This is a genomic window from Streptosporangium sp. NPDC006930, from assembly GCF_040635605.1.
Taxonomy (GTDB): domain Bacteria; phylum Actinomycetota; class Actinomycetes; order Streptosporangiales; family Streptosporangiaceae; genus Streptosporangium.
Map to the genome: position 1 here is coordinate 114,539 of NZ_JBEYID010000004.1, position 57,050 is coordinate 171,588.

The window sequence follows — 57,050 nt, forward strand, 5'->3', positions numbered from 1 at the left end:
GAAGCTGGACGACCAGGCATTTCAGCAGAAGGTCACCTGGGTCTACCGCCGCTGGTTGCATCGCGAGCTGACCGACGACACGCGTATGCGGCAGAAGTTCGCCGGCTTGGACTACGTCATCGTCGTCGCCGAGAAGCCGGTGTGAGAGCCGAAACACCGGATATCGGCCCGAAAGGCAGAAGGCCGCCAAGGCCCCCAAATTGGGACTTTGGCGGCCGTTTGATGTGATCGGCCCATGGATACCATGGGCGATGGTGGACGATACAGGGATTGAACCTGTGACCTCTTCCGTGTCAGGGAAGCGCTCTCCCGCTGAGCTAATCGTCCGCATGGGAAGGACCAGAGGTGGAGACGGGATTTGAACCCGTGTAGACGGCTTTGCAGGCCGTTGCCTCGCCTCTCGGCCACTCCACCGGAGTGAGAGCCCGAAGACCCTTCGAGCGGAAGACGGGATTCGAACCCGCGACCCTCACCTTGGCAAGGTGATGCTCTACCACTGAGCCACTTCCGCGTGTTTCCTCCGGGTTTCGTACCCGGTGGCGACGAGAGAACTCTAGCGGGTTTTCCCGGCGGTTGTGTAACCGCGCGTTCAGCCGCCGACCCCGTGGCCGTCGCGTGAATCCGCCCGCCGGCACCCGTGCGGCGGCACCCGTCCGCGGGCTCCCACACGGTGCGGATCCAGGCCGGGCGTTCGGCCCTCTCGTTCAGCCGTCCTGCTCAGCCGTCCTGCTCGGCCGGGCGGCGCAGCTGGCGCGTGACCACGCGCTCCACGGCGGGCAGGGTGAGGAAGATCTCCAGGATGCGGGTGAGGCGGTGCACCTCTATGCGGTGGAAGGCGGGACCGTCGGTGCGGGCCAGCAGGAAGGTGAGGGCGAGAGGGGGCAGCGGGGCGGCGATCACGTGCAGGCCGGAGTCGAGGGTGAAGGCCGTCGGGCGGACGGGGGTCTCGTCGGGGAAGGGCACCTGCTCGGGGGCGCGCCAGCTGGAGTGGACGACCGTGCGCGGGCTCTTCTCGGTCGCCGCGGCCGCCCAGTCGGCGCTGAACAGCACGGGCATGGAGTCGATCAGGGTGGCGAGGGCGCGGTCGCCCGCGGTGGTGATGTATTTGAGGATCTCCAGCTCCGGATAGGTCCCCGGCGCCTCTCGCGTGCCCCAGATGCCCTCGATCCTCACCCCAGGGACGCTCTCCAGCCCCTCGACCAGGCTCTCCCTGGAGGCTGAGTCGGGCCAGTAGACGGTGATGTCGTCCAGCGCCTGGCCCTCGCCCCGGTCGAGGACGACCACCTGGGTGATGTCGGCGCCCGCGACACCGAGGACACGGGTCACCTTCCCCAACGAGCCCGGCTGGTCGGGCAGCGCGATCCGCAGTCGCAGCAGCATCCGCGGCCTCCCATGTCACGTCGATCCACGCAGGAACAGAATACCCAGCGATGATTCGTCCTGCTCGTCGCGGTGCGGTAGAAAAGCCAGGTGGAGTCGTTGAAGCTGGGATCGCTGGAGGTGTGGCCGCCGGTCGTCCTCGCCCCGATGGCCGGGATCACCAACGCGCCCTTCCGTACCCTTTGCCGGGAGCAGGGCGGCGGGTTGTTCGTCTGCGAGATGATCACGACGCGGGCACTGGTGGAGCGCAACCCCAAGACCCTGAAGATGATCCGGTTCGAGCCCGAGGAGAGCCCCCGCAGCCTCCAGCTGTACGGGATCGACCCGGTGACCGTCGGCAGGGCCGTCCGCATGATCGCGCAGGAGGACCTGGCCGATCACGTCGACCTCAACTTCGGCTGCCCGGTGCCCAAGGTGACCCGCAAGGGCGGTGGCTCCGCGCTGCCGTACAAGCGGAACCTGTTCCGGTCGATCCTGCGCGAGGCCGTGGGCAACGCGGGGACGCTGCCGGTGACCGTGAAGATGCGCAAGGGCATCGACGACGACCACCTGACCTACCTGGACGCCGGGCGGATCGCCGTCGAGGAGGGCGTCTCCGCGATCGCGCTGCACGGCCGCACCGCGATCCAGCACTACGGCGGCACCGCCGACTGGGAGGCGATCGCGCGGCTCAAGGAGAGCGTGACGGAGATCCCCGTGCTCGGAAACGGCGACATCTGGAGCGCCGCCGACGCGCGCCGCATGATGGACGAGACCGGGTGCGACGGCGTCGTCGTGGGCCGGGGCTGCCTGGGGCGCCCGTGGCTGTTCGCGGACCTGGCGACCATGTGCGAGGGCGGCGAGGAGCGGCGCAGGCCCCTGCTGGGCGAGGTCGCCGCGACGATGGACCGGCACGCGACCCTGATGGCCGAGTGCTTCGAGAGCGAGCGGCACGCGGTGGTCGACTTCCGCAAGCACGTCGGCTGGTATCTCAAGGGCTTCACCGTCGGTGCCGCCCTCCGCCGCCGCCTGGCCACCTCGGAGAGCCTGTCGGACCTGCGCGAGGGTCTCGCCGAACTCGACGCCGCCCAGCCGTGGCCCGACGGCGTGGACACCCCCCGGGGCAAGACCAACCCGCGCGACCGCGTCCACCTGCCCGCCGGGTGGCTGGACGATCCCTATGATCTCGCGGTTCCCAGCGCCGACGCCGAGAGCGACACCTCGGGCGGCTGACGGCGCCGGGGCGGCGCTCGGAGCGCCGGGCCACCGGGCCGGGTGGCCGCCGGACTCCGTACGGGACGGCCAATCGGCGCCCCCGCCACCGCCCATCGCGCCTGCTCCCGGTGCCGCGCGCCACGCGGGGCACCGGGAGGCCCACAGCCGCCTCCCGTCTCGGCCCGAAGCCGTGTCGTGCCCCCGTTCCCGGGTATTCCGAGTCATGTGAACATGTGGGGCAAGAGAGACGACATGGTGGTCCACGGGAGCGAGCCGTACAACGCCGAGGCTCCGCCGGGCGCCCTGGCCGATCACATCCTCACCCCGCTCGACACCTTCTACAGCCGCAACCACGGTCCCGTCCCCGACCTGGATCCGACATCCTGGCGCCTGAGGGTGGACGGCCTGGTCGAGTGCCCGCTGACGCTGTCGCTGGAGGAGCTGCGTTCCGAGTTCTCCGAGGTCACGCTGGTGGCGACCCTGCAGTGCGCGGGCAACCGCCGTGCCGGTCTGGTCGAGGTCCGCGACATTCCCGGTGAGGATCCGTGGGGGCCCGGAGCCACCTCGACCGCGCGTTGGAGCGGTGTCGGCCTGGCCGAGGTCCTCGCCCGCGCCGGGCTGTTTCCCGGGGCCGCGCACATCGCCTTCGCCGCCCCCGATGTCTCCGAACTCGCCGATCCACCCCAGCCCTACGGTGCCTCCATCCCCGTGGCCAAGGCCGTCGGCGGGGACGTCCTGCTGGCCTGGGCCATGAACGACCGGCCGCTGCCCCGGGCACACGGCGCCCCGCTCCGCGTCGTGGTCCCCGGCTGGATCGGCGCCCGCAGCGTCAAATGGCTTCAGCGCGTCACCGCGCGGGAGGAGCCCTCTGACAACTACTTCCAGGCCACCGCCTACCGTCTCCTGCCCCCCGAGGCCGACCCCGCCAAGGCGGGGCCCGGTGACGGCATCTCCCTGGGACCAGTCGTCCTCAACACCGCGATCCTGAGCCCCGGCGACGGCGCCCGCACGTGGCCGGGCCTCACCCGGATCACCGGTTACGCCTACGCCGGGGACGGCCGTACCGTCGCCCGCGTCGACGTCTCCCTCGACGGGGGCGACACCTGGATGCAGGCCGACCTCGGCGAGCAGGTGGGCCCCTGGGCGTGGCGGCACTGGCACACCACCGTCGAACTGGGGGAGGGCGAGACCGTGATCGTCGCCCGCGCGTGGGACAGCGCCGGTGCCACCCAGCCGGAATCGCCCCGGCACGTGTGGAATCCCAAGGGGTACGCCAACACCTCCTGGTCTCGCGCCCGCGTCACCTGCGCCCCCTGAGGGCGCGCATCGACCGCCTGCGCACCGGCGGCGACTCGCTGGAGTGGCTGGCGCTCACCATCGGGCAGCTCGGCCTGGACTTCACCGTACGGGAGCCGCCAGAGCTGATCGACCACATCCGGACGCTGACCGCCCGACTTCAAGCCTCGACGGAGCCGCCGCTGCGCCAGTAGACGTTGCTCTCCCTGCTGAGCATGCCCTCGTCGACCAGGTAGCGGCGCAGGGCCGCGTAGTCGTCGTGGAAGGCGCGCAGCGCGACGTTGACCTCCTTCTCCGGGTAGCGGACTCCCGGCTCGAAGACCTGGACCACGTAGTCGAGCACGACCAGTTGCTTGTCGCGCTTGGTGGGGATCGCCCGCAGTCGTCCCTCGACGAGGAAGGACTGCAGAACCCTCTCCTCGGGGGAGGCCGGGGTGGCGGGTCTCGCTGTGGCGTGCAGCAGCTCACGGAAGCGCTCGCGCCGCACCTCCCACTCGCCGCCCTCTCCCCGTACGGCCAGCCCGCCGCGTTCCAGGCGGTCCAGCGCGCGCCTGACCGCCTCCCTGTCGAGCCCGGACTCCTCCTCCGGCTTGCCGCCCAGCACCAGGGCGGCCAGCACCCTCAACGTGTCTTCCTGGTACAGCAGGCCCAGCACCTGCCTGATCGCTTCGTCGCTCATCCGGTCATTCTTGTCGGTCCCGCCTGATATTTCTGCGCGCACGGGCGGTCTCCTACGCTGAGCGCCCCTGCCGGCGCCGGCAGGGACGTGGCGAGGACGGTTCAGAGGCGGTTCAGAGGCGGTTCAGGCCGATGACGTGGACCACCGCGCGGCCCTCCTCGTCGGAGGCGGCGAGGTCCACCTGTGCGTCGATGCCCCAGTCGCCGTCGCCCGCGGGGTCGGAGATGACCTGGCGGACGCGCCAGAACTCCTTCTCCTCCTCGATGCGGAGCAGGCCGGGGCCGCGGGCGTCCGGGCCGGTGCCGATCTCCTCGTGGTCGTCGTAGTAGGCGTCGAGCGCGGCGCCCCAGTCGACGTCGGGTGCCAGCTGCTCCAGCTCCTGCTCGTTCTCCAGGGCGGCGAGCTCAATCAGGCGGAACATCGCGTTGCGGACCAGCACGCGGAACGCGCGGGTGTTGGCGGTGACGGGCTTGGTGCTCTCCTCCAGCGAGGGCGCCTCCAGCTCCCCGGTCGGGTTCTGCAGCTGCTCCCACTCGTCCAGAAGGCTGGAGTCGACCTGGCGGACCAGCTCGCCGAGCCACTCGATGAGGTCGACCAGGTCCTCGGTCTTGAGGTGTTCGGGGATGGTCCGCGACAGGGTGCGGTAGGCGTCGGCGAGATAGCGCAGTACGGTGCCCTCCGAGCGGGTCAGCTCGTAGAACTGCACGTAGTCGGCGAAGGTCATCGCCCGCTCGTACATGTCGCGGACGACGCCCTTGGGGCTCACCGTGTAGTCGCCCACCCAGGGGTGGCCGCGCCGGTAGGTCTCGTACGCGCCCAGCAGCAGGTCGGCGAGCGGCATCGGATAGGTGACCTCGGCCAGGAGCTCCATCCGCTCCTCGTACTCGATGCCGTCGGCCTTCATCAGTGCCACCGCCTCGCCGCGCGCCTTGTTGAGCTGCGCGGACAGGATCTGGCGGGGATCGTCGAGGATGGACTCGATGATCGAGACCATGTCCAGGGCGTAGTTCGGCGACTCCATGTCGAGGAGTTCCAGGGTGGCGAGCGCGAAGGTGGACAGCGCCTGGTTCAGCGCGAAGTCCTCCTGCAGGTCGACGGTGAGGCGGGCCATCCGGCCGTGCTCGTCGGGCTCGCTCAGCTTCTCCACCACGCCTCCGGCCAGCAGCGACCGGTAGATCGCGATGGCCTGGCTGATGTGCCGCCGCTGCCACTTGCGGTCCTCGTGGTTGTCGGTGAGCAGGTGGCGCATGGCCGCGTAGCAGTCGCCCGGACGGTTGATCACCGCGAGGAGCATGGCGTTGCTGACCTTGAACCGGGAGTTCAGCGGCTCGGGCTCGGCGGCCTGCAACTTCTCGAAGGTCTCCTCACTCCAGCCGACGAAGCCCTCCGGGGGCTTCTTGCGGGCGAAACCGCGCCGCCGTTTGGGATCGTCGCCGATCTTGGCCAGGGCCTTCTCGTTCTCCACGACGTGGTCGGGGGCCTGGCAGACGACGTAGCCGATGGTGTCGAATCCGGCCCGCCCGGCCCGCCCGGCGATCTGGTGGAACTCGCGGGCGCGCAGCCGCCGCACCTTGTTGCCGTCGTACTTCGACAGCGCGGTGAACAGGACGGTCCTGATCGGGACGTTGACGCCGACGCCGAGCGTGTCGGTGCCGCAGATGACCTTGAGCAGGCCCGCCTGGGCGAGGCGTTCCACCAGGCGGCGGTACTTCGGGAGCATCCCGGCGTGGTGCACGCCGATGCCGTGCCGCACCAGCCGGGAGAGCGCCTTGCCGAACCGGGTGGTGAACCGGAAGTGGCCGATCATGGAGGCGATCGCCTCCTTCTCGGCCTTGGTCGACATGTTGATGCTCATCAGCGCCTGCGCCCGCTCCATGGCCGCGGCCTGGGTGAAGTGGACGACGTAGACGGGGTACTGGTTGGTGGTGAGCATCTCCTCCAGCGTCTCGTGGAGAGGGGTGAGCCGGTAGGAGTAGACGAGCGGGACCGGGCGCTCGGCGTTCTTCACCACCGCGGTGGGCCTGCCGGTGCGCCGGGTCAGGTCCTCCTCGAACCTGGTGACGTCTCCCAGGGTCGCCGACATCAGAATGAACTGGACGTTCGGCAGCTCCAGGAGCGGTACCTGCCAGGCCCAGCCGCGGTCGGGCTCGGAGTAGAAGTGGAACTCGTCCATCACCACCTGGCCGATGTCGGCCGCGGCGCCGTCGCGCAGCGCGACGTTGGCGAGGATCTCCGCGGTGCAGCAGATGATCGGCGCTCCGGGGTTCACGCTCGCGTCGCCGGTCATCATCCCGACGTTCTCGGTGCCGAACACCGCGCACAGGTCGAAGAACTTCTCCGACACCAGCGCCTTGATCGGCGCGGTGTAGAAGGTGCGCACGTCCCTGGTGAGCGCGGTGAAATGGGCTCCGGCGGCGACCAGGCTCTTGCCCGAGCCGGTCGGGGTGGCCAGGATCAGGTTGTTTCCCGACACCACCTCGATAAGAGCCTCCTCCTGCGCCGGGTAGAGGGTCAGCCCTCGCTCGGAGTTCCATTCGACGAAGGCGTCGAAGATGGTGTCGGGGTCGGCGTCGATCTCTTCTGGCAGGCGGTCTACAAGGCTCACGGTTCAATACTGCCGAAGAACTTGAGGTGGTCGGACCGGAGGCGGTCGCGGATCACCTTACATTCCAGGTAAAGTGCGTAACTTTGTGTAGTTATGGCTGCTTTTTCCGGCAGGAATGCTGATCAAATTAGACGACCACGCCGTTGGCTCGTTGGCCCGGCACGCTCGGTACGCCCCGGTGCCCGCGAGACGGGAAGGTCCGGCGAGGTGGGGAGGTGCGGCGGGAGGAGCCGGTGAGCGCCAGGCCCGCCACGATCGCGCCCGCCCCGAGCAGGGGCACCGTCCCCGGGACGAAGCCGGTCACCGTGAACGTGAGCAGCCCCAGCCCCACCAGCACGGTGGCCAGCAGGATCCTGACCGGCCCGCCGGTGTACGGCCCCGTCGCGGGAGGCGTCTCGAACCTGGCGAACCCCCGAAGCAGCGGCCACATCGCCAGGGCGAGCATGAGCAACCAGTGGGGCCAGCCGGACAGCCAGGCCGGGGTGCCCGGCTTGGGGGTGGAGATGCCCAGACCCACGACGACCACCGAGACGATGACGAACAGCGCGCTCATGTGCCACAGGTAGAGGGTCATCATCCGGCAGCCGGCCCAGTCCAGAGCCCGCGAGACCCCCGGCCACTCCGCGAAGGAGACGATCCATCGGCGCAGCGCCAGCGCGAGCCCGATCTGGCCCACCCCGACCGAGAGCAGCGCGACCGTGGGGGGTGCCATGTTGGAGACGGAGGCCCCCGGCATACCGATCATGCTGAGCGGGTAGGGGCCGAAGGCCGTGAGCGCCGCGCCCAGACCGTACCCGGCCAGGGCCAGGACCCAGGGGCGGCCCAGCCGGCCGTCGACATAGAGGAAGCCGAGCTGGTGCACCGCCAGCCAGACCAGCACGATGTTGGGGAAACCGGCGATGTCCAGGCCGCTGGTGAAGCGCAGGACGTCCACTGCCACGGCCCCCGCCGCCAGCGCGACCGGCACCCGCCAGCCGTACACCATGTTGAGCCTGAGCATCGGCGTCGTCGCCGCCACCGCGACGAGATAGATCGCGAGGAACCAGAGCAGCTGCCCGGCCAGTCGTGAGGCCGTCATGACCGGCTGCTCGGGAACGCCGAGCGCGAGGAGCAGGTGGGGCAACGGCAGCCAGACCGCCGCCAGCGGGACCACCGGCCAGGCCAGGCGGCGCAGGCGCCCCGCGAGCCACGCGGGGGTCGCCTCGCCGCGCCTCGCCGCGCTCCGGCGGCTGATCGCGTTGGCCGCGCCCCCCGCGAAGAACACCAGCGGCATCACCTGGCTGAACCACGTGATCATCCATCCGTTCCCCGCGGCCAGCGCGTTACCGGTGGAGATCCGGCCGTCGGCGAAGGAGAGCAGCGGCATGCTCCAGTGCTGGAGCACCACCAGGACCATGCCGAACACGCGGAGCACGTCGACGAACGGATCGCGCGCGGCGCGCGCGGAGGCCGGGCGAGGCGCCGTACGGGGGAGCGGGACGGCTGTCACGGGCGGAGTCGCCACCGAATCCGCGGGAGCCGACAGTGCGGTCGCCGCCGCGGTCACGGGTCGCGGCGCTGTCGGAGTCACCGACGAAGGCGCTGCGGGAGGCGCTGCCGAAACAGGGATCACGGCGGTCAAGGGGATCTCGATTCTCAGGGAGGGCGATCTCCGGGAAGGAGGACGAAAATCGCAGGTGTGACGATGTGAAAAGCCTCCCGCCAGGAGCCCGGCGGCACAGTGACGCCCGCAGCAGTCTTCTCGCCCGATCTCCCCACCGTCCCGGGTAGTGCTGGCCCTACCCCGGTACGCGGGCACACAGGGTCGATCGACGGGGCCGGCCCTCGTAGCGTTGGCGCCATGAGAACCCTCCTCGGCCGCATCGGCACCGACACCCGCTATCTGATCGTGGGTTTCCCGCTTTCCGCCATCTGGTTCGTCCTGATGGTGGCCGGCTTCGCCGCGGGGAGCGGCACGACCGTCGTGTTCGTGGGGCTGCCCATCCTCGCGACGACCCTCCTGGTGGCCAGGGGCTTCGCCGACGTCGAGCGGCGCTGGCTGCCCGAGGTGCTCGGCCGTCCCGTGGCGCGGCCGAGATATCTGCCCGCCCCGGAGGGCGCCGGATGGTTCCGCAGGATGATCAACCCGCTCACCAACGGCCAGTCGTGGCTCGACCTGCTCTACGGCGTCGTGGTCTTCCCGATCTCCATCGTCACCTTCGTGCTGGCGACGGTCTGGTGGGTCGGGACGATCGTCGGTCTCACCTACCCGCTCTACGGGTGGATCATCTACGCCATCCCCGGCAACGACGGAGGACTCGGCAGGCTCCTCGGCCTGGGTGACAGCCTGTGGGTCGATGTGATCATCAACACGACCATCGGCGTGCTCTTCGCCCTCACCCTCCCGGCGATCGTGCGGGGCGCCGCGCTCGTCCAGGCCGGACTCGGCAGGGCGATGCTGACCGGGGTGGCCGAGCTGCACGAGCGCATCGACGACCTGGCCGAGGGCCGGGCCGCCGCGGTGTCGGCCGAGGCCAACGCGCTGCGCCGGCTGGAGCGTGACATCCACGACGGACCTCAGCAGCGCCTGGTCTCCCTGGCGATGGACCTGTCGCGGGCCCAGCGCCAGCTCAAGCGCGACCCGGGGGCCGTCGAACGGATGCTCGGCGAGGCCATCACCTCCACCCGCGACACCCTGGACGAGCTACGCGCCCTCTCGCGCGGTATCGCCCCGCCGATCCTCAGCGACCGCGGCCTGGCCCCGGCGCTCGCCGCGCTCGCCGGCCGTTGCACCGTCCCCGTCGAGCTGGACGTCCAGGTGGTGGGGCGCTTCCCCGCGGCCGTGGAGAACACCGTCTACTTCGTCGTCGCCGAGTCCCTCACCAACGTCGCCAAGCACAGCCAGGCCACGATCTGTACCGTGACGCTGAGCAGGACGGGGGACTTCCTCATGCTGACAATCGGGGATGATGGGGTCGGCGGCGCCCATGTCGCCAAGGGACATGGCCTGTCGGGGCTCGGGGACCGCCTGAAGGCGGTGGACGGCGAGCTGGCGGTCGACTCACCCGTCGGAGGGCCGACGGTCATAGTGGCGGAGGTTCCGTGCGGGTAGTTGTGGCCGATGACGCGGTGCTCATCAGGGAAGGCCTGATCAGGCTCCTGGAGGAGTTCGGCTGCCAGGTGGTCGCGGCGGTGGGTGACGGCGACCGGCTGGTGGAGGCCGTCGCGGAGCACCGGCCCGACGTCTCGGTGGTGGACGTACGAATGCCGCCCGGCTTCACCGACGAGGGGCTGCGGGCGGCGGTGGAGGCGCGCCGGAGGGTTCCCGGCGCGCCGGTGCTGATCCTGTCCCAGTATGTGGAGGTGTCCTATGCCGACGATCTGCTCGCCGACGCCAGGGGCGCGGTGGGATACCTGCTCAAGGACCGCGTCGTGGACGTGGACGACTTCATGGGAGGGCTGCGCACGGTCGCGGCCGGAGGTACGGTCTTCGACCCCCAGGTGGTGGCACAGCTGATGGTGCGACGCCGCCGCGACGATCCCCTCGCCCAGCTCACCCCGCGAGAGCGCGAGGTGCTCGGCCTGATGGCCGAGGGCAGGTCCAACCCGGCCATCGGCCGTCAGTTGGTGGTCAGCGACGGGGCCGTGGAGAAGCACATCCGCAGCATCTTCGCGAAGCTCGGCCTGTACGCCGAGGACGGCGACCAGCACCGCCGTGTCCTCGCGGTCCTGGCCTACCTGCGTTCCTGACCCGTGTTCCCGTACCGCCGCCCTCACACCCGCCCGCACACCCGCGCTTCCGACCGCGAGGAGGAACAGTGATCTCGGTCTTCGGCAGTGCCAACATGGATCTCGTGGCCTACGTCGACGTCGCCCCCGCGCTCGGTGAGACCGTGACCGGCCGCGCCTTCCGCACGGTGCCCGGCGGCAAGGGCGCCAACCAGGCCGTCGCCGCCGCGCGGGCGGGAGCCGGGGTCGCCTTTCTCGGTGCGGTCGGCGACGACGCCTTCGGGACCGAGATGCGGCGTACGCTCACCGAGGCGGGGGTCGACGCGACCCACCTGCGCACGGTCCCCGGCCCCTCCGGCATCGCCCAGATCGTGGTGGACGGCGACGGCGGTAACTCGATCATCGTGGTCCCCGGCGCCAACGGGACCGTGACCGCCCCCTCGGCGGCCGAGATCGAGGTCATCTCCCGCTCCGACATGGTGCTTCTGCAGTTGGAGCTCCCCATCGAGGCCGTCACCGCGGCCGCCAGGGCCGCCCGCGCGGCCGGGACCACCGTCGTCCTCACCCCCGCGCCCGTCCAGCCGCTCCCCGCGGAGCTGCTGGAGGCCGTGGACATCCTGGTGGCGAACGAGCACGAGGCCTCGGCGATCACCGGCCTGGCCGACCACGAGCGAGCCCTGGAGAAACTGAGGGGCTCGGTCGGATGGGTGATCATCACCCTGGGGGCGCGCGGCGTGCTCACCGCCTCGGGCGACGGGCCCGTGGTGCGCGTCGAGGCTCCCACGGTGGCCGTGGTGGACACCACGGCCGCGGGCGACACCTTCGTGGGAGCCCTCGCCGCGGCTCGTGTCGAGCGGCAGCCCGTCGAGCGGGCCGTCCGCTTCGCCACCGCGGCCGCGGGCCTGTCCGTCCAGCGCGCGGGTGCCAGCACCTCTATGCCCACCCGCGCCGAGATCGACGGGAGCCTAGCCGCTGATGAGGGAGGTCTCTGACAGCGTGAGCAGGAACGCCCCCGCGGCGAGCAGCGCGATCGGCCAGGAGCGGCTGATGGCGGACCAGATCGTGGCGGCCAGGAAGCAGACCAGGGCGAGCAGCACGAGAACGTCCACGAGAATCCTCCAAAGGGTCATCCCAGACGATCATCGTCCGGGGTAGGCCCTCACTGCCCCGCGGTCGGCGGAGGTAACACGCCGCGCTTCTGTTTCACAGGAATGGCGATTTCCGCCGTCCCTTTTTTATTGATATATCCGTTTATGCGCTTTCCCAGAGGGCTGCGGCGGCCTCGGCGCAGGCGATGTCCTGGGCAACGGTGCCGCCACTCACGCCGACCGCGCCCACCACCCGGCTCGCCCGGCCCGCCCCGTACCCGTCGCCGGCCCCTCCGAGCGGCACACCCCCGCCGAAGCACACGTACCGATCACCCGCCAGACCGTACAACTCGCCTCCCGGCAGGACCAGCGGCGCGAGGTCGGCGGTCGGCATGCGGTGGGCGAGCGCGGTGTAGGCCTTGCCGGGGGCGAGGACGGATCCGGTGATCCGCGCGTCGTCCATCCGCTGGAACGCGACCAGGTCCCCGCCCGCGTCGACCACGGCGACCGAGATGAGCGCGCCCTCCCGCGCGGCCTGCCTCACCGCGGCCTCACACATGCGCAGCGCGAGTTCCAGGTTCACCGGTCTCCCCACCGTCGCCAAACCGTCTCGAAGGTCGTCGGCATGGACGGCCGGGTGCGCGTGCGCCGCCGTTCTGGTGATGTGAGGTGTCATAACGATGCGACGCCCGCGCGAGCCCTTCGGAGGACCGGAGCGGGCCGGGAGCGTCGTACCGGAAGGGAAATGGCACCGCGGGGCGACACCGGAATCTTGGATAGGATCTGGCGTCTCGCGCGCCCGATCCGACCGACGATGGAGGAGCCGATGCGGGTCCACGACCTGTCCGCCGGGGGTGACGTGCTGGCCCGTGTGCACGACGTGGCCCGCGCGGCGACGCGGTTCCACGGCCTGCCCGACGCCGAGGTCACCCTGGTCAACGTGTCGGAGAACGCCACCTACCGGGTGGACGACCCGGTCTCGGGCACGCGTTCCATCCTGCGGGTGCACCGGCTCGGCTATCACTCCACCCCGGCGATCCTGTCCGAGCTGTCCTGGCTGGAGGCGCTTCGCGAGCAGGCGGGGATCCGTACCCCCCGGGTGATCCCGGCTCCCGACGGCTCCAGGGTGCTGACCGTCCCCGGTCCCGAGCCGCGCGACTGCGTGATGTTCGAGTTCCTGCCCGGCACAGAGCCGCCCCAGGACGATCCGCTGCCCGGCTTCGAGCGGCTCGGCGCCCTCACGGCGCGGATGCACCGGCACGCGCGCGGGTGGTCCCCGCCCGAGGGATTCACCCGTTTCCACTGGGACTACGAGGCCGCTCTCGGCGCCGAGTCGCGGTGGGGCCGCTGGCAGGACGGCCTGGGGATGGACACCGAGGCGCGGGCCGTGCTGGGGCGGCTGGACAAGGAGTTGCGCGAGCGGCTCCACCGCTTCGGCCGCGCCCCCGGACGCTACGGCCTGATCCACGCCGACCTGCGCGCCGCCAACCTGCTCGTGGAGGGCGAGAACCCGCCAGGCGTCATCGACTTCGACGACTGCGGCTTCGGCTGGTACCTCTACGACCTGGCCGCCGCGGTCAGCTTCGTCGAGCACCGTCCCGAGGTTCCCGAGTTGATCGACGCGTGGGTGCGGGGATACCGGACCGTCCTGGACCTTCCGGCCGAGGACGAGGCCGAGATCTGGACGTTCGTAATGTTCCGCCGCCTGCTGCTCGTCGCCTGGATCGGCACCCACACCGGTGCCGACATCGCCGCGGAACTCGGCGCCGGCTACACCGAGGGCACCTGCGAGCTGGCGGAACGCCATCTCGGCGGCTTGCTCCGCTGACCCTGTCGTCGGCTGCCCGTCGCCTTCCCGACTTCCGACCGCCCGGTTGCTTCTTGTCGACCACCCGGTCGACGCCGGTCGGCCGCTCGTCGTCCACCGCCCGCGCTCGCCGGGCCCCGAATCCGTCACCATCCGTCCCTCGCGGGCGCGGCACTCGGGCACGGGGTGTCCGGCGGCGTGGCGCACGGTGATCGCGCGTCCGGAATCGGGAAATCGCCCCTACCCGCCTCCGACCCCTGAAATACCGGAGGCGAATACGAGACGGCACACGCACATCACTGTGTGTGTGATGGATATTCGGATAGCGGGATTCTCTCGTATGGGCACGACACCTTACCGACCGTGACTTTCTGGTTCCAATCTCTGAATCCGGAATGTTTTTCGGCGTCTTCGCCGTGCTCGGTGAGGGGCCGTACGGGGTCAGGACTTCAGCTCGCGCCGGATGTCCTCGTCGTCCGGGGCGAGTTCCAGCGCGCGGGTGAGATCGGCGACCGCCGCCTGGTCGCGTCCGGCGGCGCGCAGCGCCATCGCCCGGTTGAACAGCAGGGCGGGATCGTCCCCGGCGTCGAGTGCCCGGGTGAAGTCCGCGACGGCGCCCTCGGGATCGCCGGTCTCGAACGCCAGCAGCCCTCGGTTCGCCCAGGCGGCGGCGAGCGAGGGGGCGAGTTCCAGGGCGCGGTCGAAGGCGGTGCGCGCCCTGTCGTAGCGGCCCTCGGCGGTCTCCACCTGGCCCAGCGCGCACAACAGGTACGGGTTGACGGGATCGATGGCGAGCCCGGTCTCCGCGTCCGCCCTGGCCGCGGTGTACTCGCCGAGCGCGGCCAGCAGCCCCGCCCGGTTGGCCAGGCCGTCCACGAACTCCGGGTCCAGCTCCAGCGCGTGGTTCAGGTCGGCGAGCGAGCCTCGATGGTCACCAGCGGAGAAACGGATCTCGGCCCGGTTGTAGTAGGGCTCGGGGAAGGGAGGGCCGACCCGCATCGCCGTCTCGTAGTCGGCGACCGCCTCGTCCGTCCGGCCCAGGCGGTGCAGCAGGTTGCCCCGGTCGATGTAGTAGTCGGGATAGCCGGGGTCGGCCGCGATCACCGCGTTCAGATCGTCGAGCGCGGCCGCGGGACGGCCCAGCATCACGGCGAGTTGCGCCCTGTTGGCCAGCAGCACCAGTCGGTGTATCGGGTGCTCGCCGGGCGGCAGGTCGCGATCGGCCAGGGCGACGGCCTGCTGGACCAGCTCCAGCGCCTGGGCGGGACGGCCCCGCCGTACCTCCACCAGCGCCCGGCCGTTGAGGTCGAACCCCAGCTTGAACGCCCGCTCGCGAGGGTCGGGCAGCAGAGAGGAGATGGCGATCGCCTGGTTCACCAGCGCCAGCGCGGCGTCGGGGTCGCGCCGTGCCGGGTCGCGGTGGCGGACCTTCAGCATCCCGGTGGCGTAGGCGGCCGAGGCGTGGACGACGGGGGAGAGGCTCTCGCGCCTGGCCAGGTCGAACAGGGCCTCCGAGTCGTCCTCGCGGCCCAGCGCGGCCAGCGCGGTCGCGGTGCTGTGCAGGAGCCGCCACCACGTCGCGGGGTCGTCGTCGGGGTGGGTGAGGCGCAGGGCACGCTCGCCGAGATCCACCACGGCGTCGTGGTAGCCCTCGTCCAGGCACCACTGCACCGCGAACAGGAGCGCCTCCACCGCCTTCGACGGGTCACCGCCGCGCTCGCGGTGGTACGGGATCGCTCCGAGTCGCGCGCCGAGTGTCCCCTCCCTCTCCAGTTCGTCGGCGAGGGCGTCGTGCCGTTCCGCGCCGAGGCTCTCCTCGGGAACGGCACGTTCGCGGGTCAGCACGGTGAGCAGCTTGCCGGGGACACGGCGCCGCAGCACCGTCAGGAGCTCAAGGTCGGTGGGGTCGGCCAGGTCGGTGTTCTCGACGACGAACGTGCGGGCCCCGGTTTCCGACAGGTGCTCATGGACGAACTCGGCCAGGCCGTTGGCCAGGCGCAGCGTGCGGCGCGGGGCGTGTACCAGGATCCGTTCCGCGGCGGGCAGGCTCGCGGCCACCGACCGGCGCCGGGCGGGGATTTGATCGCGCAGGTCAGGCGCGACGGCGCGTAACTCGATGTCGTAGCGGGAGACGAGCTCGGGCCGGGCGGCGGGCAGCAGGGCGGAGACGATCGCGCTCCCGGCGGTGTACGGCCCGCGCAGGCGCCGATCCGCGTCCACTGTGTCCACCGTTGTGTCTACCGTGGGGGGCGGCGGGTCTCCTTGCGGTTGCTGTCCCCGACTCACCGGACTCCTTTAACTCGATTAGTCGATATTTGGTGATATGACTCTACCGGGGAGCCGGCGCCCATCGCTGGACGCCGGATCTACGATTCCGCCTCAGCCGATGTGTTTAGGGCTGGCGGTGCCACTGAGTGCGATGGTGCCAGGCTTGTGAACAATAACACGCTTCATTGCGGGCCTTCCTCACGAATAATAACAAATTGCAAGTATTCGCAGTAATCGCCCATATTGACAAGAAGTATTTCTTATCGTGGCCGGATCCGGACAGTCCTATGGACAGGCGCCGCGCGGTGGTCTCGCTGAGACCGGCCCGTCCGCGATCCGCGCCGGGAGCCGCTGATGTCCCGCCATCCGCTCGCCGCGTGGCGGTCTCGTACGCGCGGTGGGGGCGTGGAGAGCCGGAACGCCCTCGCGCCGGCCGTCGCGGAGGGCTCCCCCGGGGGTGAGACCCTGGTGCGATGAGAGAACCGAGGAGCCGCTGGACGGACATCGCGGGGGGCGACGCCGGGGAGCGGTACGCGGAGAGGTTCGCCCGGCTGGCCGAGTCGGGGGCGGACATGCACGGTGAGGCGCGGCTGTGCGAGGAACTGCTGCCGCCGCCGGCCCGGGTGCTGGACGCCGGGTGCGGCACCGGGCGGGTGGCGATCCGGCTCGCCGAGCTGGGGTACGACTGCGTGGGCGTCGATCTCGACGCGTCCATGCTCGCCGTCGCCCGGAGGGTCGCGCCACGACTGCCCTGGATACTGGCCGACCTCAGCGATCTCGGTGATCTCGGCGGCCTTGGCGATCCCGTGGCGCTCGCGGACCGAACGGATCAGGAGAACCGGATCGTACGGGATGAACGGGATACTTCTATTCAGGGAGGCGAGAAGGGCGGGAGCTTCGACATGGTCGTCGCCGCGGGCAACGTCATCCCCCTGCTCGCCCCCGGGACCGAGGCGCGGACCGTCGCGGGCCTCGCGGCGCTGCTGCGGCCCGGCGGGCTGCTGGTGAGCGGGTTCGGGCTGGACGCCGCCCACCTCCCGCTCGCCTCGGCGACGGTCACCCTGGCCGACTACGACGGCTGGTGCCGGGACTCGGGGCTCTCCCCGCTGAGGCGCCTCGCCACGTGGGAGGGGGCACCCTACGACGGCGGCGGATACGCGGTGAGCGTTCACACGCGCACCCCGGACCGACGGGGCCCGCAGGGGTAGTAACTTCGTCCCATGCGACTGGGCGTTCTCGACATCGGTTCCAATACGGTCCATCTGCTGGTGATGGACGCGCACCGGGGAGCCCGGCCGCTGCCAGCGTACTCCCACAAGGTGGACCTGAGGCTTGCCGAGCACATGGAGGACGGCGACCGCCTGTCCGCGCAAGGCGCCGCGCGGCTTCAGGGGTTCGTCGAGGAGGCGCTGCGGCTCGCCGAGGACAAGGGGGTCGAGGACCTCATGGCCTTCGCGACCTCCGCGGTCAGGGAGTCGGTGAACGGCGAGGAGGTCCTCGCCAGGATCAAGGCCGACACGCAGGTCGACATCGAGGTGCTGTCCGGCCAGGACGAGGCGAGGCTGACGTTCCTGGCCGTGCGCCGCTGGTTCGGGTGGTCGTCCGGGCGGCTGCTGGTGCTGGACATCGGCGGGGGATCACTGGAGATCGCCTCGGGCATCGACGAACAGCCCGATGTCGCGGTGTCGCTCCCGCTGGGGGCGGGCCGGCTCACCCGTAACTGCTTCACCGCCGACCCGCCACCCGCCGAGGAGGTGCGGGCGCTGCGCAGGCACGTACGGACCGAGATCGCCCGCACGGTGGGCAACGTGTCCCGGTACGGTCAGGCCGACCACGCGGTGGCGACGTCCAAGACGTTCAGACAGCTCGCCAGGATCGCCGGGGCCGCTCCCTCGAACGAGGGACCGTCCGTGCGCCGGGTGCTCAGGCACACCGACCTCGTCGGGTGGACCGACCGGCTCATCAAGATGACCACCGGGCAGCGCGCCGAGTTGCCCGGGGTCTCCGAGGCGCGGGCGCCGCAACTGCCGGCCGGGGCGATCGTCGCCGACGCCGCGATGGACCTGTTCGGGGTGAGCCAGCTGGAGGTGTGCCCCTGGGCGCTGCGCGAGGGAGTGATTCTGCGGCGGCTGGACGCGATGCCCGAACGGTAAGGTTTGCCAGGGCGCTCACAGGTAAGAGCGGGTGGTTATGAACACCCCTCAGGCTCACGTGGAAGGGGCCGCTCGTAAAGCGGCCAACAGTCAGACGCTGGACAGGCTGGCACGCGTCGGCATAGCGTGCCGCGGTGTCCTCTACGGCTTGATCGGTTTCCTCGCCCTGCAGATCGCCTTCGGCGGTGGAAGCGGAGGCAAGGAAGCCGACAACAGCGGCGCGATCGAGACGGTGGCCGAGCAACCGTTCGGGACGTTCCTGCTCTGGCTCATGGTGGTCGGGTTCGTCGCGCTGGTCGCCTGGCAGCTGTCGGAGGCCATCATCGGCCGTGGCCAGACCAAGGACAGGGTGGAGGCCGCCGCACGGGTGGTGGTCTACTCGCTGGTCGTGGCGACGCTGCTCAGCGTGCTGCTGCGCGGCGACTCGGCCTCCTCGTCGGACAGCCAGTCGAAGGACATCACGGCGATGCTGATGGACCTGCCCGCCGGGCAGTTCCTGGTGGGCCTGATGGGGCTGGGTCTGATCGCCCTGGGAGGCTACTGGATCCACAAGGGCTGGAAGAAGAAGTTCCTTGAGGACCTGCGCACCGGAGAGATGCCCGCGAAGGCGCGAGACCTCGCCGAGAAGTTCGGCATGGCCGGCTTCATCGCCCGAGGCACGATCGCCGTGGCCGCCGGTGTCTTCGTCATCCAGGCCGCGATCACCTATGACCCCGACAAGGCCAAGGGCGTCGACTCCACGCTGCGCTCGCTCGCCGACACCCCTGTCGGTCCGTGGCTGCTCGGTGTCATCGCGATCGGTCTGCTGCTGTTCGCGGCCTACTGTTTCTTCGAGGCTCGCTGGCGCCGTCTGTGACGGATGGAGCCGCACGGTACGCCAGGTGCGGACACGCAGGTGAAAGCCGCTCTGGCAAGCCTCACCTGTCTATCCGGTAAGTGATCACATTCCTACTTTTCCGCGACATCTTCCCCGCCGACCTCCGCGTCTTCCCAGAAGTGAAACGTCATCGGAGGGGGCGGTATGGACTCGTCGGAGTACGACGGCAGTGAATGGGTTCTCCGCCTGGCGGGGTCCCCGGACCAGGTGGCGAGAGCTCGCCACCTGGTCTCGGTGATCCTGGGGCGAGACCACCCCCTCCACGACGACTGCGTCCTGCTGACGAGTGAGATCGCCACCAACGCGGTGATCCACTCCAGGTCGGGGGACGGCGGGGCGTTCACCGTCACGGTGGTTCGCTCGCCGGCGGGAGTGCGTGTCTCGGTCCAGGACGAAGGCTCCTGCCAGGCCCCCACCGCGAGCCGCGCCTCGGCCGACGCGACAGGGGGCCGGGGCCTGCCCATGCTGGAGACGCTGGCCCACCGCTGGGGCATGGTCAGGGAGGCGGGCTCCAACAGGGTCTGGTTCGAGCTGGAGACGGCCGACCTGCGCACGGGCAGCCTGGCCGCCGCCCGGTAGTCCCGGCGGTACAGGTTGCGGGAGCGCCTCCTCGCTCAGCTCGGCCGTCACGGCGTCGTGGAGGGCCGCGTGGCCGGGCGGACGTCCAGCTCGGCCAGCAGCCCGGCGATGCGGGCGGCGCGGAGCGGGTCGACGGGCAGGACGTGACCGGTCCACCAGCGGGCGATCTCCGGGGTCGGCCCCGAGGGAACCCGGTCCAGATAGTCGTCCAGCGGCGGGTCGTAGATGAAACCGGGCACCACGCCCCGGCTCTCCAGCCGGGCGACGACCTCGTCGCGGTTCTCGACGAGCAGGGGCACCCGTAGCAGCGGCAGTGGCGCCGCCTCGCGGACGCCGTCGGCCGCCCAGGGCAGGGTGCGCAGCAGCTCGACCCCGGCCACCCGGCGCTCCCGTTCGCGGTCGATCACCCGGAACCGGGAGCGGTGGTATCCGCGAAGCAGCGCCCCCTGGCGCATCCGCCAGTCGTCGAGGTCGATCCGCAGCCAGTGGTCCATGGCGCGCGGGTCGACCGGGTCGGCGGCGACGACCGCGCGCAACTCCTCCTCGCGGGGCGGGCAGCGGTGGCCGGTCCAGCGCACGAGACCCAGCGCCTTGAGGGCGTGCCACATCGGCCTGACCAGCCCGGTGCGGTAGATCGTCTCGCGCAGCACGGGCCGCAGCGTGCCGAGCAACTGGGCGCGCGCCCCTCCGGGAAGCAGCAGCTCGTCCCTGGCACGCGCCAGCTCGGGCAGCACGGCCGGGTCCTCCGCGGTGAGGAACCCGCCGGACATCGCCCGCCCGTGCTTGGCGAGGCTGAACACTCCGGCCGTGCCGAACGTACCCGCGGGGCGGCCCTGCACAGTCGTCTGCATGGCGTGCGCCGCGTCGTCGAGGAGGATCACGCCGCGCCGGTCGCACTCGGCGCGCAGCTCGGTCACCCGGTCGGGCTGGCCGTACAGGTGCGTGGTGACGACACCGGCGAGGCCGGTCCAGTCGACGGCGGGGACGTCGATGTTGCCGTCGCGCCAGGAGACCGGCGCCATCACCGGCTCAAGCCCGGCGGCGAGCACGACGAACAGCACCGTCTCACAGTTCGTCGGCGAGATCAGTACCCTGTCGCCGCGCTTGAACCAGTGGCGCAGCGCGATGAGCAGGCCGAACCTGGCGGACGGCACGTGGAGGCACTCCCGGCCGATCCGGTCGCGCATGACCGCCTCCAGCGCGCGGCGGCCGTCCGCGTGGTCAAAGGTGGCAGGGCGGGCGCTCATCGGGCCTCCTTCCGAGGGCTCATCGACTCCTCCTGCCGGTGCGCAGCCGACCGTACCGCTTCATGGCCCTGTCGGCGGCGCCGTACAGGACCGGGCTGTCGAGGATGAACCGCCGCACCCGGCGGACCGGCTCGGTACGCAGCCAGTGCGCCGCCGCGCCCACCGACCGGCGGCGCACGATGCCCTCGGTGACCGGAACGGTCCTGCTGCACAGCGCGTCCTTGTACTCCGAGCCGTTACTGATGCCCAGGTCCAGCGAGGTGATCCCGAGCTTCGCGGCGGCCTCGACCATGCGCAGGTGCTGGATCAGGCCGGGGGAGTATCTGGCGTACTCGGGATCGTAGGCGGGGAACCAGCCGATCATCGTCGTGCCGGTGCGCAGCCCGAAGTGGCCCGCGACGGGCCTGCCGTCGGCGTACAGCATCGACAGCGGCCCCGCGAAGTCGTCGGTGTCGGCGGCGTGCAGGCGTTCGACCAGCTCCACGACCCACGCCTTGCCGAAGCGGTCGGCGCGGCCCATCCGCTGGTACTGGGCGGACTTCCACCGGCGCAGCAGCCGGAAGCTCTCGGGGTCGTCCACCGCGAACTCGGAGGTGACCTCGCCCACGTCGCGGCTCAGCTTCCGCTCCTTGTACAGGGTGGACTTGAGGAACTTCGGGGAGCGTTCGCGCAGCTCGTCGAGGAAGGCGTGGTAGCCGTCGGCGAAGTCGAGGACCACGGCCTCCTGCCTGAGCGTCTCGAACGGCCTGAACCACGGCTGGTGGTCGACCAGACAGCCGAACTCCCACACGCTCAGCCCGCACGCCCGAAGCAGGGCGTCGGAGTCGAACTCGGCGCCCGGGCGGTGGACGACCCCCTGGGAGAGCGACACCCACCCGCCCAGAGCGGCACTCACCCCGCCACCGTGCAGTTCGAAGGGGAAGAACCCGACGGGCCCGTCGGACTCGCTGATCACCGCTACCCGCGCCTCCGGGCGGACCTCGCCCATCGCGATCGTGAAGTCCGGGCTGAGGAAGGGATTGTCCAGGTGTGAGCTGGAACGTTGCATTCCGCGCCATGCCGAGATATCGGCCGTGCCCAACTCCGAGGGCCGGATGACGCTGATTCTCATGCGCCGTCCCCCGTCGCGCCGGGGTGACCGGCGGTGTGCGCAAACCTACCGTTCACGAGGCCGGTGGTCCTTTCTCGAAGCCTGGGACCAGGCAACTGGACGTCGTCGGAGCAGGGGGAGGTCCAGACGGCGGGCATGCGGAACGTGCGTCACGGCACGTGGAGACCAGCCCGGAACCAGGCGGCGGCTGATCTCCCGATCCGCGGATTCCCCGACTTCCCGAACTGCGGATCCCCCGATCCGCTGTTCCCCCGAATTACCGCCCGATGCGCTGAATCTATCGGGATATCGCCCTATTCGCTTAGTAACGAGATAGTTCGTTTATTAATGCGGCAGGCTCGCTACGCGACGTCGAAGGAGGCCGGCCCCGAGGGCGTCCTGGGCGGCATCGGAGGGAGCGCGGGGATGAGCCGTTCGATGACCGGCAGGGCGCGATGGGCGTACAGAGGGTCGACCGGCAGCACGTGCCGGGCCCACCAACGCGCCACCTCGGGCTCGGGTGAGGGGTCGGTGAACTCGGGCAGGTAACCGTCGTACGGCGGGTCGTAGAGGTATCCGGTGGCGACCCCGTGCCGCTCCAGCTCGGCGATGGCCGCGTCACGGCCGTAGACCAGCAGCGGAACCCGGAAAAGCGGCTGGTCCAGGTGGCGGCGTACGGCAGGGGCGACGGTGGGCAGCGCGGCCAGCACCGAGACGCCGGCGATCCGCCGTGACCGCTGCCGGGGCAGCGCGTGCAGGCGCCTCGACTGGTACCAGCGAGAAAGGTGGCCCCGCCTGGCCCGGTAGTCGTGCAGGTCGGCCCGGACCCAGGAGTCGAACGCCGGCAACTGCTGCGGTGCGTACTCCATCGCCCTGTGCAGATCCTCGGGGCGTGGTGCGATGCGGTATCCCTCGCGCTCCTCCTCCATGCCGAGGGCACGCATCGCCCTCAGCGCCGGGCGGACCATGTTCAGGCGCAGCGCGGCGTGCCGGCCCGCGGAGGTCAGCACACTGTGGATCTCTTTCTTGAAGACACCGGGCTGCAGCAGCCGGTCGCGCTCACGCTCCAGGGCACGCAGATCCGAGAGGTGCTCGACCGCGATCACCCCGCCGGAGCCCGCTCCCGCGTGCTTGGACAGGCTGAACACGCCGGCCACCCCGAAGGTGCCGATCGGCCTGCCGTTCACGCTCGTCTCGATCGCGTGCGCGACGTCCTCGATCAGGATCTTGCCGCCGAACGCGGCCACCCGGTCCGGCAGGCCGTACAGGTTGGTGGTCAGCACCGCGTCGACCGTGTCGAGGTCGACGGCGTCGGCGTCGATGTTGCCGTCGTCAAGGGAGAGAGGGGCGATGACCGGGCGCAGCCCGGCCGCGAGCACGAGGAAGAGGATCTCGTCCGCCGACAGCGGTGACATCAGCAGTCGCTGACCAGGGCTGCACCAGTGCCGCAGGGCCAGATACAGGCCAAGGCGGTTGGAGGGCAGCGGAAGGCAGAGGCGATGAGTCCGCTTCGCCACTATGTGCTCAGGAGTCACCGGAGACCAGATATCACGTACGACATCGTGACCGCAAACCGGAAGGGTCGTGTCGCCCTAACCGGTCGCCACCTGGGATGTTTTGCCATGTTTCATCACTCTGCGCATGTTTGGGAAGATCAGCAGCGCGACCAGGAGCTGGCTGCCGAGCATGGCGTAGCCCACCGCGGCGATTCCGAAGTGGGGGAAGAGCACCGCTATCGAGGTGAGGACCAGGACGGCCATCCCGATCTGGACGAGGGCGAGCTTGCGTGCCTCGCTCTGGGCGCGCAGCATGCTGAGGCAGATCTCGATCACCGTCTGGGGGAGCACGGCGATCGCCATCAGGCGCAGCAGCGGCGTGCCCGCCTCGGCGAACCCCGGGCCGAACACGCCCAGGATCAGCGGCGCGCCGATCACGACCACCGCGACGACCGGCCCGACGATCAGGAAGGTGCGCCGCAGCGCGTTGCGCACGCTCTGTCCCAGCTGGGCGGCGTTGAAGGAGCCCTCGACGGTGAGCGAGACCGCCATGTTGGCCGCGAGCAGCCCGACCATGGAGCCCAGTGTGTGCGCTATCGAGAAATAGCCGAACGTCGGGGCGTCGTCGAGCCAGCCCGCGACGATGACCGGGACGAGATAAAGGATCAGCAGGATGGAGAACGCGCCGGGGAAGTCTCCGGCGAGGAAGCGCCCCACCTCGCGCAGGCGCGGCGGGTTCGCCGCGGTCACCTCGGTGTTCTTGACGTGCCTGGGGATGATGACCCCGAAGATGAGCCAGCTGATCGGGATCAGCGCTATGGCCGTCGGCACGATCCACGAGACGAAGATGCCGCCGAAGACGCCACCCTGCGGCAGCGCGTGCGCCAGCGCGATGAGCAGGCCCATCTTGACCAGGCCGAACGCCAGGCTGTTGACCGGCACCCAGACGGCGTTGCGCAGCCCGGCCAGTGTCACGTCCTGGAGGGTGAAGATCGTCCACACGAGCACCGAGGCGAGGAAGAACAGGCCGGGACCGAGCCCGCCGAGGTCGGCGTAGACCGATCCCCACAGCGGTAAGGTCAGCAGGAACCCCAGCGCCGCCACCAGGCCGGTGGCTCCGGCGACCGCGTAGCCGCGCAGGATGAACTCGGCGGTGCGGCGCCCGGCCACCGGGATGAACCTGGCCATGGCGCCCGCGAAGGCGAGCCCGGTCAGGGAGGAGAACAGCCGCATCGCGCTGATCTGGGCCTGTCCCTCACCGAACGCGGTGGCGCTGTACAGGTGCGTGGCGAGGAACCAGTAGCCGAGCCCCAGCACGGCGGTGATCCCCGTGTTGATCATCAGCGCGTAGCCCTGCAGGAACAGAGGGTTCCTGAGGTCCTTGCGGAGGCGGTCCATCAGGCCGGTCCCGCGTGCCTCGGTGGCCGTCCGGCCCGTCGCCCGCTCGCCTTCGTCGCGCGTCACGCCGCCATCATCGGCCGGGTCGCTTGCATCGACCTTGCCACCGGCTGTCCGGAGACCGGAGGCCGTGTTCGCGCCGGGCCCGAGAATGTCCGGCCCGCTGTCCGGCGCGGGGACGCCGCTCCCCGGCCTGGCGTGCCGGCCGGTGCCGTGCTCACCCACGCCGGTCTCTCCGATCCGCGCCGTTCCCGGAGGCGGCGCGGGAGCGCCGCGAATCGCTCGGGCGGGGTGGGGCGGTGGTCTCGTCGACGGGGACGGAAGGGCACGTCACCGGCCTTCGCGTCTCGTCGCGAGACCTGCCGGTCACCGAGGGGTACATGAGAATCGGCACGTGAGTCATGATGCCCCAGTTTCCGGCGGGCCGTGTCCGGCATGTATACGGAAGTCCCAGGCAGGACTTGATTGTGATAGAGGCTGCCCTGCTTTCGTAGGGATTGGGATGAGCGGGAGTGGCTGAGATCACCGATGCCGCCGCGAGCGGCTCGGCGCGTGGGGGAGGAATCGGAGCGATCCGTAAGGCCCGGGGAAGCCGGAGGATCCGGAAGGCCAGGGCTTTTCGCGGCGGTTCGGACGCCGGGAGCCGGGGACGTCAGGGGGCCGGGAGGGGGCCGGAACGCGGTTCGGATGGAGTCCGAGGTTCCGGGACGCGGTTCAGCGGGAGGTGAGGAGGCGGTTCAGGACGCGGACGCCGAACTCCAGACCCTCGACGGGGACACGCTCGTCCACACCGTGGAACATGCCGAAGTAGTCAAGATCCGGGGTGAGCATCAGAGGGGCGAAGCCGTAGCCCCTGATGCCGAGCCCCGCGAAGGACTTCGCGTCCGTACCGCCCGACATCACGTAAGGCACCGGTCGCGCCGACGGGTCCTCGGCCACCAGGGCGGCGCGGAGCCGGTCGAAGAACGGCGAGTCCATCGGGGCGGAGGGGGCGTCCTCGATGTTGACGAACTCCCGGGTCACCCGGGGGCCGAGCAGACGGTCGATCGTCTCCAGGAACTCCTCCCGATGCCCCGGCAGGAACCGCCCGTCCACGTGCCCCTCGGCGGTGCCGGGGACCACGTTGACCTTGTAGCCCGCCTGGAGCATCGTCGGGTTCGCCGAGTTGCGGATCTGCGCCCCGAACAGGTCACCGATCCTGCCGAGCCGCCGCGCCTCCTCCTCCAGCCGGTCGAGATCGATGCGCTCGCCGAGAATGGCCGACAGGTCCTCGATCAGCGCCGCCACTCCGGGCGTCAGCCGCACCGGCCAGCGGTGGGAGGCGATCCTGGACATGGCGTGGCAGAGTTCGGCCACCGCGTTGTCCACCGGCGGGCGGGAGCCGTGGCCCGCGACGCCGGTCGCGGTGAGCCGCATCCAGGCGGTGCCGCGCTCGCCCACCGCGACCGGGTAGATCCGCGTGCCCCCGGCCGTGACGCTGTAGCCGCCGGACTCGCTGATCGCGTCGGTGCAGCCGTCGAACAGTTCGCGGTGGTGCCGTACCGCGTGGCGCGCCCCGTACTCGCCGGTGGCCTCCTCGTCGGCGAGGAAGGCGAGCACGATGTCCCGGTCCGGCCGTACTCCGCGCCGGGCCCAGTCGCGGACCAGGGTGAGCGTCATGGCGAGGGTGCCCTTCATGTCGACCGCGCCCCGGCCCCAGACGCATCCGCCGAAGACCTCGCCGGAGAAGGGGGGGATCCGCCAGTCGGACGGCCTCGCGGGGACCACGTCGAGGTGGCCGTGGATCAGCAGGGCCTCGGGCGAGTCGCCGGGGATCCTGGCGATCACGCTGGTCCTGCGGCTGGCCGACTCGAACACCACGGGCTCGATCCCGGCGTCGGACAGCAGGGTGGCGACGTGCTCGGCCGCCGGACGTTCACCGGTACCGGGGTTGGTGGTGTCGAATCTGATCAGATCCGAACAGATCTGCGCGACCTCGCTCATCAAAGAACGCCCCCGGAGCCAGATTCCCAAAGCTTTTGATCAAAAGGTGCATACCCCTCCGGGTTGGAAATAGCACCCCATGTGGTCATTATGTGGTCGTTTCGAGCACTCCCGGTCGGCTATGACGCCGCCACCCCTCCAGGGTCCGGGAGCCCGGCCTCACTCGCTGTGCGCGGTCTGCGGGGTTTTTTTGGTCGAGCCCTTCGCCACGCTGGGGTCGCCCGCGGCGAACGCCTCGGCGACCTTTCCTCCGATGCGTCCGCGCTCGCTCACCTCGATCCCGTGGGACTTCGCCCACGCCCGGATCTCGGCGCTCCGCTCACGGTTGCCGCCGGAACTCTTCGACCTGCCCTTGCGGCCCATGGAAGTGCTCGCCTTGCGGGCGGCGGACTGGAACGGTCTGAGGGCTTCGCGAAGTTTCGTGGCGTTCTTCGAGCTCAGGTCGATCTCGTAGGCGGTGCCGTCGAGGCCGAACGAGACGGTCTCGTCGGCCTTCTTGCCGGTGATGTCATCGGTGAACGTGACGACTTGCTGACGTGCCATTGTGTGACTCCTTAATCTTGGCGCCGGAGCGTGCGGCTGTGAACCCGGCCGACGATGGTCCCGCGTCTCTTCCCCGCGCGTAAAACTCTAGTCCCTCCTTTCGTTGTCGCGCTCAGGAAACCTCTGTTCGCCGGAGATCCACTCTCTCAGGTTAATTACTCAAGGTCGGACTCCGGCGCCTCCACGTCATTGGTAAATGCTTCCCGTTCGCGGGGCATTAAAAACGACGACGACACCGGGACCCCTTGGCGCCTTGTATGCCGGGCTCTGTCGGCTGCCCCGGCGGGCTTTCCCGAAGGAGTGCCGGGGCACTTTGGAGTTTCGTGACCTCCGGGTGGTTTCCATCCTGGCCGCCCGGAAAAAAATCGACTTCCACCACTTCGGGCCACTCCGGTCCATCGTTCCGCCGCGGTTCGTTTCCCTGGCTCCGCGGCACCGGAGACGCCGGTCTCCCGCGGCCGTCATCTCGGCCCGCAGACAGGTTCTTTCGTTCCCTTTTCGCTGCTCACGGTACCTGTCAAACCGAGATCGCACGGAAGGGGCGAGGGGTGGGCCAGGCCGGGAGAGGCGGAAGGAGAGGCTTCGCGCGGGTCGCGCCGGACGCTCGGCGGACAATTCACGCACGCCGGAAGTTCGTAACCGAGCGCGTTCCGGGATTCCGGAGGACAAATGACTTCCCCGCCCCCGGAATGCGTGCCGCCCGTCCACGGGTTTCAGGTGTCCGGTATCGGGCGCCTTCGAAGACGCCCGCCGGTACGTTGCCGATCACATTGAGGTGTGATCTCGACACTCTCAGGTAAGGCAAGACTCGCCTTGCGGACCGTATGATTCCGGGCGTCTCGCATTGCGGGGGAGGGGAGACGTCGGCGGTCGTTTGCTCCTTGGTCGACATTGGCCCGTTCCATCACCCGGATCAATCAGGCGGCGTTCCCCGAATTGTTCGCGAACCGATCGGAGATCGGATAGGCGTATTGACCGGATCCCGGCGTTCCCGGTTCGGCCGGACACTCGGGGTCCGGTACCCGGCCGTCCGGCCCGATCACCGGATCGCCCGGACGTGGTCACCGGGGATTCCGCCCCCTGGCCCGCCCCACCCCGGCGACCGGGAGGTCCGGCGGTCCCGGGCCTCGGGCGGGCTCCCGAACCCTCGGCCCTTCGCTCCGGAGCCCCGGGAGTCTCAGCGGGAGTCCTCGGCGTCGGTGGCCGACACCTCCCCTGCGGACGAGATCGGATTTGTCGGTAGCGATCTCTACCGTCCGGCTCATGACAAACGCAGTGCAGGCCTACGCCTATGCCGGTCCCTCCGCGCTCGCCGACGGACATCTGGGCCTGTCGACATCCGGTGGCCGGACCACGTCGGGTTTTCTCGACCATCCCCGCTTCTTCAGCGGGGTGCTCACCCAGGCCGCACCGGCCGCGACCGGCCTGCTCGCGGTCGCCGACGTGGCATTGGCCCGCTACCACCGGCCGCAGCCGGGGTTCACCCGCGATCCGGTCGTGACCTGCGGTGGCGACCGTCTTCGATTCGAGTCCTTCTCCGCCTGCGGCGGCGTCTACGCCCGGCTGGACGTGCTCGGCCCCGCCCTCGACGGTGAGATCTTCGACCGGGGCACCACCAATGTGGACGTCAACAACCCGCTGCGTGAGGCACTGGCCAGGGTCGGCGCCCGTGACCCGCTGCACGTCGGGGTCGGCCCCGACGAGCTCACCGTGACCACCCTGGACGGCGCGGTCGTGGAGAAGAAGGTGCCGCTGCCCGACCGGTGGCTGCGCGGTTTCGCGGAGGTCCAGGTGATCGCGTCCGGGTTCGACCTGCGTGCCGAACTCGCCGGGCCGCAGGCCGTCAGGTTCCTGCGAGGACTGCCGAAGCGGGCGACGGCCGAGGTGTGGGCGGTCCCCGCCGGCAGGGAACTGAGGCTCTCGGAGCGGGCCGTACCCGGTGGGGTCCATCTGGCCGGGACCGGCAGGCTGGCGACGATGATGCCGTCGCTGCGCTTCACCAAGGCTCTGCGGGTGTACGGGCCGGCGGACGGCTCCGGGGCGAGCGCCTGGGAGCTGGAACTGCCCGGTATGCGGTACACGCTGGTGCTTTCTCCGCAGGCCTGGCGCGGTTTCTCCGGGGAGGGAGCCGTCCTGGACGATCTTTCTTCAGACGTGGTGGCCGGCGACGCCGACCTGGTCGGCATCCTGCTCGACTTCGAGCCCACCCTGGAGCTCGGCCTGCTCGCCGAACGCTCCGGACTCGCGCCGGAGCGGGTCCGGGCCGCGCTCACCCAGCTCGGCACGGCGGGCCGGGTCGGCTACGACCTCTTCGAGGCCGCGCACTTCCACCGCGAGCTGCCCTACGACCGTGACCACGTCGCGGCGCTGAACCCCAGGCTCGGCTCCGCCCGCGCCCTGGTGGCCTCCGGCGCGGTCCGCCTCACCGGTCCCGATTCGGCCGAGGTGACCACCGGAGGCGGCGTCCGCCTGGTGCGAATGGCGGAGGGGTCGTGCACCTGCCCCTGGTGGTACGACCACCGGGGCTCGCGAGGCCCCTGCAAGCACGTGCTCGCCGCCCGGATGGCCGCCGGCACCGCGGACGCCTCCCCGGCGGCGCCGCTCTCCCACGTCGGGGAGGACTCCCGATGACGGTCTGGGACGAGGTCCGCGACCTCATCGACAAGGGCGGTCTCGACGAGCTCGCGGCCCGGATGGCGGGACTCGACGCCGCCGGGCGCAAGGAGGTCGCGAAGGAACTTCCTGGACACCTCAGGTCGGCGCGTCTCGGGACGAACGCCTTCGATCGGTGGGAGAGGCGGGGCGCGCGGAGAGAGCACCTGCGGGTGGCGGGCGCGGGCTCGCTCGGTGGCGCGGCGGCCGCGGCCACCTGGCTGAACCGCCGCGAACTCGCGTTCTTCGGCTGGGAGACGCCGGGTGACACCGACGCCCTCATGACGGTGATCTCCGCGCGGGAGCCCGGGTGGCAGGCCGATCTGGTCACCCGGCTCACGCTCCGGATCCGCGACCGGACCTCACCGGGGATACCGCTGGTGCTGGCTCTGCTCCGCCGTACCGGCGTGACCCCGCCCGAGCACGACCCGCTCGTGCTCGGCTGGCTCGCCACGCCGCCCAGTGCGAGCAGGCTCCGCAGGGATCCGCTCCTCGACACCATGCTGCCGAGGATCTTCGAGGCGCAGGGCGTGGGCCGCGCCCTGCGCGAGGAGCGAAGCACCCCGCTGCGCGCCGGTTCCTGGCTCAGTGCACTGGCCATGCTGGGCGGCGAGGGGCGGGCGAGCCGCGAGATGCTCGTGAACGGCTGCGTGAGCCGGTTCCTGCGCGGAGGGGACGCCACCGACCTGCGGTTCTTCGTCCGCCTCCACGAGTTGCTCGAACCCACGTACGCGGAGGTGGAGGCCCGCGCCCGCGACTACCTGCGCCTGCTGCCGGCCGCGCCGGGGCCGGTCGCGGAGCTGGCGCTCAGGCACCTGCGCCGCCTCGACCACCTCGACCCGGCCGACGTGACCGAGGCGCTGGAGAGCGTGCTGTTCCGCGCCGAGAGCGGGCTGGTACGCACGGGGCTGATCTGGCTCGACCAGACCCTGCGGCGGTCGCCGGAACGGGCCGACGAGCTGGCCCCGGCCCTCGCGTCCGCGTTCGGCCACGAGGCGTACGCCGTACAGGAACGTGCCACGCGTCTCGCGGTCAAGCACGCGGCACACCTCACTCCGCTCGGCGCGGAGACGCTGCGCTCGGCTCCGGGCGCGCTCCCGCCCGACCTGAGACGGCTCCTCGCCGAGGCTCTCGGGGGAGAGCCGGAGCCCGAGGTTCTCGCCCCGCCGCCGCTCATCCCACCCGATCCGGTAGGAGCCTTCCCCGACCCGCCGGGCACGGTCGCCGAACTGGTCCGCGCGGGCTCGTCTCGCGACTGGCAGGAGGCCGAGCGGTGGCTCGCGGGCTTCGTCCTGCTCACGGCGGAGGACCGCGAGGCGCTGCGCGCCGCGCTCAGCGGGAGCGTCGACCGAATTCACGAGCTCTACCAGAGGGAGGACTGGTACGCGCCACACGACTGGTTCACCGCGATCGCCGCCGAACTCGTCACCCCTGGCGCCGACCCCGGACCGGCGGCCTGGGAGATGTCTGAGGCTCCGGAGGCTTCCGAGGGGTGGGCCTTCGGGAGTAGTACGACCGGTCCGGGGGACGCGGGCGGCTGGGAGATGTTCCTCGGTGATTTTCTCGCCGGAGCGCGCCACCAGATCATGCGGGTCCTCGCCGGAGTTGGCGAGGGCGGCGGGGCGGCAGGACCGGGGGAGGCGCGCGGCACCGCCCGAGAACTCAGGCCCGACCGGCTCCCCGGTGAGCACGACGTCTCCACGCCGCACCGGTTCGTGCTCCGGCGGTGCGCGGAGGTGCTCGCCGCGCTCAGGGCGGGAACGCTGCCGCCGGTCCTGCTCGCGACCCCGACCGCCGCCACCGGCCACCTCGATCCCGCCGTCTTCCTCACGCGTCTGGAGGAGGTCGAGGCCACCGGGGCCGAGCCACTGCCCGCCGACTTCCAGCAGGCGCTGCTGCGGTTGCCGGCGACCGTGGAACCCGAGGTGGTCGTCCGGGCCGGAGCGCTCACCTCCGAGGCCGGGCGCCGGGCGGCGCGATGGCTGGCGGAGGGGCCGGTCGAGGTGGAGACGCGCGTCCGCTGGACGTTCACCGAGAACGGGAACCTCCGCTACACCGACGAACACGAGCCGCCTTCGGGCGCCGGCCTGAATCCGGTCCCCTGGACGCGGGCCGAGGCGACCGGCCTGACCTTCGTCGACGAACTGCTCGGCGGGGTGCCGAGCCGCGACGGGGAGATGCACGGCCGGTACATGGCCTGGTGGCCCGCAGTCCTGCCCTCGCACCGTGACGTGGTCGCCGTCGGCTATCTCCCTCATCTGCTCCACTCCTGGTACGGGCCCGCGGTCCAGCCGGAAGACGTCGAGGCGCTCATCGCCGGTGAGGGGCAGGCCGGTGAACCGACCGCGCTGCTGCTCGCCTTCTTTCTCGCCCAACGGGATCCGGACCGCGGCGTGCGGCTGGTACTGCGGATGGCGGCGAGGGGGGACCTGCCCGCGGACGCCCTCGGCAGGCAGCTCGCCCTGCTCACGGAGCGGACCTGGGTGAAGCTGCCGCACGCGGTGGCCGGGCTTGAGCGGGCGGCCAGGCAGGGAGCCCACCGAGAGGTCTGGCAGATGATCCGGGCGGCACTGCCGCACGTGTTGCCGGGAGAGGGGGAGCGGCCGCGCTCGGGCGCGACCGGGCTCGTCGCCCTGGGCGTGGAGGTGGCCGGCTGGGCCGGGGCGCGAGGAGAGATCACCGGGCTCACCCCGTCGTCACGCCGTTCCTCGTCGGGGTTCGGCCGCCAGTGCCGCCGCCTGCACGACTATCTCGTACGGCCCTGAGCCCGCCCGCTCGGGGTGGGGGTGGCGGGACGGCGGCCGGGCGGACGCCGTCCCGTCGGGCGCGCGGAGAACCCGGCGGCGGCGAGCTTGCGGATCAGCACCGTGAGCGCCGCGGTGATGATCGCCGCCCAGGTCTGGGCCTGGGAGAGGCGCAGGAGCCCGGCCGCGAGGAGGAAGTCGAGCAGCACTCCCAGGGCAGTGCCGGCAGCGCCGCCGGAGAGCAGGACGGCGAGCGCCGCGGCCAGTCCCATGACGACGATGAGAGGAACGAGCGTGCGGGCGAGGTCAGCCATTCCCCGCACCGGGCGGGACGTGCCCACCGGGGTCGTCCGGCGAACCCCGTCCGCCGAGGGCGGCCTGTGAGGCGCGCCCGCGTGCCTCGCTCATCGTGCGTCCCTCCCGCTGGATCTCCCTGTTCAGGAAGAAGTTCAGGGCGGTGCGGATGGCCGCGATCGCCGCGAGCTGCCCGATCTGCGGAAAACTCGGCGCGATCGCCGTGCGCAGCACGTCGCTCGCCAGCTGGAACTCCAGGCCGAGCGCGAGGAAGCGTCCCAGGAACAGCCGCACCGCGATGAACCCGTCCTCGTGCCACCGTACGGCCACCAGCACGAACCGCACGAACGCGATCGCGGCGCCGACGAAGATGACGGCCGCCCCGGCCGCCTCGACGAGGCGTACCAGCAGGTCGACGAGCCGCCGGAGGGTCTCCTCCGGTAGAAGATCGGGCATGCGCTGCTGGTACCCCGCCGGATCCCGGCCCATGCGCCCGCGGTCGCCGCCCGGTCCGCGCCCCTCGAAGGCGGAGCGCGGCGCTCCGCCCGCGCTGTCCCCCAGCCGATCGGCGGCGCTCCGATCACTCGCCCGCGGTCGTCGCTCGGCTCGCGGCGCTCATCAGAGGTAGAGGCCGGTGTTCTCCTGGGTGGCCGGTGCGTGGCTGACGACGCCGTCGCGGAGGGCGAAGAGCTCGGCGAGGGTCGCGCCGGAGGGGGAGAGCCCTTCGGTGGTGCCGAGCCAGCGGGCGGCCTCGTCGTGGGGGAAGGCGCCGACCTCGATCTGGGCGAGGCAGCGGCCCGGACGGGTGACGGCAGGGTGGAGGTGGGCGAGGGCTTCGTTGGTGGTGATGGCCACCAGGACGTCACGGCCCTGGCCGAGGAGCCCGTCGGTCAGGTTGAGAAGGCGCGACAGACCCTGCCCGGTGGCCTCCTTGGCGCCGGACCTGATCAGCTCGTCGCAGTCCTCCAGCACCAGGAGCCGCCACCGATCCCCGCTGTCGCCTCCGTCGTGGTCATGGTCGTCGGAGCCGACGGCGACCTCCATGAGGTATCCGGGAGAGTGGAACAGCTGCTCGGGGTCCAGCACGCAGTCGACCTGGCACCACGACCGCCACTCGTGGGCGAGCGTGCGCAGCAGCGTCGTCTTGCCGGTGCCCGGCGGCCCGTGCAGCAGGATCAGCCGGCCGTGTGCCTCCGAGGGGGTGACGGACATCAGCCGCGACAGCGGTTCGCTCACGGACCTGGCGTAGTTGCCGGAGACCCCCGCCCAGGGAGCGGCGGTGATCGGCTTCTCCGAGCGGCGGCTGCCCCGGGGCCCCTGCCACCAGAAGCCCATCGTGACGTGGTCGCTCTCGGGGGCGGGCTCCTCGGCGTCCCTCGTGATCTCCTCGATCACCGAGCGGGCCAGTCCTTCGTCGACCGCGGTCACGCTGACCGTGGCGGCGCGGTTGCGGTAGCGGACCACGCGCAGGGTCCAGCCCTCTCCGCACAGCAGCCGCGAGTCACGACCGTCCTTCTCCGAGGCCGCACGGACGAGCGTTCCCGAGGCGGGGGCAAGAGAGGCGTCGGGACGGACCCGCTCCAGGTTCGCGGTGCGCGACCAGGGCTGGGCCCCGGTCGCGAAGGGGGACAACGCGAGGGCGTCGATCACGTCCACCGCCGCGTCGCCGTCGTCGAGCCAGATCTTCATCGGCAGCTCGACCGGGCGCGGCTCGGGCTGGAAGTCGACCTCCTTGAGTACGGACATGGCGCCAATGATCCTCGTGGGGCGCCCTCCGGTCGAAGGGTTTTCGCACCGGACTCAGGAGGCCGCCGGGGAAGCAGGGGCCTCGGGGGCGGTGCGAAGCAGGGCGTCGACCAAAGGGCTCGGCGGGCGGGTGAGCGGACCGGTGAGGACGAGGGCGCGGGTCAGGGACGGCTTCAGCGGGATCATGACTAGCCCGGGGGTGAGGAGACCGCGGCCGAGGTCGGGAACCGTCGAGACGCCGATGCCCGCGGCGATCATTCCGATGAGCGTGCCGAGCTCGCGCACATGCTGGACAGGGGCGTAGGGGACACCCGCCAGGGAACACAGAAGGCGGGTCTGCGGCTCGCAGCCCCCCTTGGAGACGAGCAGCGGATCCTCCGTCAACTCGGCCATCGTGACGTGTTCCTGGCCGGCGAGGGGGTGGTCGGTGCGGACCACGGCGTGGAAGGCGTCGCGGCCCACCACCACATGCGCGGGAGGAGGAGGCAGCGGATCGACAAGGACGGCGGCGTCGACGACTCCGGTCTCCAGCCAGGGAGACAGCTCGTCGTCGTCGCCCTCGAAGACCTGCACCTCGACACCGGGGAGTTCCGCGCGCCACGTCCGCATGAGCTGGGGGAGCAGCCCGCAGCAGACCGTGGGCGGGGCGGCGACGCGGACGACTCCGGTGTGCTGTCCCAGGTGTGCGGAGACGGCCTCGTCGATGGCGGAGACCGAGGCGAGCGCCGCCTGGGCGTGCGGCAGGATCGTCATCCCCAGGGCGGTGGGCCCCACGCCTCCGTGTCGCAGCACCAGCGGTGCGCCGAGAGCGCGCTCAAGTGCGGCGAGCGCGTGGGAGACCGCCGACTGGGACATGCCCAGCTCCTCGGCGGCCGCGCCGAAGCCACCGTTCGCGATCACAGCGGCGAAGACTCGGAGCTGCGCGACCGTGGCCCTCATGAGGACATCTCATCACACTGCTGGGGCAACTCATTGGACACATGCTCAGAGCCTGATGAGACTGCTCCGGTGACCCGTGAAAGAACCCTCCCGGCATCTCCGCAGGTGCGGGTGGCCGACGCCGCGCCGCTCCCGGCGAGCAGGTCCGTGCTCGCCCGATATCTCGCGCTCGCCCTGACCTGGGGGGCGAGCTTTCTGTTCATCAAGGTCGCCCTCACCGGCCTGTCTCCCGTCCAGACGGTGCTGGGCCGTCTCACGCTGGGAGCACTCACCCTCAATGCGATCATGCTGGTCACCCGCCGGAGATGGCCGAGGCAGCCGAGACTCTGGGCGCACCTGGGGGTGGTCGCGCTGCTGCTGTGCGTGGTGCCGTTCCTGATGTTCGCCTGGGCCGGGCAGCACATCCCCTCGGGGCTCTCCAGCATCTACAACGCCACGACGCCGCTGATGACGATGTTCGTGACCCTGGCCGCGGTCCGCCAAGAGCGCCTGAACGCGGCCGGCGTGCTCGGCCTGCTGCTGGGCGCGGCCGGTGTCGTCGTCGTCCTGGCCCCGTGGAACCTGAGCGAGGCCGGTCCCGGATGGGCGCAGGCGGCCTGCCTGGGGGCGACGTTCTGCTACGGCCTGGCCTTCGCCTACACGCGGCGCTTCGTGGTCTCCTACGGCCACGACGCCACCACGATCGCCGCCGCCCAGATCAGTGTGGCGGCCCTGGTCATGCTCGCGCTGAGCCCACTGCTGGCAGGCGGTCCGGTGCGCCTGGACCTGCCCGTCGTGGCGAGCATGGCCGCCCTGGGCATCCTGGGTACGGGGCTCGCCTACATCTGGAACACCACGGTCATCGCCCGTTGGGGGGCGACGGCCGCCTCGACGGTGACGTACCTGACCCCGCTGGTGGGGGTCGTCCTCGGGGTGCTCGTCCTGGGTGAGACGCTGACGTGGAATCAGCCGCTGGGCGCGGTGATCGTCGTCATCGGCATCATGACCGGTCAGGGCCTCATCGGCTCCTGGTCAGGTCGCCGGTCTCGGTGACCAGTTCGGGGCCGGGAACGTCCTTCCAGGTGTAGGTCAGGGCATCACCTTTGCGCTTGAGCCACACGGTGCCGGGGACGCAGCCGGTGCCGGAGCCGAGGGTGAAGGTCAACTCCTCGGCGGTGACCTTGGTCAGGGTGATCCGCCCCTTGCAGCCGTTGACCGGTTCCGCCCACTCGGCTCCGTCGTCGCCCTTTCTGAGCGTGACCTCGATCCGCTTCTCACCGGGGGAGAACGGGTTGGTGGAGGTGACGCCGTCACCGGCCCACGCTCCGGCGAAGGAGGCGGGGATCTCGACCCCGTTCCCCGGCGGGGCCGACCTCTCGGTGCCGGAGGGCTCCGGAGTGGACGGGGCCTCGCTCCCGGACGGCGACGACGAGGGCGGCGGGGCGGACGGTGTCGTCCGGCCGGAACCGTCGACGCCGGTCTCGGGGGTGCTCGGAATCAGCCGGGCGGCGACCCCCGCGGCGATCAGCAGCGACACCGCGACGAGGGCCGCGCCGGTGACGACGCCCCGCCGGCCACGGCGGGATTCCTGGGTCGTGAGCGCCGACCGTCCCGGAGGGGCGGCGATCCGGCTGCCGATCCTGGCGAGGTCCTCGGTGGAGGGGTCGGCGGCGACCGGGTCGACAAGGCCGACCATCAGCGCGCGGGCCGTCGGGCGGCGGGCGGGATCCTTGTCCAGGCAGGAGGCGATCAGCCCCGCGAACGCGGGGGGCAGGGGCGACAGGTCCGGGTGGTGGTTGAGGATCCGGTTCAGCACGGCCGGCACGGTGTCGGCGCCGAAGGGAGGACTGCCGCTCGCCGCGCAGAGCATGGTGGCCGCCCAGCCGAACACGTCGGAGGCGGGCGAGGCGGGAGCCCCGCCGATCTGCTCGGGGGACAGGTAGGCGGGGGTGCCGATCAGGCCGGAGGCGGTCGTGGCCGCGCCCTCCGCCCTCGCGATGCCGAAGTCGACCACTCTGGGGCCGTCGGGGCCGAGCAGCACGTTGGCGGGCTTGAAGTCGCGGTGCACCACCCCGGCGGCGTGGATGGCCGTCAGTGCGGTCGCCGTACCGACCACCAGGCGTTCCAGTTCGCCGCCCCGCAGCGGGCCTCGCTCGCGGATCCTCCCCTCCAGCGAGGGGCCGTCGACGAACTCGCTGACCACGTACGGGAGGGGGCCGTCCACGGAGGCGGTCAGCACGCGCGCCGTGCAGAAGGGTGCGACGCTCTCCAGGGCGGACAGTTCGCGGGCGAGCCGCGCCCGCGACGCGGTGTCGCCGCGGAACAGCACCTTCACCGCCACCTGCTCGCCGCTGGGAGCGTGCGCGAGGTAGACGACGCCCTGGCCGCCCTCACCGACTCTCCCTGCGAGCTGGAACGCGCCGAGCCGAACCGGGTCGTCAGGGGTGAGGGGGGTCACGACCATGGGGGAAGGCTATCCGTCTTGTCGGTGATGTGAAGTGTGATGGGTGAACGGATGACACGGAGGAGAAAGGGGAACCGCCCGGTTCGAGGCTGCGTGCCGGATGCCTGGCTCGCCGGTGATCCACGGCGTTCGCGCCGAGGGGAGAGGAACCTGGAAGAGGGGAACGCGCCCCCACCTCGACGGGGCTCGCCGAGTCTCGCGGACCGGGGGGAAGACGCGGTTTAGGGTGCCCGGCAGGGGTTAGGAGAACGGCTGTTTCGCTACCCGACGACCATCCGGAGCCCTTCCCCCATCACACCGCGACAAGGGATCAATTGGTTTAACAGCCTCATTGGTGCCGTGTCAGCCATTACGCTCCGGTAGGGCAATATCACTCAGACAGTGGAGACGTTTCGTGGCCATCGATCTCGTTACTCGCCGTGAGTGGGGCGCCCGCCAGCCGCGCGGTTCCTACAGCAAGCTCAACTCCACCAAGGGAGTGAAGGTTCATTACACGGGTGGCCAGGTCAGCCCGGACATCGTGAACGACCACGCCAAGTGTGTCGCGTTGGTGAAGTCCATCCAGAGCCACCACATGGACGGCAACGGCTGGATCGATGTCGGATACTCCATGCTGGTCTGTCCGCATCGGAAGGTCTTCGAGGGGCGCGGCGTGCGCAACGTCCCGGCCGCCAACGGCGCCGGGCTCAACAGCGACCACTACGCGGTGCTCGGACTGGTCGGCTCCTCGGGATTCACCAAGCCGACCGACGACATCCTGCACGGCATCCTCGACGCCATCGAATACCTCAGGGACAAGGGCGGAGCGGGCAGGGAGATCAAGGGGCACCGCGACGGCTACTCGACCAGTTGCCCCGGCGAGCCCCTGTACGCGTGGGTCAAGCGCGGCGCCCCCCGCCCCGGCGGGGCTCCCAACCCGCCCGGACCTCATCCCTCCTTCCCCGGCCGCACACTCAAGCAGCCGCCGATCATGCAGGGGGAGGACGTCCGCACCTGGCAGCGGCGGATGCGTGACCGGGGCTGGGCGATCGACGTCGACGGCCTGTACGGCCCCGCCTCCAGTGAGGTCTGCAGGAAGTTCCAGAAGGAGAAGGGCCTCGCCGTCACCGGTGCCGTCGACCGCGCCACCTGGGACGCGGCCTGGGAGGAGCCCGTCACCTGACCGCCGCGTGACCGGCTCCCCGGTGGCGTGCCTCGCCGTCGCCACCGGGCGACGGGTCCTGGGGCCGAACCCCCTGCCCACACCCCCTGTTGACGCCGCACCAGCGCGGATCACGCCGGTCACGAGTCACGCCGAACCCCCTGCCCGCACCCCCTGTTGACCCCAGTGTTGGTATTCGTCCGGGGGGCGGGGGAAGTTCTCGGCGGCGCGACGCTTAGGATCCGGTGCATGACCGTGCCGCCTGAGGAGTCTCGATCGGCCGCCGAGTTCCCACCGGTCACCCGTGACCGGTGGCGGGAGCTGGCGCTCGGGGTGCTGCGCAAGTCCGGGGTCGAGACCGACTCCCCGGAAGAGGCGCTGGCCTTCACCACCTACGACGGCGTGACGATCGCGCCGATCTACGACGCGTCCGACCTGCCAGGTGATCCCGGCCTTCCCGGAGCCGCGCCCTACGTCCGCGGCTCCCGTCCCGAGGGTGGCTGGGAGGTACGGCAGCGCCACGAGGTGCCCGACCCCGAGGCGATCCTCGCGGACCTGGAGAACGGCGTCGACTCGCTGTGGCTCGCCCTCGACCCGGAGGATCTGCCACGCGCGCTGGAGCGGGTCCACCTGAACCTGATCTCGGTCACGCTCGACGCGGGCAAGCGGACCCGCGAGGCGGCAGTGGCGCTTTTCGCACTGGCCGGGGAGCGGGAAGCCTCGGCGCCGCGCGGCGCCGAGGCCGCAGCGCCCGGCGGCGGGCCGGGAACGGTGGTGTCCGGCGACGGACCGGGGGCGGTCTCCGGTGCCACCGGCCGCGCGGCCGATGGCGGACCGGGGAGGCTCACGGGGAACCTGGGCGCCGACGTCCTCGCCGACGCGGACACGGCGATCGAGCTGGCCCGCCGCTGCGTCGAGGACCATCCGGGCCTTCGGGCGGTGGTCGTGGACGCCACGCCGTACCACGACGCGGGGGGCGGCGACGCCGAGGAGCTCGGCTGCTCCGTCGCGGCGGGGGTCGCCGCGCTGCGTGCCCTGACCGGTGCGGGCCTCACGATGGAGCAGGCGTTCGGGCAGCTGGAGTTCCGCTACGCCGCCACCGCCGACCAGTTCCTCACCATCGCCAAGCTCAGGGCCGCCCGCAGGCTCTGGGCGCGCGTCGCCGAGGTGTGCGGCGTCTTGGGCGCGGCGCAGCGACAGCACGCGGTGACCGGTTCGGCCATGATGACCGCCCGCGACCCGTGGGTGAACATGCTCCGTACCACGCTCGCCTGCTTCGCGGCCGGTACCGGCGGGGCCGACGCGGTGACGGTGCAGCCCTTCGACGCCCGCCTCGGCCTGCCGGACGCCTTCGCCCGCCGCATCGCGCGCAACACCCAGTCGCTGCTCGTGGAGGAGGCCGGTGTGGCCCGGGTGATCGACCCGGCCGGGGGCTCCTGGTACGTCGAGCGGCTCACCGAGGACCTCGCGGTCAGAGCCTGGGAGTGGTTCCAGGAGATCGAGCGTGTCGGGGGTATGGCCGACGCCCTCGCCTCCGGGTTCGTCGCGGGACGGCTCGCGGCCACCTGGGAGCGGCGTGCGGCCGGAATCGCGAGGCGCCGCGACCCGATCACCGGCGTCAGCGAGTTCCCCGACCTGGCCGAGCGGCCTCTCAGCAGGGAGGCCGGGCCCAGCGGGAGCACCGGGGTGCACTACGCGCAGGAGTTCGAGGCGCTGCGCGATCTGGCCGACGCCCAGGAGACCCGGCCCAAGGTCTTCCTGGCGACCATCGGCCCGGTGGCCTCGCACACCGCGAGGGCGTCGTTCGCGGCCAACCTGTTCCAGGCGGGCGGTATCGCCACCGTGACCGGCGGCGCCGTCACGGATCCCGGCGAGATCGCCGCCGCGTTCGCCGCCTCCGGGGCGAAGATCGCCTGCCTGTGCTCCAGTGACCGGCTGTACGCCGGGCACGCCGAGGCGGTGGCCGCCGCGCTGAGGAGTGCGGGGGCGGTAAAGGTGTGGCTGGCGGGGAAGGGAGATTACGAGGGTGTGGACGGCGATCTCTACGCGGGATGTGACGCGCTCGGCGTGCTCCGGACGACCTTCGACGATCTGGGGGTGGCTCGATGATTCCCGACTTCTCCGGCATTGAGCTCGGTGCGCGGGCGGCGGCCCCCGGCGAGCACCCGGCGGACCTCGCGGCTCCGGATCCCGGCCTGGAGGACTGGGCGCGATCCGTTCGGGAGGCCACCGGGAGCGATCCCGGGGACCTGCTGTGGGAGACGCCGGAGGGCATCGGCGTCAAGCCCCTCTACACCGCCGCCGACCTGGCCGGGCTCGACTTCCTGGAGACCTACCCCGGCGCGGTCCCCTACCTGCGCGGCCCGTACCCGACCATGTACGTCAACCAGCCGTGGACCATCCGCCAGTACGCCGGATTCTCCACCGCGGCCGAGTCCAACGCCTTCTACCGGCGCAACCTGGCCGCCGGGCAGAAGGGCCTGTCGGTCGCCTTCGACCTGGCCACCCACCGGGGCTACGACTCCGACCACCCCCGCGTGGCCGGGGACGTCGGCATGGCGGGCGTGGCCATCGACTCCATCTACGACATGCGGCAGCTGTTCGACGGGATCCCCCTCGACAGGATGAGCGTGTCGATGACCATGAACGGCGCGGTGTTGCCCGTACTCGCGCTCTACGTCGTGGCCGCCGAGGAGCAGGGGGTGGCCCCCGAGCAGCTCGCGGGGACCATCCAGAACGACATCCTCAAGGAGTTCATGGTCCGCAACACCTACATCTACCCGCCGACCCCCTCGATGCGGATCATCTCCGACATCTTCGCGTACACCAGCGAGAAGATGCCGAAGTTCAACTCGATCTCGATCTCCGGCTACCACATCCAGGAGGCCGGGGCCACGTGTGACCTGGAGCTCGCCTACACCCTCGCCGACGGGGTGGAGTATCTCCGGGCCGGCGTCGAGGCGGGCCTGGACATCGACAGGTTCGCGCCACGCCTGTCGTTCTTCTGGTGCATCGGCATGAACTTCTTCATGGAGGTCGCCAAGCTGCGGGCGGCGCGGCTGCTCTGGGCGCGGCTGGTGTCCGGGTTCGGGGCGAAGAATCCGAGGTCGCTCTCGCTGCGGACCCATTCACAGACCTCCGGCTGGTCGCTCACCGCCCAGGACGTCTACAACAACGTCGTCCGCACCTGCGTGGAGGCGATGGCCGCCACCCAGGGGCACACCCAGTCGCTGCACACCAACGCCCTCGACGAGGCGCTCGCACTGCCCACCGACTTCTCCGCCCGGATCGCCCGCAACACCCAGCTGCTGCTCCAGCAGGAGTCGGGCACCTGCCGGGTGATCGACCCCTGGGGCGGCTCCTACTACGTCGAGCGGCTCACCCACGAGCTGGCCTCCAGGGCGTGGGGCCACATCGAGGAGGTCGAGGCCGCCGGGGGTATGGCGAGGGCGATCGACCAGGGCCTGCCGAAGCTGCGCATCGAGGAGGCCGCCGCCCGCACCCAGGCGCGCATCGACTCCGGACGCCAGCCGGTCATCGGCGTGAACAAGTACCGGCCGGACGCCGACGAGCCCATCGAGGTGCTCAAGGTCGACAACACCTCGGTACGCGCCCAGCAGCTGGAGAAGCTGCGCCGCCTGCGCGAGGAGCGCGATCCCATCCGGGTGGAGGAAGCTCTCACCGCGCTTACGAAGGGCGCGGCGAGCGACGGGAACCTCCTCGCGCTGTCGATCGAGGCGGCCCGCGCCATGGCCACGGTCGGGGAGATCTCCGACGCGCTGGAGCGGGTCTTCGGGCGGCACGCGGCGCAGATCCGTACGATCACCGGGGTCTATCGCGAGGAGGTGGGATCCGGCGTGGACGGAGTTCGCGCGGCCTGCGCCGAGTTCGAGCGGCTGGAGGGCCGCCGTCCCCGCATCCTGGTGGCGAAGATGGGCCAGGACGGTCACGACCGGGGCCAGAAGGTGATCGCGACGGCCTTCGCCGACCTCGGCTTCGACGTGGACGTCGGCCCGCTGTTCCAGACGCCCGACGAGGTCGCCCGCCAGGCGGTCGAGGCCGACGTGCACGTGGTCGGCGTGAACTCGCTCGCCGCCGGGCACCTCACGCTCGTGCCCGCGCTCCGCGAGGCGCTGGCCGCGCTGGGCGCGGAGGACGTCATGATCGTGGTCGGCGGGGTCATCCCGCCCGGTGACTTCGACGCGCTGCGCGCGGCGGGGGCGAGCGCGATCTTCCCGCCCGGCACCGTGATCTCCGACGCCGCCCGGGGACTGCTGGCGGATCTGCTCACCCGGCTGGGCCATGACGCGGACGCTTGACGACTACGTTCAGGGAGTGAAGGAGGGGTCCAGGGCCTGGATCGCGCGGGCGATCACGCTGGTGGAGTCCTCCAGGGCCGATCACAGGGACCTGGCCCAGCGGCTGCTCGCCGAGCTGACCCCGCTCTCCGGCGCCGCGCGCAGGGTCGGTATCACCGGCGTGCCCGGTGTCGGCAAGTCCACGTTCATCGACGCGCTCGGCACCCGGCTGACCGGGGAGGGGCACCGGGTGGCGGTGCTCGCCGTCGACCCGTCCTCGACGCGTACGGGCGGGAGCATCCTGGGCGACAAGACGAGGATGTCCCGCCTGGCGGTCGACCCGGCCGCCTTCATCCGCCCCTCGCCCACCTCGGGCACCCTGGGCGGGGTCACCAGGGCGACCCGCGAGGCGATGGTCGTGGTCGAGGCCGCCGGATACGACGTCGTCCTCGTGGAGACCGTCGGCGTCGGCCAGTCGGAGACCGCCGTGGCCGACATGGTCGACACCTTCCTGCTGCTCACCCTGGCCAGGACGGGAGACCAGCTCCAGGGCATCAAGAAGGGGGTGCTGGAGCTGGCCGACGTGATCGCGATCAACAAGGCCGACGGCGCCGAGGGCAGCTCCTACGAGCTGGACGCGCGCAAGGCCGCGAGGGAGCTCGCGGGAGCGCTTCGCCTGCTGGGCGCGGGGCGGACGCCCCCGGTGCTCACCTGCAGCGGGCTGACCGGCAAGGGGCTGGACGAGCTGTGGCGGCAGGTCGTCCACCATCGCGACACCCTGGAGGCCTCGGGGGAGCTCGCCGAGCGCCGTCGCCGCCAGCAGGTCCGCTGGACCTGGGCGCTGATCACCGACAGGTTGCTCACCCGGCTCCGTGAGCACCCCGAGGTCGCGGCGATCGTCGGCCAGGTGGAGTGCGAGGTTCAGGAGGGTGTCCTCACCCCGTCGCTGGCCGCCGACCGCATCCTCGCGGCCTTCGCCAAGGGCGCCTGAGCGCTCGGGAAGTCTGACGGCTCGGGGCTGAGGGCCCGCCGTCACACTGCGTAACGCCAGGTCATCGCATGATTGGCGGCTGATCCACTAATTAAGCGCTCATGTTAAGCGCGTGTTAACAGCGCATGTTAACGAGGATCACGCCCGAAAGTGGTGAGCTTTATATGCTATACACCCTTGATCACTTCTGGTGAGTCATGTGATACTTTGTGCGAAGATTAACTAATGTTGTGATGTGATGCGCTTTAGCGTGTAAAACACAGAATGAGACAGGCGAGGAGGCTCGGAGCGTCCCAGGTGGATTGTCGGCCGAGCGGTCCTGTTCCGTTGGCTGACCAGTCCTGATTCGCGCCCCGGGTGGGAACGGGACACGTGGGGTGTCCCCGTTTTCGAACACCGCCGCGCTCACCCGCGCGGGCGGTTGTCTCGTGCTGCGCGAATTCACGTCACGCGAGGTGGGAGATGTTTGCCTATGTCCATGGACGTGCACGTCCGTGCCGGTCGCCGGGCGAGATCCGTTCCGATGCGTCGAGCCCTGCCCAAGCTTCTCCGCGAACCGGCGGGGGCCCTCGCCGGGTTCGCACGGGAGGCGCGAGGTGAGATCGTCCGGCTGGAGTTGGGGCCCTTTCGCCCCTATCTGATCACACATCCCGATCACGTCCAGCAGGTGATGCGCATCGAATGGGCGAAACACCAGCGCCTGGGAATGTTCTGGCGCCCTCTGGAGCGGCTTTTCGGGCACAGCATCATGAGCGACGGCGAACACTGGCAGAACAGCAGGAAGGTCCTGCAACCCCTGTTCACCACGCGGTACATCGCCACGATCGCCGATGAGGTGTCCAGGCGCGTCGCGGGGCGCGTCGAGGAATGGGACGAGTACGTGCGGTCGGGGCAGGACTTCGACGCGGCCACGGAGATGTCCAGGATCCTCAGCTACATCGTCAACCGGGTGCTGTTCGGGGACAAGTTGAACCGGGAGGACGGGGAACGCATTATCCCCGCCTTCGAACAGGCGTCCTATTCGCTTGTCTACCGGATTCTCATGCCTTTCATGCCGTATTTCATGCGGATACCCGGTGACAAGACCTTTCTGCGGGCCGTCCAGTCGATCGACGACGTGGTGTTTCCGGTGGTGAGAAAGGCGATGGCCCAGCCCGACGACAACGTCGACGTCATCTCCGTGCTCTGCCGGTCCGTCGACGAGAACGGTGACAGACTCACCGAGAAGCAGATCCGCGACGCGCTGGTCAGCGTGTACGCCGCCTCGTCGGAGACCACCGCGATGGTCCTCACCTGGCTGTGGCTGCTCCTTGAGGAGCACCCGGACGTGGAGGCCAAGCTCCGGGCGGAGATCGACGAGGTGGTGGGCGAGGGTCCGGCCGTCCCCGAGGACATCCCCCGTCTCGTCTACACGCGCATGGTCCTGCAGGAGACACTCCGCCTGTACCCGGCGGGCTGGTTTCTCCCCCGCAAGGTCATGGAGGACACGGAGATCGGCGGCATCCGGATCAAGGCCGGATCGTCGGTGCTGGTCACCCCGTACGCCACGCAGCGACTGGAGGAGTTCTGGGAGCGCCCGGAGGAGTTCGACCCCGAGCGGTTCGCGCCCAGCAGGTCCGGGAGCGAGGAGCGCAGGCACAGATACTCCTACTTCCCCTTCGGCGGCGGCCCGCACAGGTGCCTGGGCGAGCCCCTGTTCTACATCGAGGCGCCGCTCCTCGTCGCGAGCATCCTCAGCCGGTTCCGCATGTCGGTGCGCACCCCGGGGCCGTTCGACACCGGCTGGGCCGCCTCGTTGCGTCCCCGGAAGAAGGTCTCGCTGGGCGTGTCCTTCAACGGACGTGACCGGAGCGGGGTCCTGCGATGACGCTACCGCCCGACTCGGACGTCCGGCCCGATTCCTGGCTCCGCTCCAATCCGGACGTCCGGCCAGATCCCGGTGCACGGCTCGATTCCGGCGTCCGGGGGGACGCCAGGGAGGCGGGGGCGATCTGCGCCCGCGCCGGGCGGTCCCAGCGGGACATGCGCGAGTGGGCGGAGACCTATCCCGGCCTGTTCTCCGCCAAGCCGTTCGACGCGGCCCTGTACAGCACGCTCTCACTGGCCATGGCGTTCGGCGGCCCCTGGTTCGGCGCCGAGCAGTTGCGGATGGCGAACAAGGTCTCCCTCTGGGCGTTCGGCCTGGACTGGCTCGTCGACTACGTCGCCACCTCGCTGCCCGAGGTGCGGGCCATCGCCCGGAGGTGCCTGGACGTGGCGGACGGGGCCTCGCCGGTCCCCGATGACGACCTGACCCGCATGCTCGGCGACATCCGCGACGAGCTCGCGGCCTCGCCCGCGTTCCCCGAACTCGGGCCGGTCTGGCGCGACGAGCTGGAGCGCATGCTGGACGGGATGCTCACGGAGTGGCGCTGGAAGACCGACAAGGTCACGCCGACCTACGAGGAGTACCTCGGCAACGCCGACAACCTCGGCTTCTCCTACGCGTTCGCGGCCCACTGGATCCACGTCACGGGCCCCGGCGCGGTCGCGGACGTCGACGCGCTGCGTGAGGCGGGCTGGGCGGTGCAACGGGTCATCCGCCTTCTCAACGACCTGGGCACCTACGAGCGGGACGTCGCCTGGGGAGATCTCAACGTCCTGCTGCTCGGTGTCGGCCGCGCCGAGGTGGAACAGCGGATCGCCGGGCTCGCCGCCCGGAGCCGGGAGCTCGTCGCCCCGCTACGGACCGCCCACCCGGAGCTGGCGGGCTACATGGAACGCCAGATGGACTTCTGCGCGGGTTTCTACCAGGTCGGAGACTACTGGGGGACGTTGTGAGGGGCGACGGCCTGCTGACCATCACGGAACCGGGCACCGAGGCCGGCACCGGGATCCGTACGGAGGATCACGCGGGGATCGCCGCCGGGATCGACGTGGTCGCCGAGGCGCGCGAGCTGGTCGCCGGACTGTCGGCCGAGCCCTGGGGGCAGGTGTCCGCCTCCCCGTACGAGACCGGCCGGGTGGTGAGCCTGGCGCCGTGGCTGGCAGGGCACGCCACCCGGGTCGAGTTCCTGCTCGACACCCAGCGGCCGGACGGTAGCTGGGGGCGTTCCGGCGACCACGCCCTCGTCCCCACTCTGAGCGCGGTCGAGGCGCTCCTGGTCGAACTCGGGCGCGAAGGCTCCTCCGACCGCGCCCTCCTCGCCAAGGCCGTGGAACGCGGGCTGGAGGCCATCGGGAACCGGTCCTTCCAGGCCGGCTGGCCGCCGGACACGCCCGCGATCGAGCTCATCGTCGCCTCCCTGTTCGCCCTGATCGACGGTCACCTCGACGGGGAGGGGCCGCAACCGCCCCCGGGCACGGGCGGCGCCAAGCTGACGGCCGTCAGGGCGTGGCTGATGTCGGGCGCGCCGATCCCGCAGAAACTGGTCCATGCCCTCGAGGTCGCGGGCCCGGAGGCGATAGCCGCCTCGGGAATCCTTCCCACGCCGATGCCCGGCGGGATGGCGGCCGTGGGAGCCTCACCCGGGGCGAGCGCGGCCTGGCTGGCCTCGCCGCCCGAGCCAGGGCCCCGGCCCGGAGCCGAGGTCGCACCCGGGACCGAAGCCGGAGCCGAGGAGCGCGCGGCACGCAGGGCGCGTGACGAGACGGCCGTACGGCGGTATCTGGAGGCCGTCGTGGCCTCCTCAGGCGGTCCCATGCCGTGCACCCTGCCCATCGCCGTGTTCGAGCGCGGCTGGACGCTGAGCTGGCTGCGGCGTGCGGGGATCCCGCTGGACGTGCCGCCGCAACTGGTCGCGAGCCTGCGGGACGGCCTCGGCCCCGAAGGGATCGCCACGGGGCCCGGCCTGCCCGCGGACGCCGACACCACCTCCGTCGCCCTGTACGCGCTCGCGCTGCTCGACGAGCCGCGCGAGCCGGAGGGGCTGTGGTCGTTCGAGCTGGAGACCCACTTCTGCACCTGGCGGGGGGAGGAGGGGATGTCCCCGACGACCAACGCGCATGTGCTCGACGCCTTCGGTGAATACCTGCGCCGCCGTGAGGGAGAGCCCCGCCACGCGGCCGTCGTCGCGAAGCTGGCGGCATGGCTGCGTGACCGCCAGGAGGCGGACGGCAGCTGGACGGACCGCTGGCACGTCTCTCCGTACTACGCCACGGCCTGCTGCGCGATCGCGCTGCGCGAGTTCGGCGGCGGGGAGTCGGCGGGCGCGGTGGGCGGTGCCGTGGACTGGGTGCTCGCCACCCAGCGCGGGAACGGGTCGTGGGGCCGATGGGAGGGCACCGCGGAGGAGACCGCCTACGCGCTGCAGATCCTGCTGCTGACCGACGCCGCGCGGGACAGGCGGTGGCGACAGGCCGTGGAACGTGGATACCGACACCTGCTGGCCGCCCGTGACGGCGAGGCGCCCTCGCTCTGGGTCGACAAGGACCTGTATCTGCCGGTGGCGATCGTCAGGGCGGCTGTTCTGGGCGCGCTTCACCTGGCGCGACGCGCGCTCACCATTCCCGAGGACAACCCGTATTGAGAATTGACCGCGAATTCAAAACAGGACACAAGGGCGCATCCACTCTGTCCGTCTTGAGGGTTTATAGGGACATTGCTAAGGTTCGGCGGGTGTGATGCGGGATGCCCCGCTGATCCCAGCGATGTGGCGACTGTTTGACCTGTTTGACCAGGATGTGTCAACTGCCACGAAAAATGCCGTCTATCTTTTCTGTTTCCCGGGGTGGATACCATGCGCTTGCGTAACGCGAGCTTGCGGACCAAGGTCACGGCACTTCTGGTGTCGCTCACCGCGCTCTGGGCGTTCACGGCATGGGTGACGGTCCGTGACGGTTTGAACATGTTGGGCGTGGCGACTCTCAACACCGAGGTGGCCGACCCGAGCGAGCGGCTCATCGTCGAACTGCAGGCCGAGCGGCGGCTGACCGCGATCACCCTAGGCTCGGTCAGCGCGGAACGCCAACGGCGCGAGGCGATGACCGCCCAGCGAAAGCGCACCGACGCCGCCGACGCGAACTTCAGGGAACTCACCGGCGGCAGCGGGGTGGAACTGCTGGGAAGTCCCGCCCTGCACCGCCGCATCGGCGAGACCCAGCGGTTGCTGGACGGGTTGCCCGCCGCGCGCAAGGCGATCGACGCCGGCCGGGTCAACCGGACCTGGGCGGCCGCGGAAATCACCGGCATCGTCGACTCGATCTTCCGTGTCTATGACTCGCTGGCCACGCTGGACGACGAGGAACTCGCCAAGGACACCCGCACGCTCATCGCGATGAACCGGGCCAGGGACATGCTCTCCCAGGAGGACGCCCTGGTGATGGGCGCCCTGACCGGGGGCAAGTTCTCCGAAGGAGAGCTGGTCAGGTTCACGCAGATGGTCGGCACGCGGCGCTTCCTCACCGAACAGGCGGTGGCCGAACTGCCCCCGGCCGACCAGGAGGCCCACAAGCGGATGGTCGCCGGCGAGCAGTTCACCCGACTGCGCGTCATGGAGAACCAGCTGATCGAGGACCCGAACGTGGTGTCGGCCGGAGTGATCGACGTCACGCGGTGGAGCTCTGACGCCCAGCCCGCACAGGTCAAGTTCACGCAGGCCGTGCTCACGGCCGGCAGCGGAGTGGTCGAGCGGTCGGGTCCGGTCGCCGTCGGTGTCATCGTGCGGCTCGCGCTCGCCGGCGGCCTGGGCCTGGTGGCGGTCATCGCCTCGGTCGTCCTGGCCATCACCACGGCCCGCGCCCTGGTACAGCAGCTGGAGAAACTGCGGGCCGCCGCCTGGGAACTCGCCAACGAGCGGCTGCCCGCCGTGGTCGAGCGGATCGGCCACGGCCAGGTGGTGGACGTCGCGGCCGAGGCGCCCCCCCTCAAGTTCGGAGACGACCAGATCGGGCAGGTCGGCCAGGCGTTCAACGCCGTGCAGCGGACCGCCATCAAGGTCGCCGCGGAGCAGGCGCAGCTGCGCCGCGACATCGCCGACATCCTGCGCAACCTCGCCCGCCGCACCCAGTCGCTGGTGCACCGCCAGCTGAGCGTGCTCGACGTGATGGAACGGCGCGAGAACGATCCTCAGGAACTGCGCGACCTGTTCAGGCTCGACCACCTCGCGACCCGCATGCGCCGCTACGCGGAGAACCTCCTCGTGCTCTCCGGCGCGGCTCCGGGCCGCGCCTGGCGCGACGCGGTCCCGATGATCGACGTGGTCCGCGGCTCCCTCGCCGAGATCGAGGACTACACCCGGGTCGACGTGATGCCCCTGGGCGAGGTCTCGCTGGACGGCAGGGCCGTCAGCGACGTCATCCACCTGATCGCCGAACTCGTCGAGAACGCCGCCTCCTTCTCCCCGCCCTACACGACGGTGCAGGTCGGCGGATACCTCGTCGCCCACGGCTACGCGCTGGAGATCGAGGACCGGGGCCTGGGCATGAGCGCCGCGGACATCGCGGAGGCGAACGAGCGGATCGCGAACCCGCCGGAGCTCAAGCTCTCCGGCAACGCCCGCCTGGGCCTGTACGTCGTCAGCCGCCTGGCCGAACGGCACGACATCCGGGTCACCTTCAAATCCTCCCCGTACGGCGGCACGACCGTCGTCGTCCTCATCCCGCAGGACCTGATCAACGAGGAGGACCAGGGGGCCTCCGTCGGCGTCGGCGTGCCGCAGGCGCGCCCGGCGAGCAGCACCGAGATGAACGGCGCCACCTCCGCGGTCGCCGCGGTCCGCGGCCGGGTGGGCGACCCCCTGGGCATCGCCGGAGTCCCCGCGCAGGCCGAACAGGCGCCTTCGGGACGGCATTCCGCGGGTCCCGCGCCCGGGGAGGAAATCGCCGATCCGACGTTTCCCGGTCGCTTCGCCGATCCCTCGGCACTGAGGTGGTCGCCGGAGACCGGAACGCCCGGCCACCTGCCCGACTTCGCCGCCCCGGGAACTCAGGTCTCGCAGGGCGCCCCCGCGGGCGAAGGCCCCGACGACTCCGGCGCCCACGCGCGTCCCGGCGGCTCCGGGAGCTCGCTGCCGCCCGTGCTGCCCCCGCCCGACAGCAGTCACACGCCGGGCGGTCTCCCGAGGCGCGTTCCCCAGACCCACCTCGCCGCCCCCCTGCAGGAGGACGAGCCCGTGGCCCCGCAGTCTCCGGCCGACGACGCCGACGACGAGCGCTCGCCGGAGACGATCCGCGCGGCCATGTCGTCCTTCCAGGCGGGTACGCGACGAGGCCGCGACGACGCCGCCCAACTGCTCGACCGCGAAGGCGATCCCGTGGGCGAAGGCGGGTCCGCCGTGTGACCCCAGTGAACGATCTCAGATTGCGGGTGCCGGGCAGGCGCCGATGAGCTGCCACGAACCGGCGAGGGAACGCCGGCGGGCGGAAGGAGAGGACAACGAAGTGGTGCAGGGAACAGGGTCTTTCACGGACCTGGCCTGGTTGCTGGACGACCTGGTCTCGCGGGTGGAGGAAGCTCAGCACGGCATCGTGTTCTCCACCGACGGCCTGCTGCTGGCCGCCTCGGCGGGCTTCTCCCCGGCCGACGCCGAGCATCTGGCCGCCGTCGGATCGGCGATCCAGAGCCTTGGCAGGGGAGTCAGCGACCGGGTCGGTGGCGGGCCGATGCGCCAGACCATCATCGAGATGCGGACGGCGTACCTGATCGTCACCGCCGCGGGGCAGGGAGCCTGCCTCGCGGTGTTCTGCAGCGCCGAGGCCGACGTCGGCCTGGTGGCCTACGAGATGGCCATGCTCGTCACCCGCGTGGGCCAGTACCTCACCTCGCCGACCAGAACGGCCGACTCCTCCAGGGCCGACTCCTTCAGGGGCGACGGCCTACGATGAGCATCTTCGACGAGCAGCCAGAGTCCCAGTGGGTCGGCGACGAGGCGGGGCCGATCGTCAGGCCGTACGTCCTGACGCGCGGCAGGACCGAACCGGGTCGCGGCAGGTTCGACCTCATCACCCTGGTGGTGACCATCCGGCAGGTCTCGTCGAGGGAGCCAGGACTGGAGCCGGAAAGTCAGGCCATCGTCCGGCTCTGCCTGCAGCCCCAGTCGGTCGCGGAGATCGCGGCCCATATGAACCTTCCGGCAGGCACGGTCCGTGTCCTGCTCAGCGACCTGCTCGATCAGGGATTCATCGCCATGCAAGAACCGCATTCGGAGACGGACATGCACGACGAGAGGTTGTACAGGGCGGTGCTCGATGGACTCCGTGCGCTCTAGCCGCGACGCCGGACGCGTGAAGCTGCCCAAGGCGATCAAGATCCTGGTCGCCGGTGGATTCGGCGCGGGCAAGACGACGCTGGTCGGCGCGGTCTCCGAGATAGAGCCGCTGCGCACCGAGGAGACCCTGAGCAACCGGGGTATCGGTGTCGACGACCTGCTGGGCGTGGAGGCCAAGCAGACCACCACGGTCGCGATGGACTTCGGCCGTATCACCATCGGTGACGACTACCGCCTCTACCTGTTCGGCACGCCCGGCCAGGAGCGTTTCTGGTTCCTCTGGGACGAGCTCGCGCTGGGCGCGCTGGGCGCGGTGGTGCTCGCCGACACCCGCAGGCTCGCCGACTGCTTTCCCTCGCTCGACTACTTCGAGCGGCGCGAGACGCCCTTCATCGTCGCGGTCAACTGCTTCGACGGGGCCCGCAAGTACGAGCTCGACGAGGTCAGGCTCGGGCTCACCCTCCACCAGGACATCCCGATCGTGCTGTGCGACGCCAGGCAGCGGGAGTCGGGCAAGAAAGTGCTCATCACCCTTGTCGAGCACGCGATGCGGACGCGGCTGGGCGCGGTCTCCTCACAGGCGGACGCCGAACCCGCCACGGGGCAGGCAGCGACCCGCTGACAGCGGCGGACCCCTCCGGGGACCGCCTGGCCTGACGACAGGCGGCGGGACCCGGGTGGCTCCCCGGATCGCGGGTCAGCGGGAACATGCGAGGCTTGTCGGCATGAACCGCCTCTCCCAGGTCGACCTGTCACAGAAGCTCTCCAAGAAGGACGCCTCCGAGCGCCTCGACGCCGCTCTGGACCACCTACTCCGCCTGCGCCTCACACTCGGCGGCCAGGTCGGTGAGCAGCGCATCGGCCCGCCGCTGTGCGTGGTCTTCGAGGGGTGGGACGCCTCGGGCAAGGGAGGGGCCATCAAACGGCTGGTGCGCCCACTTGACCCGCGCCACGTCCGCGTCGCCCAGTTCGCCGCGCCGACATACGACGAGAAGCGCCACCACTTCTTGTGGCGGTTCTGGCCGGTCCTGCCCGGCTGGGGCGGTATGGCCGTGCTCGACCGCTCCTGGTACGGCCGGGTGCTGGTGGAGCGCGTCGAGGGCTTCGCCACCGAGGAGCAGTGGTCCCGCGCGTACGGGGAGATCGTGGAGTTCGAGCGGACCCTCGCCGCCGAAGGCATGATCATGGTCAAATTCTGGATGCACGTCTCCGAGGAGGAGCAGCTCAGGCGTTTCCAGGACCGGGCGGGCGACCCGCTGCGGGTGTGGAAACTCACCGACGAGGACTGGCGCAACCGAGAGAAGCGCCCGCAGTACGAGGCCGCGGTGGAGGAGATGCTCGCCCGCACCGACCACCCCAAGGCGCCGTGGCACGTGGTCCCCGGCGACGACAAGCGCCTGGCCCGCGTCACGGTCGTGGAGACCGTCTGCGCCGCGATCGAGGCCGAACTCACCACCAGAGGCCACGAGCCGGTGATCTCCTCCGCGGTGGGGGCGGCCGCGGACGAATGACGTGTGAGAAGTACGGGAGCGGCGAAGACGCCCCGGGCCCCGGGCACCGGGCAGAATCGAATGGCCGTCCGTTCGTTCGTCATCACCGCTCGTCGTGAGCGGTTCGTCGTGGCGGGTGGGTCGTGGCGGTTCGTCATGGCTTTTCTTCATCGCAGGAGGGTGCGGCGCATGCGGTTGGGGTCGCGGCTGAGCAGGCTGGACCGGCGGGTGTTCGCCATGGTGGCGGGCGCGAGGTTGCCCGGTCTCGAACGCGTCGTCCCCGCGTTGTCACGCGCGGCCGACAACTCGCTCCTGTGGGCCGGAGTGGCGGGGGCGCTGGCGGTCAGCGGGCGACGGCCACTGCGCCGGGCCGCGACCAGGGGACTGCTCGCGGTCAGCCTCGCCAGTCCGTTGGTCAACCTGGTCGGCAAGCAGGCCTTCGGCAGGAACAGGCCGTCGGCGGAAGGGCTCCCGCTCGCCCGGCTGATCAAGATGCCCGCCTCGGCGTCGTTCCCCTCAGGTCACTCCGCCACGGCCGGAGCCTTCGCCGCGGCCGTGGCACTGGAGGCGCCACGCGTGGTCGCTGTCCCCGTCGCGCTCCTCGCGGCGGCCGTCTGTTTCTCCCGCGTCTACACCGGAGTGCACTACCCCGGCGACGTGCTCGCCGGAGCCGGGATCGGTGTGGCGGCGGGGCTGCTCACCCGCCGCATCTGGCCCGACGCCGGTGAGGCGGGCCAGGCGCGCGCCGCCCTCACGGCGCCGTCCGCGCGACTCGACCCCGACGGCGAGGGGGCGATCGCCGTGGTCGACGGCTCCGCCGACGCCGTCGCGGGAACGGCCGAGGCGTTGCGCGTGGCCTTCCCCCGGGCCGAGGTCGTCGAGGTGGCGCCGGGCGACGACCTCGGGGCCGCCGTGCGGGACGCCGCCTCGCGGGCCAAGGTGCTCGCGGTGGCCGGGGGAGACACCGTGGTCAACCTGGCGGCCCAGGAGGCGGTGGGCGGGGCGACCCCGCTGCTGGTCGTCCCCGCGAGCGTGCACGGCCACTTCGCCCGCGCGCTCGGGGTGGAGAGCTCACAGGAGGCCGTGACGGCCTACCACAGCGGCGACCTCGTCGCCGTCGACGTCGGCGAGGTCGCGGGCCGGACGTTCGTCAACACCGCCAGCGTGGGCGTCTACCCGGCGCTGGTGGAGCGTGGGGAGCGAAGGCAGAGCCGGATCGGTAAGTGGCCCGCGCTGTTCTGGGCGATGGCCGAGGCGCTCGGGCCGGGGGGCGCGCGCCCCGTCGAACTCGTCGTGGACGGTGTGCCCCGGCGCGTCTGGATGGTGTTCGTGGGCAACTGCCGCTACGAGGAGCGCGGCGGAGCCCCCTCCAGACGGCAGCGTCTGGAGGACGGCCTGCTGGACATCCGCGTGCTCGCCGCCGCCGACCGGCTGCCCAGGCTGCGGGTGTTCCTCAGCCTGCTGGCGGGACGGGTGAAGCTGTCACGCCACTACCAGCAGTGGCAGGCCGACACGCTGCGCGTCTCCGCACCTTCGGGACGGCTGCCACTGGCGTGCGACGGCGAGACGTTCACGGTCACGGGAGAGGTGGAGTTCACCAAGCGTCCGCGGTCGCTTCTCGTGATCCGGCCGTCCGGCTGATCCCCGTGACGTACCGGCTCGGGGGCGGGACGTCGCCGGCCGCGATCCGCCGTTGCCGGGATCGACCCTCGTCAGCCGATGGCCGGTGGTGAACCGGCAGGTGACCTCGTCGGGGATTGCCGGTCGCCGGACACCGTTTGACGCACAGTGATCGATCCGGCAATAGTTGTGCGGGTGACTTCCCCCCGTTTGCTCGCCTGTGCCGTGGTCACCCTGCTGACCCTCACCGCCTGCACCTCGTCCCCGGATGATCCCGTGGTCGGCCCGGCCACCGCGGGTGGCACCGTGGGAACGGGAACGGCGGAAACGGGACAGGGAGCCGGCGGCCAGATCTCCCTGCCCGCCGTCGTGACGCTCACGCCCGATGAGTACCGGGCCGAGTTGGAGCAGGCGCGCGGCCCGGTGCGTGAAGCGGTGAAGAAGCTCGCCGCGACCGGCGGGCTGAAGACCCTCGGCAAGCAGTTGCAGAAGACCTCCGGAGCGGTGGAGGCCGCGGTGACCCGGCTCTCCGCCCTCGCCCCTCCCGCCGAGGTGAAGGTCCAGCACGACAGCTATGTCGAGGCCCTGGGCCGGCTGCGCACCTCCTTCGACACCGCCCGCCAGGATGCGGAGGACCAGCGGGTGTGCACCGGCCCGGCCGTGCTGACCGGCATGGCCCAGGCGAACCAGCTGTCCGACGTGGAAGACGTCGCCAAGGAGCTGAGCGGTTATCCGGCGAGCGTCATCCCGGTCAAGGCGGCCAAGAAGCGTAATCGCCGACTGTCCAACGGCAGGTTCATCGCCTCCGAAGGACGTCCTGGCCGCGCCTTCCTCGAACTGCGCAACGGCACCAGGCAGGACGCCGTCGTCGTCCTGGTGCGCGGGAAGAAGAAGGCCGTCACCGTGTACGTCCGCAGGAAGTCCAACTTCAAGATCCAGGGTGTGCGGGACGGCAGCTACAAGATCTACTACACCCTCGGCGAGGACTGGGACGCGAAGGCCAAGACCTTCACCCGGTCGTGCAACTTCGAGCAGTTCGGCAAGTCCGTGCGGTTCAGGACCGTCAACACCGGGACCCAGATCCGCTGGACCAACTGGACGATCACCCTGCACGC

General features: G+C 70.8%; 47 protein-coding genes and 3 tRNA genes (2 of these 50 running past the window's edge). 29 read left to right on the forward strand and 21 right to left on the reverse strand.

Annotated elements, in window-relative coordinates; genetic code table 11:
- A protein-coding gene (locus ABZ664_RS09190; RefSeq protein ID WP_362505411.1) for a methyltransferase domain-containing protein crosses the window boundary here: on the forward strand, positions 1-145 show its 3' end. Its footprint begins 752 nt before the window's first position; the window shows 145 of its 897 coding nt (coding positions 753-897); the start codon falls outside the window, past its left edge; it ends in the stop codon at positions 143-145.
- Between the two features lie 107 nt (positions 146-252).
- Here ABZ664_RS09190 and ABZ664_RS09195 read toward each other — a convergent pair.
- The 4 genes from ABZ664_RS09195 to ABZ664_RS09210 form a co-directional block, all read right to left on the reverse strand.
- Positions 253-327: transfer RNA gene (locus ABZ664_RS09195), tRNA-Val, on the reverse strand.
- 16 nt (positions 328-343) lie between these two features.
- Positions 344-414 (reverse strand) — tRNA-Cys (locus tag ABZ664_RS09200).
- Positions 415-439: 25 nt separating this feature from the next.
- Positions 440-511 (reverse strand) — tRNA-Gly (locus ABZ664_RS09205).
- A gap of 206 nt (positions 512-717) precedes the next feature.
- Complete coding sequence (locus ABZ664_RS09210) at positions 718-1,380, reverse strand: amino acid-binding protein (protein ID WP_362505414.1); 663 nt, start codon at positions 1,378-1,380, stop codon at positions 718-720.
- Between the two features lie 90 nt (positions 1,381-1,470).
- On the opposite strand from ABZ664_RS09210, the gene dusB reads away from it, so the two are divergent.
- The 3 genes from dusB to ABZ664_RS09225 all read left to right on the forward strand — a co-directional run bounded on the left by dusB (position 1,471) and on the right by ABZ664_RS09225 (position 4,064).
- The gene (gene dusB, locus ABZ664_RS09215; protein ID WP_362505417.1) at positions 1,471-2,592 is read left to right on the forward strand and encodes a tRNA dihydrouridine synthase DusB; all 1,122 of its coding nucleotides are present in this window, start codon (positions 1,471-1,473) and stop codon (positions 2,590-2,592) included.
- Between the two features lie 213 nt (positions 2,593-2,805).
- Complete coding sequence (locus tag ABZ664_RS09220) at positions 2,806-3,891, forward strand: sulfite oxidase (RefSeq protein WP_362505420.1); 1,086 nt, start codon at positions 2,806-2,808, stop codon at positions 3,889-3,891.
- Positions 3,828-4,064: a hypothetical protein gene (locus ABZ664_RS09225; protein WP_362505423.1), complete on the forward strand. Its 237-nt coding sequence runs from the start codon at positions 3,828-3,830 to the stop codon at positions 4,062-4,064. Before ABZ664_RS09220 ends, ABZ664_RS09225 begins: the two co-directional genes overlap by 64 nt.
- Here the strand turns inward: ABZ664_RS09225 and ABZ664_RS09230 are convergent.
- The 3 genes from ABZ664_RS09230 to ABZ664_RS09240 all read right to left on the reverse strand — a co-directional run bounded on the left by ABZ664_RS09230 (position 4,031) and on the right by ABZ664_RS09240 (position 8,643).
- Entirely contained in the window at positions 4,031-4,549 is a 519-nt protein-coding gene (locus ABZ664_RS09230; RefSeq protein ID WP_362505426.1) for a DUF2087 domain-containing protein, read from the reverse strand. The genes ABZ664_RS09225 and ABZ664_RS09230 overlap by 34 nt on opposite strands.
- A gap of 112 nt (positions 4,550-4,661) precedes the next feature.
- Positions 4,662-7,154, reverse strand: coding sequence for a DUF3516 domain-containing protein (locus ABZ664_RS09235; protein ID WP_362505429.1), 2,493 nt, complete (start codon positions 7,152-7,154; stop codon positions 4,662-4,664).
- A gap of 127 nt (positions 7,155-7,281) precedes the next feature.
- Complete coding sequence (locus ABZ664_RS09240; protein WP_362505431.1) at positions 7,282-8,643, reverse strand: acyltransferase family protein; 1,362 nt, start codon at positions 8,641-8,643, stop codon at positions 7,282-7,284.
- Positions 8,644-8,994: 351 nt separating this feature from the next.
- On the opposite strand from ABZ664_RS09240, the gene ABZ664_RS09245 reads away from it, so the two are divergent.
- From ABZ664_RS09245 to rbsK, 3 genes are all read left to right on the forward strand, one after another.
- Positions 8,995-10,245 carry a sensor domain-containing protein gene (locus tag ABZ664_RS09245; RefSeq protein WP_362505434.1) on the forward strand — a complete coding sequence of 417 codons (1,251 nt, stop codon included), beginning with the start codon at positions 8,995-8,997 and terminating at the stop codon, positions 10,243-10,245.
- Positions 10,236-10,883: a response regulator transcription factor gene (locus ABZ664_RS09250; RefSeq protein ID WP_350943783.1), complete on the forward strand. Its 648-nt coding sequence runs from the start codon at positions 10,236-10,238 to the stop codon at positions 10,881-10,883. The genes ABZ664_RS09245 and ABZ664_RS09250 overlap by 10 nt, the downstream gene beginning before the upstream one ends.
- 68 nt (positions 10,884-10,951) lie before the next feature.
- Positions 10,952-11,854 (forward strand): ribokinase, encoded by a 903-nt coding sequence (gene rbsK, locus ABZ664_RS09255; RefSeq protein WP_362505437.1) that lies wholly within the window; start codon positions 10,952-10,954, stop codon positions 11,852-11,854.
- Here the strand turns inward: rbsK and ABZ664_RS09260 are convergent.
- Positions 11,828-11,971: a hypothetical protein gene (locus ABZ664_RS09260; protein WP_350943780.1), complete on the reverse strand. Its 144-nt coding sequence runs from the start codon at positions 11,969-11,971 to the stop codon at positions 11,828-11,830. The genes rbsK and ABZ664_RS09260 overlap by 27 nt on opposite strands.
- A gap of 142 nt (positions 11,972-12,113) precedes the next feature.
- Positions 12,114-12,533: a heme-binding protein gene (locus ABZ664_RS09265; RefSeq protein ID WP_362505441.1), complete on the reverse strand. Its 420-nt coding sequence runs from the start codon at positions 12,531-12,533 to the stop codon at positions 12,114-12,116.
- A gap of 243 nt (positions 12,534-12,776) precedes the next feature.
- Here ABZ664_RS09265 and ABZ664_RS09270 point away from each other — a divergent pair, with 243 nt between their 5' ends.
- Positions 12,777-13,778 carry a phosphotransferase gene (locus tag ABZ664_RS09270; RefSeq protein ID WP_362505444.1) on the forward strand — a complete coding sequence of 334 codons (1,002 nt, stop codon included), beginning with the start codon at positions 12,777-12,779 and terminating at the stop codon, positions 13,776-13,778.
- A 420-nt stretch (positions 13,779-14,198) separates the two neighbouring features.
- Here ABZ664_RS09270 and ABZ664_RS09275 read toward each other — a convergent pair whose 3' ends face one another.
- A complete protein-coding gene (locus ABZ664_RS09275; protein WP_362505447.1) occupies positions 14,199-15,986 on the reverse strand; it encodes a tetratricopeptide repeat protein in 1,788 nt (595 codons plus the stop codon).
- Between the two features lie 512 nt (positions 15,987-16,498).
- On the opposite strand from ABZ664_RS09275, the gene ABZ664_RS09280 reads away from it, so the two are divergent.
- The 4 genes from ABZ664_RS09280 to ABZ664_RS09295 all read left to right on the forward strand — a co-directional run bounded on the left by ABZ664_RS09280 (position 16,499) and on the right by ABZ664_RS09295 (position 19,634).
- Positions 16,499-17,233, forward strand: coding sequence for a methyltransferase domain-containing protein (locus ABZ664_RS09280; RefSeq protein ID WP_362505450.1), 735 nt, complete (start codon positions 16,499-16,501; stop codon positions 17,231-17,233).
- Positions 17,234-17,245: 12 nt separating this feature from the next.
- Positions 17,246-18,178: a Ppx/GppA phosphatase family protein gene (locus ABZ664_RS09285; RefSeq protein WP_362505453.1), complete on the forward strand. Its 933-nt coding sequence runs from the start codon at positions 17,246-17,248 to the stop codon at positions 18,176-18,178.
- Between the two features lie 37 nt (positions 18,179-18,215).
- Positions 18,216-19,034, forward strand: coding sequence for a DUF1206 domain-containing protein (locus tag ABZ664_RS09290; protein WP_362505456.1), 819 nt, complete (start codon positions 18,216-18,218; stop codon positions 19,032-19,034).
- Positions 19,035-19,199: 165 nt separating this feature from the next.
- Positions 19,200-19,634 carry an ATP-binding protein gene (locus ABZ664_RS09295; protein ID WP_362505459.1) on the forward strand — a complete coding sequence of 145 codons (435 nt, stop codon included), beginning with the start codon at positions 19,200-19,202 and terminating at the stop codon, positions 19,632-19,634.
- 47 nt (positions 19,635-19,681) lie between these two features.
- Here the strand turns inward: ABZ664_RS09295 and ABZ664_RS09300 are convergent, their stop codons facing one another.
- The 6 genes from ABZ664_RS09300 to ABZ664_RS09325 all read right to left on the reverse strand — a co-directional run bounded on the left by ABZ664_RS09300 (position 19,682) and on the right by ABZ664_RS09325 (position 27,391).
- Entirely contained in the window at positions 19,682-20,881 is a 1,200-nt protein-coding gene (locus ABZ664_RS09300; RefSeq protein WP_362505462.1) for a DegT/DnrJ/EryC1/StrS family aminotransferase, read from the reverse strand.
- Between the two features lie 19 nt (positions 20,882-20,900).
- Entirely contained in the window at positions 20,901-21,992 is a 1,092-nt protein-coding gene (locus ABZ664_RS09305; RefSeq protein ID WP_362505465.1) for a GNAT family N-acetyltransferase, read from the reverse strand.
- A 341-nt stretch (positions 21,993-22,333) separates the two neighbouring features.
- Positions 22,334-23,506, reverse strand: a complete 1,173-nt coding sequence (locus tag ABZ664_RS09310) for a DegT/DnrJ/EryC1/StrS family aminotransferase (protein WP_362505468.1) — start codon at positions 23,504-23,506, stop codon at positions 22,334-22,336.
- A gap of 57 nt (positions 23,507-23,563) precedes the next feature.
- A complete protein-coding gene (locus tag ABZ664_RS09315; protein ID WP_362505471.1) occupies positions 23,564-24,931 on the reverse strand; it encodes a hypothetical protein in 1,368 nt (455 codons plus the stop codon).
- A 648-nt stretch (positions 24,932-25,579) separates the two neighbouring features.
- Complete coding sequence (locus ABZ664_RS09320) at positions 25,580-26,848, reverse strand: M20/M25/M40 family metallo-hydrolase (protein WP_362505474.1); 1,269 nt, start codon at positions 26,846-26,848, stop codon at positions 25,580-25,582.
- Positions 26,849-27,007: 159 nt separating this feature from the next.
- Positions 27,008-27,391, reverse strand: coding sequence for an Lsr2 family protein (locus ABZ664_RS09325; protein WP_362505477.1), 384 nt, complete (start codon positions 27,389-27,391; stop codon positions 27,008-27,010).
- Between the two features lie 1,263 nt (positions 27,392-28,654).
- On the opposite strand from ABZ664_RS09325, the gene ABZ664_RS09330 reads away from it, so the two are divergent.
- A complete protein-coding gene (locus ABZ664_RS09330) occupies positions 28,655-30,022 on the forward strand; it encodes an SWIM zinc finger family protein (protein ID WP_362505480.1) in 1,368 nt (455 codons plus the stop codon).
- Positions 30,019-32,808 carry a DUF6493 family protein gene (locus tag ABZ664_RS09335; protein ID WP_362505483.1) on the forward strand — a complete coding sequence of 930 codons (2,790 nt, stop codon included), beginning with the start codon at positions 30,019-30,021 and terminating at the stop codon, positions 32,806-32,808. Before ABZ664_RS09330 ends, ABZ664_RS09335 begins: the two co-directional genes overlap by 4 nt.
- Here ABZ664_RS09335 and ABZ664_RS09340 read toward each other — a convergent pair.
- From ABZ664_RS09340 to ABZ664_RS09355, 4 genes are all read right to left on the reverse strand, one after another.
- Positions 32,790-33,101, reverse strand: a complete 312-nt coding sequence (locus ABZ664_RS09340; protein ID WP_362505486.1) for a hypothetical protein — start codon at positions 33,099-33,101, stop codon at positions 32,790-32,792. The genes ABZ664_RS09335 and ABZ664_RS09340 overlap by 19 nt on opposite strands.
- Entirely contained in the window at positions 33,094-33,537 is a 444-nt protein-coding gene (locus tag ABZ664_RS09345; RefSeq protein WP_362505489.1) for a DUF1622 domain-containing protein, read from the reverse strand. The genes ABZ664_RS09340 and ABZ664_RS09345 overlap by 8 nt, the downstream gene beginning before the upstream one ends.
- 162 nt (positions 33,538-33,699) lie before the next feature.
- Positions 33,700-34,827 carry a DUF5925 domain-containing protein gene (locus ABZ664_RS09350; protein WP_362505492.1) on the reverse strand — a complete coding sequence of 376 codons (1,128 nt, stop codon included), beginning with the start codon at positions 34,825-34,827 and terminating at the stop codon, positions 33,700-33,702.
- Positions 34,828-34,881: 54 nt separating this feature from the next.
- Positions 34,882-35,766, reverse strand: coding sequence for a LysR family transcriptional regulator (locus ABZ664_RS09355; protein WP_362505495.1), 885 nt, complete (start codon positions 35,764-35,766; stop codon positions 34,882-34,884).
- A gap of 69 nt (positions 35,767-35,835) precedes the next feature.
- Here ABZ664_RS09355 and ABZ664_RS09360 point away from each other — a divergent pair, with 69 nt between their 5' ends.
- A complete protein-coding gene (locus ABZ664_RS09360) occupies positions 35,836-36,798 on the forward strand; it encodes a DMT family transporter (protein ID WP_362505498.1) in 963 nt (320 codons plus the stop codon).
- On the opposite strand, the gene ABZ664_RS09365 is transcribed toward ABZ664_RS09360, so the two are convergent.
- Positions 36,764-38,209, reverse strand: a complete 1,446-nt coding sequence (locus ABZ664_RS09365) for a serine/threonine-protein kinase (protein WP_362505501.1) — start codon at positions 38,207-38,209, stop codon at positions 36,764-36,766. The genes ABZ664_RS09360 and ABZ664_RS09365 overlap by 35 nt on opposite strands.
- A 394-nt stretch (positions 38,210-38,603) precedes the next feature.
- Between ABZ664_RS09365 and ABZ664_RS09370 the strand changes: the two genes are divergently transcribed.
- The 14 genes from ABZ664_RS09370 to ABZ664_RS09435 form a co-directional block, all read left to right on the forward strand.
- Entirely contained in the window at positions 38,604-39,371 is a 768-nt protein-coding gene (locus ABZ664_RS09370) for an N-acetylmuramoyl-L-alanine amidase (RefSeq protein ID WP_362505504.1), read from the forward strand.
- Between the two features lie 228 nt (positions 39,372-39,599).
- Entirely contained in the window at positions 39,600-41,459 is a 1,860-nt protein-coding gene (locus ABZ664_RS09375) for a methylmalonyl-CoA mutase family protein (protein WP_362505507.1), read from the forward strand.
- Positions 41,456-43,669: a methylmalonyl-CoA mutase gene (gene scpA / locus ABZ664_RS09380; protein WP_362505510.1), complete on the forward strand. Its 2,214-nt coding sequence runs from the start codon at positions 41,456-41,458 to the stop codon at positions 43,667-43,669. Before ABZ664_RS09375 ends, scpA begins: the two co-directional genes overlap by 4 nt.
- Positions 43,653-44,639, forward strand: coding sequence for a methylmalonyl Co-A mutase-associated GTPase MeaB (gene meaB / locus ABZ664_RS09385; RefSeq protein ID WP_362505513.1), 987 nt, complete (start codon positions 43,653-43,655; stop codon positions 44,637-44,639). Before scpA ends, meaB begins: the two co-directional genes overlap by 17 nt.
- A gap of 478 nt (positions 44,640-45,117) precedes the next feature.
- The gene (locus ABZ664_RS09390) at positions 45,118-46,506 is read left to right on the forward strand and encodes a cytochrome P450 (protein ID WP_362505516.1); all 1,389 of its coding nucleotides are present in this window, start codon (positions 45,118-45,120) and stop codon (positions 46,504-46,506) included.
- Positions 46,503-47,459 carry a terpene synthase family protein gene (locus ABZ664_RS09395; protein WP_362505520.1) on the forward strand — a complete coding sequence of 319 codons (957 nt, stop codon included), beginning with the start codon at positions 46,503-46,505 and terminating at the stop codon, positions 47,457-47,459. The genes ABZ664_RS09390 and ABZ664_RS09395 overlap by 4 nt, the downstream gene beginning before the upstream one ends.
- Complete coding sequence (locus ABZ664_RS09400) at positions 47,456-49,147, forward strand: prenyltransferase/squalene oxidase repeat-containing protein (RefSeq protein WP_362505523.1); 1,692 nt, start codon at positions 47,456-47,458, stop codon at positions 49,145-49,147. Before ABZ664_RS09395 ends, ABZ664_RS09400 begins: the two co-directional genes overlap by 4 nt.
- A 210-nt stretch (positions 49,148-49,357) precedes the next feature.
- Positions 49,358-51,898 carry a nitrate- and nitrite sensing domain-containing protein gene (locus ABZ664_RS09405; RefSeq protein ID WP_362505526.1) on the forward strand — a complete coding sequence of 847 codons (2,541 nt, stop codon included), beginning with the start codon at positions 49,358-49,360 and terminating at the stop codon, positions 51,896-51,898.
- Between the two features lie 100 nt (positions 51,899-51,998).
- Positions 51,999-52,442 (forward strand): roadblock/LC7 domain-containing protein, encoded by a 444-nt coding sequence (locus ABZ664_RS09410; protein WP_350943732.1) that lies wholly within the window; start codon positions 51,999-52,001, stop codon positions 52,440-52,442.
- Positions 52,439-52,825 (forward strand): DUF742 domain-containing protein, encoded by a 387-nt coding sequence (locus ABZ664_RS09415; protein ID WP_362505529.1) that lies wholly within the window; start codon positions 52,439-52,441, stop codon positions 52,823-52,825. Before ABZ664_RS09410 ends, ABZ664_RS09415 begins: the two co-directional genes overlap by 4 nt.
- On the forward strand, positions 52,806-53,447 hold the full coding sequence (locus ABZ664_RS09420) for an ATP/GTP-binding protein (RefSeq protein ID WP_362505532.1): 642 nt from the start codon (positions 52,806-52,808) through the stop codon (positions 53,445-53,447). The genes ABZ664_RS09415 and ABZ664_RS09420 overlap by 20 nt, the downstream gene beginning before the upstream one ends.
- Positions 53,448-53,550: 103 nt before the next feature.
- Positions 53,551-54,336 (forward strand): UDP-galactose-lipid carrier transferase, encoded by a 786-nt coding sequence (locus ABZ664_RS09425; protein WP_362505535.1) that lies wholly within the window; start codon positions 53,551-53,553, stop codon positions 54,334-54,336.
- Between the two features lie 168 nt (positions 54,337-54,504).
- On the forward strand, positions 54,505-55,956 hold the full coding sequence (locus ABZ664_RS09430) for a phosphatase PAP2 family protein (protein WP_362505538.1): 1,452 nt from the start codon (positions 54,505-54,507) through the stop codon (positions 55,954-55,956).
- Positions 55,957-56,130: 174 nt separating this feature from the next.
- On the forward strand, positions 56,131-57,050 hold the 5' portion of the coding sequence (locus ABZ664_RS09435) for a hypothetical protein (RefSeq protein WP_362505541.1). Its footprint extends 58 nt past the window's final position; only the first 920 of its 978 coding nucleotides appear in the window; its start codon is at positions 56,131-56,133; the stop codon falls past the right edge of the window.

Bases quoted from the DNA above. Each gene is read 5' to 3' on its own strand.
- ABZ664_RS09300 (WP_362505462.1), bottom strand. From the start codon at position 20,881: ATGAGCGCCCGCCCTGCCACCTTTGACCACGCGGACGGCCGCCGCGCG.
- ABZ664_RS09340 (WP_362505486.1), bottom strand. From the start codon at position 33,101: ATGGCTGACCTCGCCCGCACGCTCGTTCCTCTCATCGTCGTCATGGGA.
- ABZ664_RS09430 (WP_362505538.1), top strand. From the start codon at position 54,505: ATGCGGTTGGGGTCGCGGCTGAGCAGGCTGGACCGGCGGGTGTTCGCC.
- ABZ664_RS09335 (WP_362505483.1), top strand. From the start codon at position 30,019: ATGACGGTCTGGGACGAGGTCCGCGACCTCATCGACAAGGGCGGTCTC.
- ABZ664_RS09220 (WP_362505420.1), top strand. From the start codon at position 2,806: ATGTGGGGCAAGAGAGACGACATGGTGGTCCACGGGAGCGAGCCGTAC.
- ABZ664_RS09305 (WP_362505465.1), bottom strand. From the start codon at position 21,992: ATGAGAATCAGCGTCATCCGGCCCTCGGAGTTGGGCACGGCCGATATC.
- ABZ664_RS09350 (WP_362505492.1), bottom strand. From the start codon at position 34,827: ATGTCCGTACTCAAGGAGGTCGACTTCCAGCCCGAGCCGCGCCCGGTC.
- ABZ664_RS09245 (WP_362505434.1), top strand. From the start codon at position 8,995: ATGAGAACCCTCCTCGGCCGCATCGGCACCGACACCCGCTATCTGATC.
- ABZ664_RS09390 (WP_362505516.1), top strand. From the start codon at position 45,118: ATGGACGTGCACGTCCGTGCCGGTCGCCGGGCGAGATCCGTTCCGATG.
- ABZ664_RS09270 (WP_362505444.1), top strand. From the start codon at position 12,777: ATGCGGGTCCACGACCTGTCCGCCGGGGGTGACGTGCTGGCCCGTGTG.
- ABZ664_RS09345 (WP_362505489.1), bottom strand. From the start codon at position 33,537: ATGCCCGATCTTCTACCGGAGGAGACCCTCCGGCGGCTCGTCGACCTG.
- ABZ664_RS09395 (WP_362505520.1), top strand. From the start codon at position 46,503: ATGACGCTACCGCCCGACTCGGACGTCCGGCCCGATTCCTGGCTCCGC.
- scpA (WP_362505510.1), top strand. From the start codon at position 41,456: ATGATTCCCGACTTCTCCGGCATTGAGCTCGGTGCGCGGGCGGCGGCC.
- ABZ664_RS09420 (WP_362505532.1), top strand. From the start codon at position 52,806: ATGGACTCCGTGCGCTCTAGCCGCGACGCCGGACGCGTGAAGCTGCCC.
- ABZ664_RS09425 (WP_362505535.1), top strand. From the start codon at position 53,551: ATGAACCGCCTCTCCCAGGTCGACCTGTCACAGAAGCTCTCCAAGAAG.
- ABZ664_RS09230 (WP_362505426.1), bottom strand. From the start codon at position 4,549: ATGAGCGACGAAGCGATCAGGCAGGTGCTGGGCCTGCTGTACCAGGAA.
- ABZ664_RS09415 (WP_362505529.1), top strand. From the start codon at position 52,439: ATGAGCATCTTCGACGAGCAGCCAGAGTCCCAGTGGGTCGGCGACGAG.
- ABZ664_RS09290 (WP_362505456.1), top strand. From the start codon at position 18,216: ATGAACACCCCTCAGGCTCACGTGGAAGGGGCCGCTCGTAAAGCGGCC.
- ABZ664_RS09280 (WP_362505450.1), top strand. From the start codon at position 16,499: ATGAGAGAACCGAGGAGCCGCTGGACGGACATCGCGGGGGGCGACGCC.
- ABZ664_RS09325 (WP_362505477.1), bottom strand. From the start codon at position 27,391: ATGGCACGTCAGCAAGTCGTCACGTTCACCGATGACATCACCGGCAAG.
- ABZ664_RS09355 (WP_362505495.1), bottom strand. From the start codon at position 35,766: ATGAGGGCCACGGTCGCGCAGCTCCGAGTCTTCGCCGCTGTGATCGCG.
- ABZ664_RS09210 (WP_362505414.1), bottom strand. From the start codon at position 1,380: ATGCTGCTGCGACTGCGGATCGCGCTGCCCGACCAGCCGGGCTCGTTG.
- ABZ664_RS09320 (WP_362505474.1), bottom strand. From the start codon at position 26,848: ATGAGCGAGGTCGCGCAGATCTGTTCGGATCTGATCAGATTCGACACC.
- ABZ664_RS09405 (WP_362505526.1), top strand. From the start codon at position 49,358: ATGCGCTTGCGTAACGCGAGCTTGCGGACCAAGGTCACGGCACTTCTG.
- meaB (WP_362505513.1), top strand. From the start codon at position 43,653: ATGACGCGGACGCTTGACGACTACGTTCAGGGAGTGAAGGAGGGGTCC.
- ABZ664_RS09375 (WP_362505507.1), top strand. From the start codon at position 39,600: ATGACCGTGCCGCCTGAGGAGTCTCGATCGGCCGCCGAGTTCCCACCG.
- ABZ664_RS09285 (WP_362505453.1), top strand. From the start codon at position 17,246: ATGCGACTGGGCGTTCTCGACATCGGTTCCAATACGGTCCATCTGCTG.
- ABZ664_RS09330 (WP_362505480.1), top strand. From the start codon at position 28,655: ATGACAAACGCAGTGCAGGCCTACGCCTATGCCGGTCCCTCCGCGCTC.
- ABZ664_RS09365 (WP_362505501.1), bottom strand. From the start codon at position 38,209: ATGGTCGTGACCCCCCTCACCCCTGACGACCCGGTTCGGCTCGGCGCG.
- ABZ664_RS09295 (WP_362505459.1), top strand. From the start codon at position 19,200: ATGGACTCGTCGGAGTACGACGGCAGTGAATGGGTTCTCCGCCTGGCG.